Source organism: Amycolatopsis balhimycina FH 1894 (assembly GCF_000384295.1).
Lineage (GTDB): Bacteria > Actinomycetota > Actinomycetes > Mycobacteriales > Pseudonocardiaceae > Amycolatopsis > Amycolatopsis balhimycina.
In genome coordinates this window covers 3,792,223-3,847,876 of sequence record NZ_KB913037.1, presented here as the reverse complement: position 1 = coordinate 3,847,876, position 55,654 = coordinate 3,792,223, and the positions used below count along the sequence as shown (strand labels likewise).

Below are 55,654 nucleotides of genomic sequence, written 5' to 3'. Positions count from 1 at the left end.
CCGGCGAGACGGCGGTCCGCCTGGCGATGGTGGCGGCGTGGCGCGAAGCGGTGGTGTTCACCGAAGCGGAGCGCGCGGCCCTGGCGCTGACGGAGGAGGGCACGCGGCTGGCGGACGCCCACGAAGGTGTCGGCGACGAGACGTGGGCGGCGGTCCGCAAGCACTACGACGACGAGCAGATCGGCGCGCTGATCGCGCTGATCGCGACGATCAACGCGTGGAACCGGCTGAACGTGATCGTCCGCAACCCGGCCGGGGAGTACCAGCCGGGCATGTTCGGCTGACCGTCCGAAGAGGATCGCGGTGGAACCCCCAACCGTGGCACAGGTCCACGAACGCCGCCCGGCGCAAAGTGTTTGTGTGCCTTGACGGGTGATGTTGACCAGCTCATCGGGTGATGTCTATAAAGGACTGCCCGGGCTGGCCCGATGAGTTGGTCATGATGAAGAAAACGCTCTTCGCAGCCGCAGTCATCGGTGGCGCCATGCTCGCTGTTGCCGCGCCGGCTTCCGCCGGTGAGAGTGGCCACCACCCGGGCGGTGGCATCAGCATCGGCGACAACCTGTGCGCCGCCCCGTGGCAGTGGAATGGTCCCCTCGAGGCGCTGCACGCCGGTCACGCCCCCGCGTACGCGGCGTGCAACAACAACTCCACCGGTGGCGGTGGCGGCATCAGCATCCTCAACAACGCCTGCCTGCTGCCGTGGCAGTGGAACGGCCCGATCGAGCTGCTGACGGTCGACCACAACCCGTCGTACGTGGCCTGCAACGGCAACTCGGCGGGCTGATTCAAGAGGAGTCGTGGGTGGGTGGTTGAGCACCAGCCACCCGCGACTCATCGAAGCTGCACCGAAATCAACGCGCGGCCGACACTCGATGGCGAGTGAGCGGCCGCGCTTTTCGTGTTTCCCTCGCCCTTCCGGAGTTCCGCTGTCAGGCCTACATGGCCAGCCAGATCGCGATGATCTGCTCTAGGGTTGTGCTCGACCTCGGCGTCTCTGCCTCTTAGGTGCGCTGAGCTGCGGTTTTGTCTGTCATTAGTTCTCGCGGGTGCCAGCCTCTTCCTGATCTCTGACGGCTTGGAGGACCCCGCTACAACCTGCCCTGCATCTCGATACGAAGCCAGCACGCGGCCGTTGTCACGATCAGGCGCCGGGATGGAGGTCTCCCACGACGGTGCGTAACGGAGATCGAGTAATGAACGACCCGTCTGTCACCACTGCTTATCGCTGTCGAGGAGGCCGGGGATGGCCCAGGGGACCCGTGTGCCGCCGCCGCGCGGCGCTACGCCAGCTGACCCATTGGCGACCGCACCGCCCGGCCGGCGGGCGAAGCGGAGCGGCAGGCCGCCGTGTCGGAAGCGGATGCGGTCGCCAAGACGAGGGGCTACGTAGGCGACAGGCGCGCCGCCAGCGGCGGCGCGCCCTTGATCCCATAGAGCCAAATTCGGCAAATGTTGACGTAGGGTGGCAAATGCAGGTCAAAGACCTTCTGAGGATGTTGGACTTCGGGTCGTCCGTTGCGGAGCACGACGACCTTCTTGAGCGCTACTTTGTCGAGACTGAAACTTTTCGTGCATTAATTCAAGATCGCGTAGACATTATTGCCGGAGACAAAGGTACTGGAAAAAGTGCAATCTATCGAATCCTGAGCAAGCAGTTTGCGGAAAGGGAAGAGCTTTCAAATGTGGAGCTCGTCTCCGCGTTCAATGTCAAGGGCACGCCGGTATTTCAAAGACTGGCGGATGCGGATACGCTTGACGAACAAGATTACGTGAATATCTGGAAGGCTTATTTCTTCTCGCTTGCAGGAAATTGGCTGCTGCAACTTTATGACGGCGACTATACCGATGACATGCAGGCAGTCGACAAGATTCTATCTGAGTCGGGATTTCGAACGGTAGACGATAATCCTGGGGGAGTCTTCGGCAGAATATTCGCGGGCATCAAGAAGGTTCTTCGACCTAAGACTGCGGAAGGTTCAGTCAAGGTCGCTGGGATCGCGGAGCTGACTGGAAAGCTTGAGTTCTTCGCGAAAGTTCATGATGTTGACGACCTGACAAGGTATGATGATGCGCTAAGGCTTCTTGATCGAGTCCTCTTGCAGTCTGACATAAAGATATGGCTCGCGCTGGACCGTCTTGATGAGGCCTTTCAGGGCCGACCCCAACTGGAGACACCCGCACTTAGGGCGCTCTTCCGTTGCTATCTAGACATGCAAGAATTCGATAATATAAAGTTGAAAATCTTCGTGCGGCGAGACTTGTTTGCGCGAATTATCAAGGGTGGATTTGTCAATCTCACTCATATCAACGCGCGTAAGATTGAAATTCGATGGGATGAATCCGATCTTTACAGCCTGCTGCATCGAAGGGTTATTGAGAATGAAAAATTGGTTCGAAAGCTCGATGTTGACGCAAGTTCGGCTGACGAGTGCTTCGCTGCTCTTTTTCCTGAGAAGGTAGATGCGAGCAGCAAGAGACCTGTCACTTGGCGATGGATGATGAGTCGAATCGGCGATGCTAACGTCAAGCCTCCTCGAAATTTGATCGACCTCGTTATTAAGTCAAGGGAAGCTCAAAATCGTCGCGAAGATCGCGATCCCAGAAAGTTTGAGTCGGGGACTCCGTTAATTATGTCGGACTCCATTAAGCGCGGACTGGAAGCTCTCAGTTCTGAGCGCGTGCAGGACACGCTAATCGCTGAGTCTGGGGACTATTCTGGCATAATAGAGCTATTCAGGGACGGTAAGGCTGAGCATAATGACGCAACCCTTAGTGCTCTTTTAGGTGAGGACTACAGGATTAAAGTCGAATACTTGATCGGTATCGGTTTCTTGGAGCGCGTTGGGAGCAACTATAAGATCCCGCAGCTGTACCGATCGGGCCTGCGAGTGAGGCAAGGAAAAGCCTTTTCGGTCAACGATGGCCAGGACGAAGAGGACGATGAGGACTGATTTCTGCCACTGGCTTTCATGTGAAGTAGGTATCTTTCGATGAAGCTAGGGCGTGCTCAATGCGGGTTTGAATAGACGAATGGATAGTCAGTTTTTCGAGTTGTTCGATACTGACCCAGAGCACTTCCTTGCTCTCTTTGCTTGTCTTTAGGGTGCCGTCGACTGCGGTTGCTCGAAAGCAGATAGAAAACTCCTGTCGCACTTCGCCGTCGTCGTAGGCGATTACGTGCTTTGGGTCCGAGTACAGGCCAATCACCTCAGCGACTTCGCACTCGATGCCGGTCTCCTCCCGGACCTCCCGGACTGCGGCCTCGGCCAGCGTCTCGCCGAGCTCCAACTGGCCACCCGGGATGGAGTACAGGTCGTTGTCTGTGCGCTTGATCATCAGGATCCGGCCTTCGTCGTCTTGGATGAATGCCGATACTGCTACCGCGATGCTGTTGGCTTTGGGAGCGTTCGGGTCGTTGTAGTAGTCGACTCGGGTCATGCTGTCTCCTGGAACGTGGCCGGCTTGGCGAGGTCCCAAACTGACTCGAAGCTCTCCGAGTAGGTCTCGAAGAGGTCCCCGGCGGACAGTCTTCGTAGGTGGAGGGATGGGGCGTGGGCTCCCTGGAACCCGTACACGTGGGTGTTGATGATCATCTCGTCGTCGAACCGGAAGATCGAGTTGTAGAGCGTCGTGTTGTGGAACCGCATCTCCACCCCGTCGACTCCGACCAGCGGCCGATAGGACGCCAGCGCATTGCGGATGCGTGCCGCAAGCGTCCCGTCGCCAAGCTGCTCTTCCTCGCCGCGCAGAGCGACGCTCTCCCCCTCGGGGTCTCCGAACACGAGGCGGATTCGAGCGCCGGCCGCTGCCTTGGCTGTCAGGTCCTTGATGAACCGAGGGCGTTCGACCAGGAACAGCGCCGCGTGGACCAGGATCTCGACGGTCTCCGATGCTTCCTTGATCAGCCGGTCCCACAGTTCGACGGGGACGGCGTTGCGGTGCGGGAAGACCTGCACAAGCTCGGCGGCAGCCGTCTCGGCCTTGCGCTCCGGGGCGACCGAGTCCGGCCACAGGTAGGTCTCCGACTCGCGCGCCATGGCGGCGATCTTGTGCCGGTGCTTGGGGTAGGGCGTCCGGTTCTTGGTGATCCAGCGCTCGACGGTCTTCTGATCGACCCCGACAGCCTTCGCGACCTGCTCCAGCGTCAGGCCGTTACGCAGCAGCGCGTCACGCAGGCGTTCGTTCGGCATCGTCACCCGTTGGGACGTGTAGGGACGTCTTCGACGGTACCAGGGACGTCCCGAGATGTCCCGCCACGTGGTGATCACGTCCTGAGTTTTGGCGGAGATTGGGTGTCAGGTTGCCGGGGCAGGCCCGGGACCAAGACCCCGAGGAGGTAGGCGTGACCATTGAAACCGCCGTCCGGCCGGCTGATTCGGACAAGCGGGTGGTACCTCGCCGACGTGCGGCGTAGGCGCGGCGTGGCATGCGCGACACGGTTCAGATCCACGTCACGGCTGATCTGCCGATTCGTGTCCGGGCGCTGACGTACGCAAACCGCGCGGAAGTCCGGTTCGGCAAGGCGTTCCCGGTGGTCCTGCTCGTGGACTCCGACGCCATCGCCGTACTGCGGAGGGAACTGGACGAGGTGAGTGTGGCACTGGACGCCGCAGCGGCACGAGGCGGAGAACCGCCCGAAGTAATCGACTAACAGACGACACAAGGGATTCAGCATGGCTATCGACAAGGGACACTGGTCCGGCATCGACTTCGACGACGCGTTCACGCAAGGCTTGGTGATGGTGGGCGAGGTGCCGCCGGACAACGAGTATCAGTCGGGTGAGGGCCGGGCCGCGAATCGCTGGGTGCGGCAGCGGGTGGACGAGGTGACCGGTAAGCGGCAGTGGAAGGTCATGGTCACCGACCTGGCTGAGACACGGGCGAAGCAGGCTTCGTTCGAGCTGGAGAGCCTGACGGCGGAACCGCGCGTCGCCGGTGAGACGGCGAAGGCCGCGTGACAGGAATGGGCTTCCGCGAGCAGGTCGAAGCGTGGGAGCGGGCGTATCGGGACTACATGGTCGCGTGGGAGCACGGCCGTGCGGTGCTGTCGCCGGTGAGTGCGACGAACACGGCGAATGCCGCCCGGCGGGTGTCGCGGGCGTGGCACGAGCTGGCGCAGGTGCGCGGGTTGCCGTGGTGGTGTGTGGCAGCGCTGGAGTCGGCGGCCGAGGGGTTTGCCGATCTGGCCAGGGATTGGGATGAGCATGACGGCAACGTGGGACGGGCTGGGGCTGCGATGGACAGTCGGCGCGGGTACCGAGGTGACGGTGGAGGAGACCGGGACGGGCGCGTCGTGCCCGCCGGTCCTGGTGCTGGCCGGTGGGCTGTGCGTGGTGACGCTGATGCCGCCGGAGGACCAGACCGCCTGGACGGGATGCGCGGCGTTCCTGCGCCGGCTCCGCGACCACGCGGACGAACTGGCGGCGTTGCTGGAAGCCCGCGCGGGGGGGCGTGACGGTGAGCAAGGGTGAGCCGAAGACACTGCGCGACGCCCACGAGGTCGTGATGGACCGCCGGCCACCGAGGTACGCGAACCCGTCGGTCTGGCTGGCGTTCCGGCTCGGCAACGCACGGCTCTACAAGGCCGTCGCCGACGTTGACCGGGGCCACCATCACGAGGCGTTGTACTGGGCTGGATACGAGGAACGGCAAGCAGTGAGATCCGGGCGGGAGGCCAGCTCGCTGACCAGCCGCGCAGCTAGGCGTACATGGCCAGCCAGATCGCGATGTAGTGCGACACCGCGGCCAGCACCGTGCACGCGTGGAAGAACTCGTGGTACCCGAACGTCTCCGGCCAGTGATTGGGCCACTTGACGGCGTAGAACACCGCGCCCAGCGTGTAGAACAGCCCGCCCACGCACAGCAGCACCAACGCCGCGACCCCGGCGTGCGTCAACAGCTCCGGGAACACGAACACCGCGACCCAGCCGAGCGCGATGTAGATCGGGACGCCGAGCCAGCGGGGCGCGTTCGGCCACAGCATCTTCAACGCCACGCCCGCGATCGCCCCGCCCCACACGATCGACAAGATCACGTAGCCCGTCGGCTTCGACATCGCCAGCAGGGTGAACGGTGTGTACGTTCCCGCGATGAACAGGAAGATCATCGAGTGGTCCGCGCGCTTCATCCACTTGTACGCGCGGGGACTCCAGAAGCGGCGGTGGTACAGCGCGCTCACGCCGAACAGGCCCAGCACCGTCAGGCCGTAGACCGACGTCGCCAGTGCCGCGACCGGGGACACTGTGGACGCCGCCAGGCTGATCAGCGTCGCCGCCGCGGCCAGGGCGCCGAAGAACGTCCAGAAGTGGATGTGCCCGCGCAGCCGGGGGCGGAGGTCCGCTACGGGCTCGGGTGGTTCCGTCGTCAGGCTCACGTATCCAGGTTACGGGAGCGTAGGTTCTCCGGCAGTGCTCAAGTCACACGCCTCACACCGGGTGCGTACGCTACCTCGACGTGAGTGTTCGCTCGTTCTTGTCCGACGTCGTGTACAGCGCCTACGGCAGGCGCCTCATCCAGCAGGCCGCCGGGCGGCATCCCCGGCACATCGCCATCATGCTCGACGGCAACCGCCGTTGGGCCCGTGAAGCGGGCTTCGCGGACGTTGCGGACGGCCACCGGGCCGGAGCGAAGAAGATCGCGGACTTCCTGAGCTGGTGTCAGGAAGCCGACGTCGAGGTCGTCACCATGTGGCTGCTGTCCACCGACAACCTCAACCGCGACCCGGACGAGCTCACGCCGCTGCTGGAGATCATCACCGACGTCACCGACGAGCTCGCCGCGCCCGGGACGCCGTGGCAGCTGCGGATCGTCGGCGCCCTCGACCTGTTGCCGGCCGAAGTCGCGAAGCGACTCAGCGAAGCCGCCGCGCGGACCGAAGGCCGGACCGGGATGGAAGTGAACGTCGCGGTCGGTTACGGCGGGCGCCAGGAGATCGCGGACGCCGTGCGCAAGCTGCTGCTCCAGCACGCCGACGAGGGCACGTCCATCCACGAGATGGCGAAGATCCTCGACGTCGACCACATCTCGGAGCACCTCTACACCTCGGGGCAGCCGGACCCCGACCTGATCATCCGCACCTCCGGTGAGCAGCGGCTTTCCGGCTTCCTGCTCTGGCAGTCCGCGCACTCGGAGTTCTGGTTCACCGAGGCGTACTGGCCCGCGTTCCGCCGCGTCGACTTCCTGCGCGCGATTCGTGACTACGCGTGGCGACACCGCCGGTTCGGCTCATAAATCACCCGGTGACGCACTGTCACCGTCACGAAGCGTCGATGCCGGGTGAGGCGACGGTGAGGTGACGGTTTGGCGAATCACCGTGTTGGCTTCCTGCGCGATCGCGCATTCGTGGGTACCTTCCGAGGTGAGGGCGCGCGTCCCATGCGGGTCCTCGCGGGAGGCCCTGGTCGTGGCGGTGATCGAGGGGGCGGCTCAGCCGCCCACGAGACGCTCGAGGGGGCCGGCACCCGGCCCTCGTGGCCGCGCCTCCTGACCCACCGGTCAGGAGGAGTGGTCCAGCCAGGGAGGTGCCCGGCCCAGCGAGTGCGGGCGTGAGGTGCACACGCCCTCGAGGGAGATGCCGTCGTGACTGCGCAGCGTTTGCCCCGTAAGGCCTCTGGCCGTTCTTCGACCGGTGCCGTTCCTGGCCCGGAGAAAGCCTCGACCTCGCCCGAATCCCAGCAGCACATGTACGTGCTCGACACGTCGGTCCTCCTTTCGGACCCGTGGGCCGTGACTCGGTTCGCCGAGCACGCCGTCGTGCTGCCGCTGGTCGTCATCAGTGAACTGGAGGCGAAGCGCCACCACCCGGAGCTCGGCTGGTTCGCCCGGGAATCCCTGCGCATGCTCGACGACCTGCGCCGGCAGTACGGCAGGCTCGACGCGCCGCTCCCCATCGGGGACCACGGCGGCACGCTGCAGGTGGAGCTGAACCACTCGGACCCGTCGGTACTCCCGTCCGGGTTCCGGACCGACTCCAACGACCACCGCATCCTCGCCTGCGCGCTCAACCTGGCGGCGGAGTTCCCGGCGGTCACCCTGGTGACGAAGGACATCCCGCTGCGGGTCAAGGCCGGGGCCGTCGGTCTCGAGGCGGACGAGTACCGCGCGCAGGAAGTGACGCCGTCGGGCTGGACCGGCATGGCGGACGTCGACGTCGAGCAGGACGTGCTCGACACGCTGTTCGGCGGCGGCACCGTCGACCCGGTCGAGTACGGCTTGGACGAGCTCGCCGAGCTGCCCTGCCACACCGGGCTGCGGCTGCTCGCGGGCAGCTCCAGCGCGCTGGGGCGGGTCACGGCGGACAAGCGCATCCGGCTCGTCCGGGGCGACCGCGAGGCGTTCGGCCTGCACGGCCGCAGCGCCGAGCAGCGCGTCGCGCTCGACCTGCTGCTCGACTCCGACGTCGGGATCGTGTCGCTCGGCGGCCGGGCCGGCACCGGCAAGTCGGCGCTCGCGCTGTGCGCCGGGCTCGAGGCGGTGATGGAACGCCGTCAGCACCGCAAGGTCGTGGTGTTCCGGCCGGTCTACGCCGTCGGTGGCCAGGACCTCGGCTACCTGCCCGGGTCCGAGAGCGAGAAGATGCAGCCATGGGCGCAGGCGGTGTTCGACACGCTCGGCGCGCTGGTCAGCCAGGAGGTCCTCGACGAGGTCTTCGACCGCGGCATGCTCGAGGTGCTCCCGCTGACGCACATCCGCGGCCGCTCGCTGCACGACACGTTCGTCATCGTCGACGAGGCCCAGTCGCTGGAGCGGAACGTCCTGCTCACGGTGCTTTCGCGGCTCGGCACGGCGTCGCGGGTGGTGCTCACGCACGACGTCGCCCAGCGTGACAACCTGCGCGTCGGCCGGCACGACGGCGTCTCGGCGGTGATCGAGAAGCTGAAGGGCCACCCGCTGTTCGCGCACGTGACCCTCACCCGCTCCGAACGCTCGCCGATCGCCGCCCTGGTCACCGAGATGCTGGAGGACCACGGCTAGACCCAAGTTCGTGAAGGCCACCTTCAGGAACTTCAAGTTCCTCAAGGTGGCCTTCACGGCTTTTACCGGTCGGCAATCCTTTCCGTCTTTGCCCGATATCCGGTGAAAAACCCGCTCGGCCGCTATGCGGTCGATCCGGGGCTGGGCATAGTTGGCCGCATGGGGCCGGAAAATCTTTCCCGTCGTGAACTTCTCGTTCGTGGTGGCGCGGCCGCCGCCGCACTGGCCGTGGCCGGGGCGGGAGTCGCCGAAGCCGAACCGGACGTCCGGCCGGATGCCGGACCGGGCGGCGTGGTGCTGCGGGAGGGCACGAACATGTCCGCCGCGCTGTCGCCGGACGGCCGGTGGATCGCGGTCGACCTGGTCACCGGGATCTGGGTGCTGCCCGCCGACGGCGGTCGCGCCCGGCGGCTCACCGACGACCTGCAGGACGCCACGCTCCCCACCTGGTCGCCGGACGGCCGCCGGATCGCGTTCCAGTCCTACCGCGACGGCAACTTCCACCTGTACGTCGTCGATGCCGCCGGCGGTACGCCGCGCAAGCTCACCAGCGGGCGGTTCGACCACCGGGAGCCCGTGTTCTCACCGGACGGCGCCAAGATCGCCTTCAGCAGCGATCGGGACGGTAGCTACGGCATCCACCTGCTGGACGTCGCCTCCGGAGCGATCAGCACGGTGGTGTCCACCGCCGACGAAGAGGCGTCCCCGCGGTGGTCGGCCGACGGCACGAAGATCGTCTTCACCGTGAACGACACCGCCATCGACGTCGTCACCCTGGCCACCGGCGCACGCACGCGCCTGGTCACCGCGACCGGCACCGACAAGTTCTACGGCCCGGCGTTCGGTCCCGGCGGGCAGCCCAGCTACCTGCGGCTGCGGGGCGCCGAAGCGGACCTGATGCTCGGCGACCAGCAGCTGACCAAGGGCGAGGACGTCTTCGGCTTCGCCGCGAACTGGTCCGGGTCCGCCGTGCTCTACACCGCCGACGGGCACCTCCGGCGGCGCGAGCAGTCCGGCGCCGTCAAGGACATCCCGTTCGAAGCGGGCGTGTCCACGGCAACACGTGACTACCGAAGGCGGGTCCGTGACCTGGACTCGGCCGCGCCGAAGCCCGTCCGGGGCATCGCCGGTCCGGTGGTGTCCCGAGACGGCAGGCGGATCGCCTTCCGGGCCCTCAACGCGATCTACGTCGTCGCGGCCGGCGGCGGCCGGCCACAGCGGCTGATCGGCGACGGCTACTTCACCTCCGACCCGGACTTCCACCCGGACGGGACGAAGCTGCTCTACACGAGCGACCGGCTCGGCACCGCCGACCTGTGGCTGCGTGACCTCGGCACCGGTAAGGACACCGTCCTCACCCGGCTGGCGGGCGCCCAGGTCGCGCCGCGGTGGTCGCCGGACGGCGGCCGGGTGGCCTACGCCGACCAGGACGGTGCCACGTGGATCCACGACGTGGCCACGGCCGTGGCCCAGCAGGTGACGCCGCCGCTGTTCATGCCGGGCCGGCCCACCTGGTCGCCCGAAGGGACGGTCGTCGCACTGGCCGCGGTGAAGCCGTACTCGCGGCGGTACCGCGAAGGCACCAGCCAGATCCTCACGGTCGACCTGAAGACACACGAACTCCGCTACGCCGAGCCGATGCCGTTCCGGTCGCTCGCCACCCGCGGCGACGACGGTCCACTGTGGTCACCCGACGGCCGGTACCTCGCGTTCACGCTCGAAAGCGTCGCCTGGATCGCCCCGGTCGACCGCACCGGACGGCTGATCGGTGCGCCGAGGCAGATCACTCACGACGTCACGGATTCCCTTGCCTGGCAGGGGAACGACACACTCGTGTACCTGTCGAAGGGGCAGCTCAAGGCCCAGAAGATCACCGGCGGCGAGCCGCGCACGATCCGGCTCGACTTCGCGTGGGCCCGCCCGCGCCCGCCGCGCCCGACCGTCATCCACGTCGGCGCGGCGTGGGACGGCGTCGCCCGGACACTGCGGCGGGACGTCGACATCGTCGTCGACGGTGGCCGGATCGCCGACGTCCGGCCGCATCGGGACGCACCCCGGACCGTCGACGCGCACGACCTGACCGCCATGCCCGGGCTCATCGACCTCCACAACCACTGGCACCTGCGCGGCAGGCAGTGGGGCGACCGGCAGGGCAGGCTGTGGCTGTCCTACGGCATCACCACGACCCGCTCGCCCGGCGACCCGGTGTACCAGATGCTGGAGACGCGCGAGGCCCTGGAATCCGGGAACCGGGTCGGGCCGAGGTACTTCGGCACCGGGGAAGCCATCGACGGCTCCCGGATCTACTACAACTTCATGCGGCCGACGCTGTCGCCCGAGCAGCTCGACCTGGAGCTGTCCCGGGCGGTCGAGCTGGAATACGACATGATCAAGACGTACGTCCGGTTTCCCGTGGCCTACCAGCAGGCAGCGGTCCGGGCCGCGCACCGGGCGGGTATCCCGCTGTCGTCGCACTACCTGTACCCGGCGGCGAACATCGGCATGGACGCGATGGAGCACACCGGTGCCACCAACCGGCTCGGGTACTCGCACACGGTCAGCCGGATCGGCCGGTCGTACCAGGACGCGATCGCCTTGTTCACCCGCTCGGGGATGTCGATCACGCCGACGTTGTTCACCTCCCGGGCGTTGTACGCCGACGACAAGTCGCTCGTGACCGACGAGCGCACCGAGGTCCTTTTCCCGCCGTGGGAGTACGCGCAGCTCAAGACCACGGCGGACACCGCGGGCAACCCGGAGAACGCGTACCTCCGCCAGGTCCTCGCCGGGAACGTCGACATGGTGCTGCGGATCCACCGGGCGGGCGGGTTCGTGGTCACCGGCACGGACTCCCCGCTGGACAACGTGGCCGTCTCCACCCACCAGAACCTGCGGGCCATGGTCGCGTTCGGGTTCACGCCGTACGAGGCACTCACCACGGCCACCCGCAACCCGGCGCGGTGGCTGGGGCTCCAGGACCGGATCGGTGTGCTCAAGCGAGGTGCCTACGCCGATCTGTCGCTCGTCAGCGGCAACCCGCTGCAGGACATCAAGGCGGCCGCCAACGTCCGCACGGTGCTGGTCGGCGGGGTGCTGCGGACGGTCGGCGAGCTGCTGGCGCCCTACCGGAACCAGCCGGGCGCGCGGGCGGCCACCGAGGTGGCGCCCGCGGCCCGATCGGCCGAGAAACAGCACTGGTGGCACGTTCCGGAGTGGTCCGAACACGTGTGCTGCGCGGGCTGAGCAGGCCAAGTCCGTGAATGGCACATTGAGGGACTTCAAGTCCCTCAATGTGCCATTCACGGCTTTACCAGCCGGAGGGGAGGGGGCGGCCTTCGGCGAAGCCGGCCGCCGACTGGACGCCCAGCAGCGCGCGCTCGTGGAACTCCTCGAGGGTGCGAGCACCCGCATAAGTGCAGGAAGAGCGGACGCCGGAGCCGATCGAGTCCAGCAGGTCCTCGACACCGGGTCGCTGCGGGTCGAGGGACATCCGCGACGCCGAGATGCCCTCCTCGAACAGCGCCTTCCGCGCCCGGTCGAACGAGTTGTCCGTGCGCGTCCGCGCGCCGACCGCGCGCTTCGACGCCATGCCGAACGACTCCTTGTACGGCCGGCCCTGCTCGTCGAACCGCAGGTCACCGGGGGATTCGTAGGTGCCGGCGAACCACGAGCCGACCATCGCCGCGGACGCGCCCGCGGCCAGCGCCAGCGCGACGTCACGCGGGTGGCGGACGCCGCCGTCGGCCCAGACGTGCTTGCCCAGCTCGCGCGCGGCGGCCGCGCAGTCGGCGACCGCGGAGAACTGCGGGCGGCCCACGCCGGTCATCATCCGGGTCGTGCACATCGCGCCCGGCCCGACGCCGACCTTGACGACGTCGGCGCCGGCCTGGATCAGGTCGCGCGTGCCCTCGGCGGTGACCACGTTCCCGGCGACCACCGGGACCTGCGGAGACACCGCCCGGACGGCCTTCAGCGCGGCGATCATCTTCTCCTGGTGCCCGTGCGCGGTGTCGACGACCAGCACGTCGACGCCCGACCCGAGCACGGCCTCGGCCTTCGCCGCGACGTCGCCGTTGACGCCGATCGCGGCCGCGACGCGCAGCTTGCCGTCGCCGTCGACAGCCGGGGTGTAGACCTCCGCGCGCAGCGCCCCGACGGCGGTCAGGACGCCCGCGAGCCGGCCGTCGGCGTCCAGGCCGAGCGCCAGCTGGGCACCGCTGCTGTGCAGCCGCTCGAAGACCTCCCGCGGCGGCGTGCTCAGCGGGACGGCGACGCTGGCGGGCTGCGCGACGTCGGCGAGACGCGCGAAGCGGTCGACGCCCGCACAGGCCGCTTCGTCCACGACGCCGACTGGGCGGCCTTCGTCGTCGACGACCACGACAGCGCCGTGGGCGCGCTTGTGGACCAGGTTGAGCGCGTCGGCCACCGCGGCCGCGCCGGTGAGCACCAGCGGCGTGTCCCACACCGTGTGGCGGCTCTTCACCCAGCCGACGATCTCGGCGACGGCTGAGCTGTCCACATCTTGCGGAAGCACGACCAGGCCGCCGCGGCGGGCGACCGTCTCGGCCATCCGGCGTCCGGCGACCGCGGTCATGTTGGCGACCACGATCGGGATCGTCGCGCCGGTACCGTCCGCGGTGGAGAGGTCGACATCGAAGCGGGACTCCACGTCCGAACGGTTCGGCAGCAGGAACACGTCGTCGTAGGTCAGGTCGTGGGCGGGCCGATGGCCGTCGAGGAAACGCACGAGTCACCAGACTACCTGCCGGGCCCGTGGCAGGATCGGGGGCATGAGCCGCCGCGACCGGGACGACGAGGGACGGGCACGCAACGCGCGGCCGCGCGACGGGCTCGGACGGCCGTTGCCGTACGGCTCCGACGGCGTCGAGCGCCAGCCGGAAGGCATCGTGCGCGCCCCGGCGCAAACGCTTGCGGAGGCGCAACGGCTGCTCGACGACGGTAAGCCGTTCCACGCGCACGAGGTCTTCGAGGACGCCTGGAAGACCACTGACGGGCCGGACCGCGAGCTCTGGCGCGGCCTCGCGCAGCTCGCCGTCGGGCTGACGCACGCCGCCCGCGGCAACAACGTCGGCGCGGTGTCGCTGCTGGAGCGGGGCGCGGCGAACATCGAGCCCTTCCGGAGCGACCCGCCGCACGGCATCGACGTCGCCGGCCTGCAGGAGTGGGCGCGAAGCCTGGCCGACGAGGCGAAGCAGCGCGTCCGTGTGTCGCCGAGCTCGCCGCGGCTGACGTGCTGACGGCGATCAGCGCCGCGATCGTCGCGGCCGTCGCCTCGCTGGCCGGTGTGACCCTGGGCGCGCTGGTCGAGCCGCTGAAGCTCAACGCCGCCCGGCGCGCGAAAGTCCGGCAGGACCGGGCCGACCGCTGTGCGGGCTTGATCGAGGCGGCGACGCGGGCGCGCAAGCACATCATCGACATCAACGTGATCCACCGCCGCCGGAAGCTGGACAAGGAGGTCGAAACCGACGCGCAGCGTGAGATCGAGTTCGAAGACGCCTACTACACGGCTCGCACCGACATGCGCGCGTTCTACGGGCTGCTCGTGATGAGCGGGCCGGACGAGCTGGTCGAGCAGGCGAACGTGCTCCGCAAGAAGGAGATGGAACTCCACCACACCCGGTGGGAGTTCGACGACGACGGGAAGTTCGACCGGAGGTTCCTGCCCACGCCGGTCCGGAAGGCCAGTGCCGCTTTCGACCGGGCGATCGAGGAGTTCGCCCTCGTCGCCCGGAAGCACACTTCCTAGGGCTGCTCCCAGCCGGTCGAGGCCGTCTTCTCGGCGCCGATGGTCGTGCCTTCGCCGTGTCCGGTGTGGACCTTCGTGCTGTCCGGGAGCGTGAACAGCTTCGCGCGGATGGACTCCACGATGGTGGGATAGTCCGAATAGGACCGTCCGGTGGCGCCAGGGCCGCCGTGGAAGAGCGTGTCGCCGGTGAACAGCACGCCGAGTTCTCCGGCGTAGAGGCAGACCGCGCCGGGCGCGTGCCCCGGCGTGTGGACGACCCGCAGCGCCGTGCCCGCGATCGTGATGGTCTGGCCGTCCTTCAGCTCTCCGTCCGGCGCGCGGTCCGGGTGGGTCTGGTCCCAGAGGACGCGGTCGTCCGGGTGCAGCAGGATGGGCGCGCCGGTCGCGGCGGCGAGCTGCGGCGCGGCGTTGACGTGGTCGTTGTGCGCGTGGGTGCAGACGATCGCGGCCAGCTTCCGCTCGCCGACGACGTTCTCGATCGCCTTCGCGTCGTGCGCCGCGTCGATCACGATCACCGTCGTGTCGTCGCCCACGATCCACACGTTGTTGTCGACGTCCCAGCTGCCGCCGTCGAGCCGGAAAACGCCGGAGGTCACCAGGTTCTGCACGATCGCCGTCATAGGCCCGACCCTAGCCGGGCGAACCGGCGGTCGTACAGGAAGGCGCCCGCGCCGAGCGCGGCGAAGAAGAGCCCGATGAAGACGCAGTTCAGCGTCACCTGGCCGTAGCCGAGGGCGTCCGCGTCGACGAACGGGTACGGGTAGAAGCCGGTGAGTGCGCCGCGGGGGAGCGTGAACGCCAGCCACACCAGCGGGTAGGCCAGCGACCACCAGACGGTGCGCCACGTGAAGGCCCCGCGCGGGCCGACGAGGAGCCAGCCGAGCACGAACAGGATCGGCGTCACCTTGTGCAGCATCGTGTCGGCGAAGAACGCGAGGCCGTGCAAGTCGTACAGGCCGGCGAGGGCGACCTGGTAGACGATGCCGGTCACGATGATGCCGGCCAGCGCGTCGAGCCAGAGCACCCGGAACAGCCCGCCTCGCGCCGCGCCGAACGCCACCAGCGCCGATGTCACGATGACCAGCAGGTTCGAGTCGATCGTGAAGAAGCAGAACAGGTTCGCCACCCGTCCCGCGACCGTCGTGAAGCGGCCGGAGGTGTCGCCCGCGGTGGCGATCACCTGGAGGACCAGGCCGGTCAGGGCGACCAGTGCGGTGACCGCGAACCAGGCGCGGGTGAGCTTCGAACTGTGCATCCGCCGACGATACCGGTCGGTAGTTCCCCGCGATAACTCCATTGTGGACCGCTCGGCCGAGCCGTGGTCCGGCGGACTGGGGCTGCCCAGCGCGTGGACAGCCCCGAACGGTGCTACGCCGCGGTGAGCGTGTCCCGGAGCGCGGTGAACGCCTCGTACTCCGCCTTCTGCTCGACCGGCAGCTGGTAAGCGGCGGCCAGGAGCTTTGTCACGGAGGGGAGGATGCTGAGCCGGAACGTCCGGCCTTCGGTCGTCTTGATCACGAACCGGCCCTGCAGATCGCGTTTCTTCACCGACGCCCGGTTGGCGTCGGTGATCGTCAGCGGCGAGCCCGCCGTGACGGTGCCGTTCTTCTCCTCGAGCGGGACGAGGACGAGGTCGGTCTGGCCGGGCTTGAAGCCCAGCGCGAAGTTGGCGACGCTGGTCGTGCGGAAGACCAGGTAGTTCTTCTGTCTGATTTCCGCGGCGTACACCTTGGTGTAGCTCGCCCCGTTGGCGACGGCCGAATCGAAAGCGGCGTGGATCGCCGCTTTCATCTGTTCTTTGCTGACCACTGTGGCTCCTCCGTGACCGCTCGGGAAGTGAGCGGGATCGCTTGCGGAGCGCACTCTAAGGATCGCCGATGCCCGGATGTGTCGGGAAAAATGTCGCCATTCGGCGCGACTTCGCCGCGGAGGTGACGTTCGAACTGGCGAACGTCACCTCCGCGGCCGGAGGAGTCAGCGCTGGATGAGTCAGCGCCTGATGAGTTAGCGGAGCGCTTTCACCAAGGCCGGGACGAAAACCGAGGCGTCGACCGTGCCCCAGCCGGTGGCGATGTCGAACCCCTTCGCCGCGGTGAAGCCGACGACGCCGTCCTGGCTGTTGTCGCCCTCGGTGACGTCGACGATCCCCGCCTTCGTGCCCGCCGGGCCCAGCTTTTCGTACAGCGCCGGGTTGATCTGGCCGAGCTTGCCGTGCTTGGCCTGCACCGCGAGCGCGAGCACGCCGGCGAACAGCGGCGCGGACTGCGACGTGCCGTGAACGCCTTCCATGCTGATGTCCGGGAACGAGCGCATCTTGCTGCCGGTGATCTTCTTGACGCCGTCCTGCCAGTTCGGCCGTGCGTACGTCTTCGACAGCCCGGCGCCCTCGGCGAAGCCGTTGTCGGCGACGTTCACGACGTCGTCCGGCTTGGTGCGGTTGCCGTTCGCGTCGAGGTGCAGCTGGGTGCCGCCGAGCGTCGTCACGCGCGGGTCGGACGCCGGCCAGCTCGCGACGCGGTACGGATAGTTGCCCGGGCCGTAGAGGTAGCCGCCGGTCGGGCCGTCGTCACCGGAGGACGCGACCATCGTGATCCCGGCCTTGCTCGCGCGGTCCAGCGCCGGGTCGAGCGTCTTGATCGAGTCGAACGACGGGAAGTTCTCCTCGGTCGTGCCGAAGCTCATCGAGATGACGTCGACCAGCTTGTGCTCGGTCATGTAGTCGACGGCGTGCATCATCTCGGGCAGCCCGGTGAAGCCCTGCGTCTCCGCGACCGGCGTCGCCGCGACGATGATCTTCGCGTTCGGCGCCATGGCGTGCATCATCGTGACGTCGAGGTCGGTCTCGCCGCCCCAGCCCTGGCAGGTCGCGGTGTCGACACCGGGATCGGTGCACGCGGGCACCGGCCCGGACGGCTGGATCACCTCGATGTTGGCCGGCGGCAGGCCGTGGTTCTTCGAGTAGGTGGCGAGGACCTGCTTGACCTTGTCGTCGCCGAAGGACACCAGCGTCGCGACGGTGCTGCCTGCGCCGGTGATGCCGGCGTTCCACAGCTTCGTCGCGTTGTAGGCAGTGCTCTCCTTCGGCAGCGTCGCCATCGCCGCTTCCAGTTTGGCGACGCGCTTCTCGACGGTGTCGGCGCCGACGAACGACCGCGCGGCCGCCGAGAACTGGTGCTTCGACGGCTGGTGCGCCGCGTTCGGCGTGCTCGGCACGGGCGTGGCGGACGCCGGGACGGCGAACGCCGTCACGAGCAGTGTGGTGCTCGCGAACAGGCCCGCGGTGGCGCGCAATCTCATGCTGGTTCTCCCCTGCTGCCGGAAACTCCGTCAGCCACTCTGGCGAGGAAGGGGAGCGGGCAACATCGACTTTCGTCTTTCCTTTTACGAGGAAAGCACCACCGACGTACGAGATGTCGTGATCGAGACTTTCGTAGCTCCTTCCGGGGCCGCGACGGGCATCTGGCGTGATTGAGGGGCCATCACGCGTGATGGGAGAGACATCACCCGTGATGGGAGGGTCGACTCGCGTGATCGGAGGGCGGTCAGCCTCCTTCCGGGCGGTCGCCGTGCAGGAGGCCGCGGACCGTGTCGATCGTGTCCGCGTCCGCCGGGTCCTTGTCCGGGCGGTAGCGGACCACGCGGGCGAACCGCAGCGCCAGGCCACCCGGGTAGCGGGTGCTGACCTGGGCGCTGTCCAGCTCGATCTCCACCACCACCTCGGGGCGGACGTACACCGTCCAGTCGTCGCGGTGGGTCTCGATCTCCTGGAACGTCCTCGTCTGCCACGCCAGCAGCTCGTCCGTCATGCCCTTGAACGTCTTGCCCACCATGATCGGCGGGCCGCCGTCGGGGTCGCGGGCGCCCAGGTGCAGGTTCGACAGCGTGCCGGTGCGCCGGCCGTGGCCCCATTCCGCCGCAAGCACCACCAGGTCGATCGTGTGCACCGGCTTGACCTTCAGCCACGCCCGCCCGCGCCGCCCGGCCGCGTACGGCGACGCCAGGTCCTTGACCATCACCCCTTCGTGCCCGGCCTCCATCGCCGCTTCCAGCACCGCGCCCGCCCGCGCCGTGCCGACTTCGCCGGGGATCACGTGCGCCCCGGCGACCGTGCGCAGCGCCGCGTTGCGCTCGGACAGCGGCGCGTCCAGCAGGTCGACGCCGTCGAGGTGCAGGCAGTCGAAGAAGTACGGCCGCAGCAGCAGCGCCTTGACCTGCTCGTCCCGCGTGCTGCCGAACCGGCTCATCGTGTCCTGGAACGGCCGCGGCCGGCCGGCGTCGGTCAGCGCGAGGGTTTCGCCGTCCAGCACCACCGACTCGCACGGCAGCGCCCGCACGAGTTCGACCAGTTCGGCGACGCTGCCGGTGATCTCGCGCAGCGTGCGCGTCCACACGTGCACCTCGTCGCCCCGGCGGTGCACCTGGATCCGCGCACCGTCCATTTTGTACTCGACGATCGCCGCCGCGTGCTCGGCGACGGCCTCGTCGAGCGATTCCGCCGGTGACGCCAGCATCGGCTTGATCGGCGTGCCGAGCGTGAGCCGGAACTCCGCCAGCGCCGCCTGCCCGCCGGTCATCGCCGCGACCCCGGTGACGCCCAGCTTCCCGGACAGCATGAAGGCCCGCCGAACGGCTACGGCCGGAACGTCGGCTGCCGCCGCGATGGCGTCGACCATCACGCCTTCCAGCGCACCCTGCCGCAGCTCGCCGGTGACCAGCCGGAACAGGAACTGCTGCTCGTCGGTCGTCAGCCGCTCGAACAACGCCCGCAGCACCTCTTGCCGGCGCGTGTTCGACCCGGTGCCCGCCGCGACGCCCGCGGCCGCCGTCAAGGCCGCGTCCACCTCCAGCGCGGTGACCACCGGCGAAGCGGCCGGCGAGGCACCCAGCCCGGCCAGGGTGCGCCAGCCCGCACCCAGCCTGTCCTGCGCCGTCTGCCCCGTCAGGTACGCGATCACCGTGGGCAGCTCGGCGATCTCCGCCGCGCGCAGCACTGCGGCCAGGAGGGCGATCTTCGCCTTCCTGGACCTGGTCGCCGCCAGTTCGGCGGACGCGCGGACCAACTCGCTCAGCAGCACCCGGACATCATGACCCGGACCACCGACAGTTTCGAATCGACGCTGTCTCGTCGGCTAGATGTCCGGCCTGGTGCAGAGGGGGTCGAGCAGGCCGTCCTTGGCCACGCAGGGCGTGTACCCCGCGTCCTGCAGCTCGGCCCGCGCGGTGGCGCTCGCCAGGTAGTCCAGGAACGCCTTCAACACGCTCTCGTTCGCCGGCACGCCCTTCGTGTAGAGGTACTCGACGGTCCAGAACCGGTAGCCGGCGTCGATGGTCGTGACGTCGGGGTAGTGGCCGTCGAGCTGCACCACGCCCACCTGCTGGTCCCGCGCCGCGGCCGCCTTCGCCGCCGGGACGTCGGCGTACCCGATCGCGCCCGGGACGGCGGCGATCTCGGTCAGCACCTCGGCGGTCGTGCCGCGCTCGCAGCGGGTGGTCGCCGCCGCCGGGTCGCGCTCCGGCTTGCGGCACGAGTCCGACGTCAGCCGGTCCTCCGCGCCGCCGAGCACTTTCTGCTCGAACGTCTTGCGCGTGCCCGACTCCTGCCCGCGCCCGACGATCCCGATCGGTACCGACGGCCCGGGCCGCAGCTGGTCCCAGTTCCGCACCCGGCCGCTGAAGATGTCCTTGACCTGCTGGGTCGTCAGCCGGTCGACGCCGGCGGCGCGGTTGACGACCAGGCTGTACACGATCACGGCGACGGCCTTCGCCGCGAGCTCCGGTCCCGCTTCCCCCGACCGGCCGTCCGACAGCACCGCCAGTCCGTCCTTGCCCGCCGCGTCGAGCGGGGCGAGCGCGCGGACGCCGGTGACGCTGCCGGTCGCGCGGGTCGTGATCGCGGCGCCGTCGCACTGGCCGTGGTACTCGGCGGCGATGCCGCCGATGATCGGGACGAACGCGCTCGAGCCCTCGACCGACAGCTTCCCGGTGGCGCACAGCGCCGTCTCGCCGGAGGGCCGCGACCACGACACGAGCAGTGTCGCCAGCAACGCGCCGGTCAGCAGCACCCCGACCGCCGTCGTGATCACCGGCCAGCCGAACCGGCGCTGCTTCCGGTCGTCCTTGATCCGGCCGGCGGCGAGCCGGGCGTGGTGCTCGATCTCCTTGCTGATCTCGCCGTCGTCGTCGCCGGACTCGCGCAGCACGATGACCAGCTTGAACTTTTCCTTGCGCTTCAGGGAAAGCCGGGCCAGCCGGACGCCGTGCCACTCGGGGGCTTCGGGCGCGGGCACCCCGGCCAGCCGCTTGGGCAGCAGGGCGCGCACACGCGACAGCTTCGCGCTCTCGACCGGCTGCGGCGTATCCCGCGTGAAGAACTCCAGGCCCTCGCGGACGTGCCGGCGCAGGCCGTCGTCGGTGGCGTCGGACACCCGCGCGTCCCAGACGATCCGGCTGCCGAAGGTGAACGACAGCGGGATCTCGAAGTCGTCCGGCGCGATGTCGAAGCCGCCGGTGTTGCGGATCCGGATCACCACCACGCTCATCCGGCTCAGCAGCCGCGCGGTGCGCTCCAGCTGGGGGTCCGCCTGCGCGGACCCGTTCTCGCCGTCGTGCAGGTCGATCGGGGACAGGCCGATCTTGGAGTTGTAGAGCACCCGGAACGCCAGCCGGCGCCGCCGGATGAAGTAGCGGTCCACGAACGGCGCGGCCATCGCGACCAGCGCGGCGAGACCGAGGACGAGACTGCCCGAGTCCGAGCTGAGGATCTCGGCGAGAGATTGCATCGTCGCGCCGACGCCCACCGTGCCGCTCCTCTACCCCGACTCCCCCGGAAAAAGCAGCGTAGGCAGGGCAAACCCGGCGCGGGACGGCTATGGGCGAGTGTTCACCGGTCGTTCACCGGTGGGCGCCTCGGCGATCCAGCCGGCCGGCAGGCCGAGCGCGCGTTCGCTGTCCGACCCCGGTTCGGCGTGGTAGATCACCATGCCCTGGTCGGGGTCGTCGGGCAGGCGCAGCGTCTGGTCCTTCAGGAAGGCGCCCAGCTCGGCTGCGTCACTCATGCCTCCAGCATCCCCGGCGCGCGTATCCTCGCCTGGTACTGCCGGACCCAGGTTGAGCGCGACCTGGTCCGGCCCTGCTCGCTCACCGGAAGGTAGGTGGCATGGAACGACGAATTCTGGGTGGCACGGGGATCTCGGTCAGCGAGTACGCGTTCGGCGCGATGATGCTCGGCCAGTGGGGCAACCCGGACCACGAAGAGGGCGTCCGGATGCTGCACACCGCACTCGACGCGGGTGTCAACTTCTGGGACACCGCGGACATGTACAGCCAGGGCGAGAGCGAGCAGATCGTCGCCAAGGCGCTCAAGGGCCGCCGCGACGAGGTCGTGCTGGCCACCAAGGCCTTCTTCCCGATGGGCGACGACCCGAACATGGGTGGCCTCTCGCGGCGCTGGCTGACCCGCGCGCTGGACGACAGCCTGCGCCGGCTGGACACCGGCCACGTCGACCTCTACCAGGTCCACCGGCCCGATCCCACGACCGACATCGAAGAAACGCTTGCGGCGCTCACGGACTTCGTGCGGGCCGGGAAGGTACGCGCGATCGGGTCGTCGGACTTCCCGGCCGAGCAGATCGTGGAAGCACAGTGGGTGGCGGAAAAGCGCGGCCTGGCCCGGTTCCGCGCCGAGCAGCCGCCGTACTCGATCTTCAACCGGGCGATCGAGACCGCGGTGCTGCCGGCCGCGCAGAAGTACGGCATGGGCGTGCTCACGTGGAGCCCGCTGGGCAGCGGGTGGCTGTCCGGCAAGTACACCCAACCGTCCGATGTGGACCTTTCCGACGGCCGCCGGGCGGTGCAGGCGCACAAGTTCGACCCGGCCCTGCCGGAGAACGCCGTCAAGTTCGAGGCGATCGCGCAGCTCAAGAAGATCGCCGACGGCCTGGGCCGTCCGATGACCCACCTGGCGATGGCGTTCGTCCGGGCGCACCCGGGCGTGACGTCGGCGATCATCGGCCCGCGCACACCGCAGCAGCTCGACGACCTGCTGGCCGGCGTGGACCTGGTCCTCGACGACGACGTGCTGGACCGGATCGACGAGATCGTCCCGCCGGGCACGGACGTCAACCCGGCGGAGAAGGACTACACCCCGCCGGCGCTGGCGGACAAGCGCCTGCGCCGGCGGTAGTGCGTCACTTGCCGCCGCGGGCCATGCGGAGGACGTCGAGCGCCTCGTCGAGCTGCTCTTCGGTGAGCTTGCCGTCCTTCACGTGGCCGCGTTCGATGACGACCTCGCGGATGGTCTTCAGCTCCTTCAGCGCCTGCTTCGCGACCGCGGCCGCCTCTTCGTAGCCGATGTACTTGTTCAACGGCGTCACGATCGACGGCGAACCCTCGGCGTACTGGCGGGCGCGGTCGACGTTGGCCGTGACGCCGTCGAACACCTTGTCCGCCAGCAGCCGCGAAACGGCCGCGAGCAGCCGCGCCGACTCGAGGACGTTCCGCGCGATCACCGGCAGGTTGACGTTCAGCTGGAAGTTGCCCGCGGCACCGGCGAACGCGACCGCCGCGTCGTTCCCGATCACCTGCGCGACGACCTGCAGCGTCGCCTCCGGGATCACCGGGTTCACCTTGCCCGGCATGATCGACGAGCCCGGCTGCAGGTCCGGCAGCGCCAGCTCGGCCAGCCCGGTGCGCGGGCCGGAGCCCAGCCAGCGCAGGTCGTTGGCGATCTTGTTGAGCGACACGGCGATCGTGCGCAGGTGCCCGGAGGTCTCGACGACGCTGTCCTGGGTGGCCTGCGCCTCGAAGTGGTCGCGGGCTTCGGTCAGCGGCAGCCCGGTCACGGTGGCGAGCTCGGTCGCGACGGCGTCGCCGAAGCCGTCCGGCGCGTTGAGGCCGGACCCGACGGCCGTGCCGCCGATCGGTAGCTCGCCCAGCCGCGGCAGGCCCGACTTCAGCCGTTCGACGCCGTAGCGGACCTGCGACGCCCACGCGCCCGCCTCCTGGCCGAGCGTGATCGGGACCGCGTCCATCAGGTGCGTGCGGCCGGACTTCACGACGCCGGCCCACTCCGCGGCGCGCACCTCGATGGCGCCCGCGAGGTATTCGAGCGCCGGGATGACGTCCTTGAGCACGGCTTCGGTGGCGGCGACGTGGATGGTCGTCGGAAAGGTGTCGTTCGACGACTGCGACGCGTTGACGTGGTCGTTCGGGTGCACATCGCGGCCGAGGGCGCGCGAAGCCAGCGTCGCGATGACCTCGTTGGCGTTCATGTTCGACGACGTCCCGGACCCGGTCTGGAACACGTCGATCGGGAAGTGCGCGTCGTGGACGCCCTCGGCCACCTCGTCGGCGGCGTCCGCGATGGCGTTCGCGACGTCGGCGTCGAGCACGCCCAGCTTGAGGTTCACCCGCGCGGCGGCCGCCTTGAGCAGGCCGAGCGCGCGGATCTGGGCGCGCTCCAGGCCCCGGCCGGAGATGGGGAAGTTCTCCACGGCCCGCTGGGTCTGCGCGCGGTAGAGCGCGTCGGCAGGCACGCGGACCTCGCCCATCGTGTCGTGTTCGATCCGGTATTCCTGATCAGCCATGACACCGATTCTGGACCTGTTCGCCGGCCCCCGCGTGGTGGCGTCGCCCACCCTCGCCCGCCCGCGACGCTAGGATCGGCTGTGTTCTCGATCACCGCCATCCACCACTGGCTGGAGCGAGCATGACTGACGTCACCGGCGACTCGTACGACCTCGTGATCATCGGCGCGGGGCCGACGGGCCTGTTCGCCGCCTACTACGCCGGGTTCCGCGGCCTTTCGATGGCGGTGGTCGACTCGCTGCCCGAGCCCGGCGGCCAGGTGACGGCGATGTACCCGGAGAAGATGATCTACGACGTCGGCGGGTTCGCCGAGGTCCGCGGCCGCGACCTGGTCGACGGACTGGTGAAGCAGGCCGCGCCGTTCAAGCCGAAGTACCTGCTGGGGCGCAAGGCCGAGAAACTGGAGCCGGCCGGGGACGGCGTCGAGCTGACCCTCGACGGCGGCGAAACCGTGCGTGCCCGCGCCGTGCTGATCACCGCGGGCATCGGCGAGTTCACGCCGCGCCCGCTGCCGGCCGGCGACGGCTGGCTGGGCCGCGGCATGGTCCACTTCGTCCCGTCGCTGCAGGCGCACGCGGGGCAGCACGTCGTGGTCGTCGGCGGCGGCGACTCGGCGTTCGACTGGATCCTCGCGCTGCACCCGGTCGCGGCGAGCGTGACGCTCGTGCACCGGCGCGCGAAGTTCCGCGCCGCCGAGTCGATCGTCCGGCAGGCACGCGAGCTCGGCACCCGGATCATCACCGACGCCGAGGTCACGCGGTTCGTGGAAGCACCGGACGGGACGCTCGAAGCCGTCGATGTCTCGATCAAGGGCGCGGGCGATGAGCGGCTCCCGGCCAACAGCGTCGTCGCGGCCCTCGGGTTCACGGCCGACCTGGGTCCGATCGAGAGCTGGGGCCTGGAGATCCACCACCGCGCCATCGCCGTCGACTCGACGATGGCGACCGCGCGGGAACGCGTCTACGCCGCGGGCGACGTCGCCGCGTACCCGGGGAAGGTGAAGCTGATCGCGACCGGCTTCGGCGAGGCCGCCACAGCCGTCAACAACATCGCTGTCGCGCTCGACCCGGACGCCCACCTGTTCCCGGGCCACTCGAGCAACGCCGAGTAGATCAGGCCTTCGTCTTCTCCGCGATCCACGGCGCGTACGCGACGACGGACGTGTAGATCGACGGCGCCGACGCGCATTCCGGGTCGTTGTTGCCCGGCCGGCTGGTGACACCGACGAGCCGCCACTGGTCGCCGTCACGGACGATCTCGGGGCCACCGGAGTCGCCGAAGCACGCTCCGGCCTTGCCGCCCGGGTTGTCCGTGCACAGCTCGGCCGTGCCGTCGAACACCGACGTGCACTTCGAGCCCTCGACGATGTGCGTGTCGAGTTGCTGCAGCGTTGTCGGCAGCTGTCCACAGTTGACCTTCGGGCACGTCTGGCCCCAGCCGAGGATGCGGGTCGCGGTGCCCGGCGACGCGGCCGTCGCGAGCCCGATCGGCGCCGCCGCGGCCGGTGCCGTCAGCCGCAGCAGCGCGATGTCGCCCGCCGGGCTCTGCGTGTTGAACGCCGGATTCACCACGATCCCGGCGACCTGGGCGACCTCGCCGCCCTGACCGACGTCGTTCGTGCCCGCTCGCACCGAGATCGCGGCCGGGGTCTTGTCGAACGCGCAGTGCGCGGCCGTGACCACCCACGTGGGCGCGATCAGCGCGCCGGCGCAGAACAGCTTCCCCGACGAGGAATGCAGCGACACCGTGAACGGGTACGGCTGGTCCGCGTCCGAACCCCCGACGACGCCGGGGGCGGCCGCGGCTGTGCCGGGGACCAGGGCGAGCGCGCACGCTGCCAGCAGGGCCGGGGCTCGCCTGGTCACGGATCTCCTTACGGCAGCGGGGGAACGACGTCGTCGGCGGGCACGTCCAGGTGGCCGTCGAAGTTGACCGAGGAGTACGCCCGCAGCTTGTTCAGCCGGTGGTAGCCGTCGATCATTCTGACGGTCCCGGACTTCGACCGCATCACGATGGACTGCGTCGTCGCCCCGCCCTCGCGGTAGTGGACGCCGCGCAGCAGGTCGCCGTCGGTGACGCCGGTGGCGCAGAAGAAGACGTTGTCGCCGCGCACGAGGTCGTCGTTCAGCAGCACACGGTCGAGGTCGTGGCCGGCGGCGAGGGCCTTCTCGCGCTCGGCGTCGTCCTTCGGCCACAGCCGGCCCTGCAGCTCGCCGCCGAGGCACTTCATCGCGCAGGCCGCGATGATGCCCTCGGGGGTACCGCCGATGCCGATCAGCATGTCGACGCCTGTGGTCGGGCGGGCCGCGGCGATCGCACCCGCGACGTCGCCGTCGGAGATGAACCGGATCCGCGCGCCGGCGTCGCGGATCTCCTTGATGATCTGCTCGTGGCGCGGCCGGTCGAGGACGCACACCGTGACGTCGCCGACGCTGCTGTTCTTCGCCTTGGCCACGCGCCGGATGTTCTCCGCGATCGGCGCGCCGAGCTCGACCTTGCCCGCCGCCTCCGGCCCGACGGCCAGCTTTTCCATGTAGAACACCGCGGACGGGTCGAACATCGCCCCGCGCTCGGCGACCGCGAGCACCGCGAGCGCGTTCGGCATGCCCTTCGCCATCAGCGTGGTGCCGTCGACCGGGTCGACCGCGACGTCGCAGTCCGGCCCGTCGCCGTTGCCGACCTCTTCGCCGTTGAACAGCATCGGGGCTTCGTCCTTCTCGCCCTCGCCGATCACCACGACCCCGCGCATCGACACCGTCGAGACGAGCTGGCGCATCGCGTCGACGGCCGCGCCGTCCCCGCCGATCTTGTCGCCGCGGCCGACCCACCGGCCGGCGGCCATCGCGGCGGCCTCGGTGACCCGGACCAGCTCCATCGCGAGGTTGCGGTCGGGCGCTTCACGACGACTGTCTGCGGCGGGCATCTGTGCCTCCCGGATCGTGGAACTGGCGGGCCAACAGTCTGTCAGATACCCGCCGTGTTTCCAGATACCGAGGGCATGGCCTAGCTCACTGCTCGGAGTCGTCCTCTACGGACGCGAGAGCGGCTTCGATGCGCTCGCGCGCGCCTTCGAGATGCCGCTCACAGATCTTCGCGAGCTTCTCGCCCTTCTCCCACAACGCGAGCGACTGCTCGAGGGACAGGCCACCGGCCTCGAGCTCGCGGACGACCTCGACGAGGCGGTCGCGAGCCTGCTCGTAGCCGAGCTCCTCGCTGGTTGCTTCACTCACGCTCGGTGTTCTCCGACCTTCCTGGCTTGCACGCTGTTCGCGCACACTACCGCGCTGGCCATCGCGTGGTCGTACCCGACGAACGCCAGGGCGAACTCCTGCCCGTCACCGTCCGCGATCGCCTCTTCGAGGTTCTCCTGCGCGCCGGCCACCCGCTTGCGGTGCCCGGCTCCCTCGGCGAACCACCAGCGCGAACCGACCTGCATCGACGTCGCCTCGGACAGCCGCCGCAGCTGCGGCCCCAGGTCGCGGCGGGCGGCGCTGCCGCAGCCGGCGAGCAACGCCGTCCAGCACTCGGCGGCCGCCCGGTCGGTGCGCACCGCCTGGTCCAGCAGCGGCCGCGCGCCGAGTTTCCTGGCCGCGTCCACGGTGAGCGGGAGGAACGTCGCCTTCACCCCTGCTCTCCTTCCGCCACCGCGCCGATCGCGCCGTCACCCACGCGCACGCGCAGCTGGGCACCGGCCTCGACTTCGGAGACGGAGCGGAGTACCTGGAGGTTGCCTTCGGCGTCGACGAACTGCACGACCGCGTACCCGCGGGCCAGCGTCGCGGCCGGGCCCAGCGCGGTGAGCCGGGCCCGCGCGCTCGCGACCTCGGCCTGGTCCTTCGCGAGCAGGGTGAGCATGGCGCGGCGCGCGCGCTCGCGGTGGAGGTCGACGTCGTCCTGGCGGCGCTGGACCGGTCCGAGCGGATCGGCCAGCGACGGGCGGCTGCGGATCTGGTTGAGCAGCCGCGCCTGCGTGTCGACCCAGCCGTGCAGGGCGCGGCGCCCGCGGTCGCGCATCTGCCGGACCCGCTCGGTCTCCTCGCGGACGTCCGGCACGATGCGCTTGCTCGCGTCGGTCGGCGTCGAGCAGCGCAGGTCGGCGACGTGGTCGAGCAGCGGGGTGTCGGGCTCGTGCCCGATCGCGCTGACCACCGGCGTGCCGGCGGCCGACACCGCGCGGCAGAGCGCCTCGTCGGAGAACGGCAGCAGGTCCTCGACGCTGCCGCCGCCGCGGGCGATGACGATGACGTCGATTTCGGGGTCGGCGTCCAGGATCCTCAGCGCGCGCATGATCTGCGGGACGGCCTGCGAGCCCTGCACGGCGGTGTTGAGGACCTTGAACTTGACGTGCGGCCAGCGCGCCTGCGCGTTGACCAGTACGTCCCGCTCGGCGGCCGACGCGCGGCCGGTGATCAGCCCGACACCCTTCGGCAGGAACGGGATCGGCCGCTTGCGCTGCGGCGAGAACAGGCCTTCGGCGGCCAGCAGCTTGCGGAGGCGTTCGATCCGGGCCAGCAGCTCACCGATGCCGACGGCGCGGATCTGGTCGGCACGCAGGCTGATCGTGCCGCGGCCGAAGAAGTACGACGGTTTCGCGTGCACCACCACGCTCGCGCCTTCGCGCAGCGGCGGCTCCATCTCGCGGATCAGCCAGTTCGGGCAGGTGACCGACATGGAGACGTCCGCCGACGGGTCACGCAGCGTCAGGAACGCCGTCTGCGTGTTCGGCCGCGAGTTGACCTGCGTGACCTGGCCCTCGACCCACACGGTGCCGAGCCGGTGGATCCAGTCGCCGATCTTGCGCGCGACCGTCCGGACGGGCCACGGCTTTTCCGCGGTGCTCGCGGGCGCCTGTGCGGATTCGGTGGTCACGGGCCTTCCGTGCCGTCGCCGCTGTCTTCGGGTGACTCAGCGTTCGCCCGCTCGGCCTTGCGCGCGTTGGCGATCCGGCGGGCCAGCATCCCGGTGAAGGACGAGCGGTCGGCGTGGGCGCGCTCGTAGTCGAGGATCGTCTCGAGCTGGTCGATCGAGAGCTGGCGCAGCCGGGCCCGCAGCTGCGGGAGGGTGAGCTGGTCGTAGCCGGTCAGCCCGGCGGGACCTTCGTACCCCGCGGCGCTGGTCTTGGGGGTCTCGCTCTTGACCTTCTTGTCGACCTTGGGCGTGCCGGGCTTGGGCTTGCGGGGTGCTTCGGCTTTCCTCGCGTCGTGGTCGGCCTGGTCGGCCTGGTCGCTGTCTTCGGCGGAGTCGAACTCGCCGTCGGCGTGGTCCTCGGCGAGCGCGCGTTCCTCTTCGGCCCACGGGTCGCCCAGCTCCGCTTCGAGCTCGGCCGCTGACGGAACGTGACCGTTGATTTCCGAGCGCGGTTCCGGCACCTCGGCGACCGGCGCGAGGTTCGGGCGCGCGGGCGGAACGTCGGGCTCGGCGTCTTCGTCGAACGTCGCCCAGCTCGGGGTGTCCTCGACCGGGCGCAGGCTCGACAGCGCGTTGTCGCCCTTGATCGCCAGCTCGGTGACGTGCTGCTGCACGCGCATGGACGCCTGCAGGACCTGGCTGGCGACGGTCACGGGGAGCCCGGCGAGCTGCCGGGGGAGTTCGCGAACCCGCTCGGCGGTGATGACGGCTAGGCCCGCGGCGACCCGGAGGGGGAGCGGGAAAGGCTTCATGCGTCCAGCCTGCCGCATATCCGCCATCCTGCCCAACCGAAAGGGTGGGTCCGGGCGCGTTGCGTGACCCCGGGCACAGCCCGGTAGGGGGAGGAAGCTCACCCGAAAGGGACTGCGAGGTCGTCACCGGGCTGCCCGTACCCTGGGGGCATGAGTTCAGCGAGTCCCGGAATCGAGCCCGCGGGTACCCCGACGATCACCGGAACCGCTTCCGGCAAGCGGGTGCTGCTCGCCAAACCCCGTGGTTACTGCGCCGGCGTCGACCGCGCGGTGATCGCCGTCGAGAAGGCTCTCGAGGTCTACGGCGCCCCGGTGTACGTCCGCAAGGAGATCGTCCACAACCGGCACGTGGTCGAGACGCTGCGTGAGCGCGGCGCGATCTTCGTCGACGAGACGTCGGAGGTGCCCGAGGGCGCGCTCGTGGTGTTCTCCGCCCACGGCGTCTCGCCGATGGTGCACGCGGAGGCCGCCGACCGGAACCTGCGCACGATCGACGCGACCTGCCCCCTGGTGACGAAGGTGCACAAGGAGGTCAACCGCTTCGCGAAGGACGACTACGACATCCTGCTGATCGGCCACGAGGGCCACGAAGAGGTCGAGGGCACCGCCGGCGAGGCGCCGGACAAGGTCCAGCTGGTCGACACAGCCGAGGACGTCGACAAGGTCGAGGTGCGCGACCCGTCGAAGGTGATCTGGCTGTCCCAGACGACGCTGTCGGTCGACGAGACGATGGAGCGCGTCGACCAGCTCCGCGAGCGCTTCCCCGGCTTGGCGGACCCGCCGAGCGACGACATCTGCTACGCGACGACGAACCGCCAGGTCGCGGTCAAGGCGATGGCGGCCGAGTGCGACCTGGTCCTGGTGGTCGGGTCGACGAACTCGTCCAACTCGAAGCGCCTGGTCGAGGTGGCTTTGAAGGCGGGGGCCCGGGCGTCGTACCTGGTCGACTTCGCCCACGAGGTCGACGAAGCGTGGCTCTCCGGCGTGACGACGGTCGGCGTGACGTCGGGCGCGTCGGTCCCGGACGAGCTGGTCATGGAGCTGCTCGCCTGGCTGGCCGAGCGCGGCTACGGCGACGTCGACGAGGTCACGACGGCGAACGAGAAGATCACCTTCGCGCCACCCAAGGAACTGCGCAAGGTCTGAGTCCCCGGCCTCCGGTTCGGCGGCAGGTCGCTTCGGCGCCCCGCCGCCGAACTGCTTTCCACCCCGCGCGATGCCCCTCTGATCACGCGAGCTCCGGCTCCAGTCACGCGAGTTCCGGCTCTGATCACGCGAGTTCCGCTCCCGATCACGGGCGCCGGTGCCTTCGTAGCGAAACGGCGGTCGCCTCCGGCAGGAGGCGACCGCCGTTTCAACAGGTCGTCAGCGCTCTTCTTCGTCCCAGGGACGGTTCCGGCGCGGCGGGGCACCCCGTCCGCCGGACGGACGGCGGGGCGGAGTGTCGCGGCCGTCTTCAGCGGGCGGACGCGGACGTCGCCGCGGAGCGTCGTCACGCGGTTCGCGGCGGCGCGGGTCGCCTTCGTCCGGGCGCGGGGTGCGCCGGGTCGACGGCGGGGGTTTCCGGGTGCCGCGGGTCCCCGGGTCGCGGTCGGCGGGCGGCCGCGGCGTGCGGCGTTCCCCTTCCGCGGGCGGACGCGGACGGCGCGGCGGTTCGCCCTCCCGGCCGCGCCGGGCACCGGGCGGCAGCGGGGTCTGGCCGGACCGGCCCGACCCGGCCGGCCGCGGACGTCCCCCGGCCGACGTGGCCGCGGCGCGCGACGACGGCTTCTCGTCGTCCTCGTCCGCTCGCCGCCGGTCGGCCTTGATCTTCTTCGGGGCGTCGGGGTCGCGCTCGCGGAAGATCCGGACGAGCCCGATCAGCAGGGTGACGCCGGTGGTGATGGCCATCATGGGGAAGCCGTTGATCAGCGGGGTGCCGATGTTCAACGCCTTCGACAGCATGTCGTCGGCCTGGCCCCCGGAGGAGGACCCGGTCAGCAGGATCACCCCGGGCACGGTCACGGCCAGCACCAGCGGCGGCATCACCATGGGCCCGAACAGGCCACGGCGCCGCACCGCGCAGACCGCGATCACGGCCCCGGCGATGTAGCAGACGATGAAGACCACCGGGATGTTCGTCTGGCTCGGTTTGCCCAGGAGGGCGCCCACGATCGCCAGGCCGAGGCCGATCAGGATCGCCGCCCACCACGGCAGTCCGCGCCTCGAACCGACGACAGGACGCTCATCCCACGGCACGGGGACGTCGTCGGCATCTGGATCGCTCTGGCGATCGCGAATCGCGGTCACGAGACAACACCGTATCTCGTGGATGTGAAGATCTTGCCAGCACCGCCGCCGACATGGGGCTACAGCGTCCCGAGGCGTGGCCCGAAGGTCCCCGGAGCAGCGGTCGGACGGCCCCTCCGCGGCGAACCTTTCCCGGCCTCAGGCCACCCGGACCGGTGCCGATGTGACCGACGACCGGCGAGGGTCGCCGCCGCCCGTGGGGTGCTCAGCTTGCCGCCAGTTCGTCCCCCTTCCGCACCGTCGGCACCGCGGCCGGGCTCCCCGCGGCGTCCGTCAGCGGGGCCACTGTCGACCGGAACGTCTCCAGGGCCTCCAGCTCCCGCCGCCGGGCCGAGAGGAAGCGCTGGAGGTGCGTGCTGGACAGGTTGAACGCCTCCACCGCGCCGCCCGCCGCCCGGTGCGCCGCGGCCGCTCCCGCCCGTACCTGTTCGACGTCGGCCTCCAGGGTCCGGTCGCTCGCCGCGAACAGGGCCGCCGAGGCGAGGACCCCGAAGCCCGTGGGGCCGCACAGGAACACCCGGCGGTCGATGAGCCAGCGCAGCAGCTCCGGATCGGTGTCCAGCGCCGCGACCACGGCGGCGTCGGACGGGACGAACATGATCGTGCCGTAGATCGCGTCCGCCCAGCGCTGGTAGCCCTTGCCGGCCAGGTCGGCGGCCCGGGAGCGGATCTGCCGGACGTGCGCGCGCAACGCGTCCAGCCGTTCGTCCGGGTCGTCGGTCTCCACCGCCTCGGACCAGGTCGCCATGCTCGCCTTCGCGTCGACCGGCACCGTGCGGTCGCCGCCCACCCGCAGCACCATGTCCGGTTTCGCCGCGCCGCCGCCCGCCAGGTCCGTCTGCAGCGTGAAGTGCAGGTCCTCGCGCAGCCCGAGCGCCCGCGCCGTCTCGACCAGCACCTGCTCGCCCAGCTCGCCGCGCCCGCTGATCGAGGCGAACGCGACTTCGTACCGCCGCAGCGCCAGCTGCTGCTGGTCCGCCTTCGCCCGCTCGGCCGCCACCAGCCGGGCCGCCGCGTCCGCCCGGCGCATCCCGTCCTGGTACAGCCGCCACAGCAGCGCGACGGCGACCAGCAGCAGGACCGCGAGCACGATCGCAGCGGTGGTCAGCACTGTCGCCACTTCATCTCCTCCCTCCGGGTCTCCGAGCCTCCGAGCTCGCAGACATCATGGCGGACCCCACCGACAAAAATCGCACCCGATCCGTCGCTCTGGGTAGCTGACCTGCGAAGAACCCGATATCGCCCAGGGCGTGTCCAATTCGGCACGCTCGTGTTAGTACACACGTTCGAGTGAGGTGGCGGCGTGCCTGCGCGATTTCGTCGGAGCCGGGTCGTACCTTGGCCACCGTGAGATTCCTGCACACCTCCGACTGGCACATCGGCCGCACGTTCCACGGCGCCGACCTGCTCGCGGAACAGGAAGCGGTGCTCGGGCACCTCGCCGGCCTCGTCGCCGGCGAGGCGATCGACGTCGTCCTGGTGGCAGGCGACATCTACGACCGGGCGGTGCCCTCGGCCGAAGCCGTGCGCGTGGCCACCGCGGCCGTCGCCCGGATCCGCGCGGCCGGTGCCCAACTCGTTGTCACGCCGGGCAACCACGACTCCGCGCCCCGGCTCGGCGCCTTCGCGGAGTTCGCCGCGGCGGGTGGCCTGCACCTGCGCACCACCGTCGGCGGGCTGGCCGAACCGGTGCTGTTCGAGGACGCCCACGGCCCGGTCGCCGTCTACGGAATCCCTTACCTGGAACCGGAACCGGCGCGCCACGCGCTGGGCGTGCCGGACGCGCGCGGCCACACCGGCGTGCTCACCGAGGCCATGCGCCGCATCCGCGCGGACCTCGAAACCCGGCCCGGTGCCCGGTCGGTCGTGCTCGCGCACGCGTTCGTCACCGGCGGCGAGCCGGCGGAATCGGAGCGCACGATCGCGGTCGGCGGCGTCGAGCAGGTGCCCGGCTCGATCTTCGACGGCGTCGGCTACGTGGCGCTCGGTCACCTCCACGGCCCGCAGACGCTCGCCGAGCACCTGCGGTATTCCGGCAGCCCCCTTGCCTACTCGTTTTCCGAAGCACGGCAACGGAAATCGGTCTGGCTGGTCGACCTCGGCGCCGACGGCCTCGCCGAGGTCCGGCGCCACGAGCTGCCCGTGCCCCGGGCGCTGGCCACCCTCCGCGGCGAGATCGAAGACCTCCTGAACGACCCGGCGCACGACGAACACCTCGGCCACTTCCTGTCGGTCACCGTCACCGACCGGGTCCGCCCGGTGGACGCGATGCGGCGGCTGCGCGAGCGCTTCCCGTACGCGGTGCACCTGGAATGGGAGCACGAGGGCGGGCACGCCGGTGCCCCGCTGCGCTACTCCGACGCCGTCCGCGGCCGGACCGACATCGAGGTCTCGCGCAGCTTCCTCGACGACTGCCGGGGCGCCCCGCCGACCGAAAGCGAAGAGCAGCTCCTGTTCCGGGCCCTGGAAGCGGCCGACCGGGGGGCCCTCGCGAAATGAGGCTGCACAGGCTGGAGGTCGAAGCCTTCGGGCCGTACTGCGCACGCGAAGTGGTCGACTTCGACGTGCTCGGCGCCGACGGCCTCTTCCTCCTGCACGGCGAAACCGGCGCGGGCAAGACGACGCTGCTCGACGCGATCGCCTTCGCGCTGTTCGGCGTGGTCCCGGGCGCCCGCAACGAGGCCAAGCGGCTGCGCTGCGACCTGGCCGGGCCCGACCAGGTCACCGAGGTCGCGCTGGAGCTCACCGTGCAGGGGCGCCGGCTGAAGATCGTCCGCAACCCGGAGTACCAGCGGCCGAAGCGGCGCGGCGAGGGCACGACCACCCAGCAGGCGAGGGTGTCGCTGAGCTGGGTCGGCACCGCGCCCGCCGGGCTGTCGCCGGAAGGCCTGATCCGGATCGAAGAGGTCGCGCGCACCGTCGAGCGGCTGCTCGGGATGACGGCGGCGCAGTTCTTCCAGGTGGTGCTGCTCCCGCAGGGCGAGTTCGCCCGCTTCCTGCGGTCGGACACCGCCGAGCGCGAGAAGCTCCTGGAACGGCTGTTCGGCACCGAGCGCTTCGCCGACGTCGAACGCTGGTTCACCGACCTGCGGGCCGAGCGCGGCCGGGAGCTGGCCGAACGCCAGGCGGACGTGCGGGAGCTGCTGGCGAGGTACGCGCAGGAGGCCCAGCAGGACCCACCCGAGGGCGACGTCGCCGGCTGGGTCGGCGCCGTGCTCACCGAGTCGGAACACCGAGTCGGGCTGGTGACGGCCGAGGAGGAGCGGGCGCGGGCGGCCGCCCAGCGGGCGGACGTCTACCTGCAGGAAGAACGCGCCGGTGCCGAGAAGATCCGCCGGGTCCGCACCGCGCACCTGCGCCTGGTCGAGATCACCGAGCAGGCGCCACAGCGGGCCGAATGGGCGCAGGAGGTCGCGGCCGCGCGGCGGGCGGCCGGCGTCGCCGTGGAGGCCGACCTGCTGGACCGGCGGGCCGCCGAGCTGACCGAAGCCGAGCAGGCGGAGAAGGCCCGCGGCGCCCGGCTGCGGGAGTTCGGCACGCGGGCGACTGGCGATCTGAAGGCGCGCGCGGCCGCCGCCTGGGAAGAGGCGGGAGCGGTCGCGGAACTCGTTGCCGAGGCCGAGCAGCAGCAGGTCGACATCATGCGGCGGGACGACCGGAAGCTCACCGCCGTCACGGCTCAGCAGCAGGCCGGGGAACTGACCACCGAGCTGGCCGCGATCCCCGGCCGGCTGGCCAAGCTGCGGGCGGACGCGCTCGAAGCGGCCGAAGCCGAAGCCAAGCTCGACGGTGCCAAGGCGAAGGTGGACGAGCTGCGAGCCGTCGCCCGAGACGCGGCCGAACTGCCCGAGGCCCAGGCAAAGGTCCAACGGGGCGAGGCGAAGCTGCGCGAAGTCGTCGACGCACACCAGGAGGCCCGGCAGCGGCGGCTCGACCTGCGGGAGCGGCGGCTGGACGGGATGGCGGCCGAGCTGGCCGCCGCGCTGCCGGACGGCGCGCCGTGCCCGGTGTGCGGGTCGGCCGAGCACCCGTCGCCGGCGACCCGGGATGTCGAGCTGGTCGACCCGGCCGAGGAGCGCGCCGCCGAAGAAGCCGAACAGGCAGCGGACGCCCTGCGGCAGCGGGTCGTCGTCGCGCTGGAAGAGGCGAAGGCCCGGCTGGCGGGGCTGATCGAACGGCTGGCCGGGCGCACGGCCGAGTCGATCACCGCCGAGCTGGCGGAAGCCCGGTCCACCGTCGCCGCCCTCACCGAAAAGGCGGCAGCCAAGGCGAAGCTGAGCCAGCAGGTCGTCCTGCTGGAGCGTGACGCCGAGCTGCGGACCGAGCGCCTGCGCCGGGCCGAACAGGCGGCGACCGAAGCCGTCACCGACGTCCGCGCCCTGGAGGAACGGCTGGCCGAGCGCGATCGCCGCCTGGTCGCCGGGCGGGGCGAGTTCGCGGACGTCGGTGCCCGCCGGGCGCACCTCCTCGGCCTTGCCGAGGCCCTCGAGGAGGTCGCCGAGGCCCGCACGGCGGTCGCCGGTGCCCGGGAACGGGTGGCGGAGCAACGCGTGCTGGTCGAGGCGGCGGTCAAGGCGAAGGGGTTCACGTCGCTGAAGAAGGCGCGGGCCGCGATGCTGCCGGATGAGCAGATCGAGAAGCTGGAGCAGGGCATCGCCGAAGCCGAGGCGGCCGCGGCGGGGGCACGGGCGCTGCTGGCCGAGCCGGACCTGTTCGGGATCTCGCCGGACGACGTCGCGGACGTCGGCCGCGCGGCCGACGCGGCCCAGCTGGCGCGGGCGCGCGCCGACTCGGCGTACGCGGCGCTGCGAGCCGCCACCGCGCAGCACGGGGAGCTGAACCGGCTGGCCGGCCTGCTGCGCAAGGCACTCGCCGGGCTCGCCCCGGCCGAAGCGGAGTACGCCGAGCTGCGGGCGCTCGCGGAGGTCGTCAACGGGCGCGGGCAGAACAGCCGCAAGATGTCGCTGCGGTCGTACGTGCTGGCCGCGCGGCTCGAAGAAGTCGCGGTCGCCGCCACGCACCGGCTCCGCACGATGAGCCAGGGCCGGTATTCGTTCGTGCACTCGGACGCGGCCGGGGCGCGCGGCACCCGCGGCGGGCTCGGCATCGACGTGCTGGACGACTACTCGGGCACCATCCGCCCGGCGAAGACGCTGTCGGGCGGCGAGTCGTTCCTCGCGTCGCTGGCACTGGCGCTGGGCCTGGCCGACGTCGTCGCGGGCGAGACCGGCGGCGCGCTGCTGGACACGCTCTTCGTCGACGAGGGCTTCGGCACGCTCGACGCCGAAACCCTCGACGTCGTCATGAACATCCTCGACGAGCTCCGCGCCGGCGGCCGGGTGGTCGGGCTGGTCTCCCACGTCGAGGAGCTGCGGCAGCGCATCCCGACGCGGTTGCGGGTCCGGAAGTCCCGCACGGGCTCGACCTTGGAGGTGCGCGCCGGTTGATCGCTCGGACAAGATGAAGCCATGACGGACCAGCCGCCGAACGGCCTGCCCCGCTACCGCGTGCTGACCGGCCCGGACGACGCGAAGTTCTGTTTCCGGGTCAGCGAAGCACTCGAACTCGGCTACCGCCTGTACGGCTCGCCGGCCGCGACGTTCGACGGTGACCGGGTGATCGTCGCCCAGGCCGTGCTGTGGCAGGGCGAACAGGACTGAATCACGGCGAGCCGGTGTGCCGGAGGTACATCCCGGCGTAAGAGCACCAGGGCGTCCACGCGCGGGCGCGCTCGCCGAGTGAGTCCGGCGCGATACCCAACGCCTCGGCGCCGCGCCGGACGGCGGTGTCCTCCGAGAGCAGGACGTCCGGGGCGCCGAGGACTCGCATCACGACGTAGTCCGCCATCGACGGTTCGACGTACGCCAGCAACTCGGCGCGCAGCTCGGCCGCGTCCCGGCCGACGTGCACGTCCAGCCGTCCCTCGGCCAGCGCGGTGGCGACGGGGTGGCCGGTGGCCGCGACCTCGGCCGCGGTCGGGAACAGCCGCGTCACACCCCATTCGCCCGGCACATCCTCGCCGAGCGGTACCTCGCTCAGGAGCGCGCGGAGCAGCAGTTCCTCGCCGTCCACCGCGCCCGGCACCCGGATTCCCGGCACTTCCGCGACCAGCGGGGCCAGCGCCGGGTCGGCGCCGAGGACACGCGTGACCGCGGCGGGGTCGGCGTCGAGGTCGAGCAGCCGGCGCACCCGGCTGACCGCGCTGCCGAGGTCGCGCAGGTCGGTGAGCCGCAGTTCGCAGCGCACGTGGTCCGGCCGCGGAGTCAGCCGCACGGCACCGGTGCCGTGGGCGAGCCGCAGGGTGCGGGCGTAAGACTCCGAAGTGACTTCCTCTACGTCCGGGACTGCGTAGGCCGCGAAGAAGCGAAGCAGGCCCTCGGCGTCGAACGGTGGCCTGAACGGCAACCGCAGGCTGAGCCGCGTCCCGCTGACATCACTCTGGCGTCCCCTTCGTGAAGCTGCGGAGACGCGAAGCTGCGAAGGCGTCGTCGCGAACACTTCGCGGATCGTCTCGTTGAACTGCCGCACGCTTGAGAAGCCCGCCGCGAACGCGACATCCGTCAGCGGCAGCTCGGACATCTCGATGAGCAACCGCGCCGAATGCGCACGATGTGCCCGGGCCAAGGCGAGCGGGCCGGCGCCGAGTTCGGCGGTGAGCACCCGGCCGAGCTGGCGTTCCGAGTAGCCGAGCCGCCGCGCGAGGCCCGGGACGCCTTCGCGTTCCACCGTCCCGTCGGCGATCAGGCGCATCGCCCGCGACGCGAGATCGGCGCGCACGTTCCAGTCCGGCGAGCCGGGGACGGCGTCGGGCAGGCAGCGGCGGCAGGCGCGGAAGCCGTTGGCCTGCGCGGCCGCCGACGTCGGGAAGAAGCTGACGTTCTGCGCCTTCGGCGTCGACGCCGGGCAGGACGGGCGGCAGTAGATCCCGGTGGTGCGGACCGCCATGATGAACTGGCCGTCGAAGCGCGAGTCGCGGGCGGTGACCACGCGATAGCAGCGTTCGATGTCGCGCCAGAGCGGGGGCGCTTCGGTGATCGTGACCATGGATCCGAGCATGCCAGCAGGTCAGCGCCGTCGCTGGCGGAAATCCGCCACGGCGCTGGGTGCGCGGGGCCCGACCGGGGCAGACACGTAGACTGCGGGGTCGTGAGCCTCACCCTCGGTATCGTCGGCCTGCCCAACGTCGGCAAGTCCACCCTGTTCAACGCGCTGACCCGCAATGACGTGCTCGCCGCGAACTACCCGTTCGCGACGATCGAGCCGAACGTCGGTGTCGTGCCGCTGCCGGACCCCCGGCTGGACAAGCTGGCCGAGCTGTACAAGTCGGAGAAGACGGTCCCGGCCGTGGTGTCCTTTGTGGACATCGCGGGCATCGTGAAGGGCGCGTCCGAGGGTGCCGGGCTGGGCAACAAGTTTCTCGCGAACATCCGCGAAGCCAACGCGATCTGCCAGGTCATCCGCGTGTTCGACGACCCGGACGTGATCCACGTCGACGGCCGAATCGATCCGCTGAGCGATATCGAGACGATCAACACCGAGCTGATCCTGGCCGACCTGCAGACCCTCGAGAAGGCCGTCTGGCGGCTGGAGAAGGAAGCGCGGACCAAGAAGGAAGCGAAGCCCGCGCTCGAGGCCGCGCAGAAGGCGAAGGAGATCCTCGACAGCGGACGCACGCTCTTCTCCGCGCAGAAGGACGTCGACCTCGAACTGCTTCGCGAGCACAGCCTCCTGACGACGAAGCCGTTCCTGTACGTCTTCAACGCCGACGAGTCGGTCCTCACCGACGAAGCCCGCCGCGAGGAGCTGACCAAGCTGGTCGCACCGGCGGACGCGGTGTTCCTCGACGCGAAGGTCGAGGCGGAGCTGCTGGAGCTGGACGACGAGGAGTCGGTGCGCGAGCTGCTCGAGTCCGTCGGCCAGCCGGAGCCGGGCTTGTATTCCCTGGCCCGCGCGGGCTTCCACACCCTGGGCCTGCAGACGTACCTGACGGCGGGCCCGAAGGAGTCCCGCGCCTGGACGATCCCGCAGGGCGCAACGGCCCCGCAGGCGGCGGGCGTGATCCACACGGACTTCGAGCGCGGCTTCATCAAGGCGGAGATCGTCTCGTACGACGACCTGATGGCGGCGGGCTCGATGGCGGCGGCCCGGGCGGCTGGCAAGGTCCGCATGGAGGGCAAGGACTACCTCATGTCCGACGGCGACGTGGTCGAGTTCCGCTTCAACGTGTGAGCCTCGGCCGATCCGGCAGATACCGCTCAGTCCGCCATGGTCCAGTGACGAACTGTTACGGTAAGTTACCTCTGTGAAGTTCGATGTTGTCGATGTTTCTGATTGGCTGGTAATCGGCCAAGAGTCCGAAGGGGCCGATCCCAAGCTGTGGCTCGCGCGCCGGGCGGATGACAAAGAACTTTGGCTTTACAAGTCTTCGAAGTTCGGCCTTGAGACCAGCTATCGTCGGTATGACGATGTAGCTGAACGACTCGCCAGTGCGCTGGCCGAAGATCTTGGCCTTCCGGCCGCAAGGGTGGAGTTCGCTGGGCGTGCCTCTGACGAGGGCATCATCTCCCGCAACGTCAGGCCGGACGGTTGGGACCTTCACAGCGGAGATGTGCGGCTCTCCGAGTACCCCGGCTACTTGAGCTGTTCAGGCGACGACCGTCCCAAGGAACGCGTTGGGCACAACCTGGCCAACATCCGCTCGATCCTGAACGGCTGCGGTCCGCCGCCCGGGCTACCGGCCGAGTGTTCGGCGTTCTCGGTCTTTGCGGGCTACTTGGTGTTCGACGCTTGGATCGCCAACACGGATCGGCACGCGATCAACTGGGCTGTCCTGGACCACGATGGGGAGCAGCGCTTGGCCCCTTCCTTCGATCACGGCAGCGCGCTGGGCTCGGGGGTCCGTGAGGCCGATTTGGCTGGTCAGGATCCGGTCACGTTTGCCGGCCGTGGGAAGGCCTCACGGTTTGAAGGAGGCAGGCGACAGACACTCGTGGACCTTGCTCTTCTGGCCGTCGAACAGGCTGGAGCGCAGGCGCGGGACTGGGTGGATCGAGTGGCGCGGTACGACTTGGCGCGCCTCGACGACCTGCTGGACGCGGCGAGAAACACGATGAGACTGTCAGAGGTACGCCGTACATTCATCAGAGGGATCCTCGAGGAGAACCAGAGGAGGCTGACGAGATGACCCTGGCTGCACCTACGACGGCCCATGTCGGAGTCGCCGACGACTCCCCACGGCTCCTCGTCACTCGTCGCGACCCCGCTACGCAAAGCTACTATCCTCTGGGTTTCCTGACACATGACGGGCACACGTACAGCTTCGCTTACCTACGTGGAGCGGTGGCGGTCGAAGGCTTCCGAACGTTACCCGGCCTAAGCGACACGATGCATCGGTATACCTCCGAGCGTCTCTTCCCGATCTTTGCCGAGCGGGTGATCTCCTCCCGTCGACCTGACCGGCAGATCTCGATGGAGGCACTGGGGCTCACCGTTGGCGCTGCCCCATTCGAGGTGCTGCAACGAAGCGGGGGCCGACGTGTCGGTGACGAAATCGAGGTGCTGCCAGCACCGATCGCTGATTCCGACGGCGCGCTGACGGTGGATTTCCTGGTCCATGGTGTGCGCTATCAGACGCTGGAGGCCCAAGCTCGTATCTCGCAACTTGAGCTCGGCGAGCTGTTGCGAGTCGTTCCCGAGACAGACAACGAATGGGACTCGCGAGCCTTGCTGGTTACGGACTGTGATGAAGTGTGTCTCGGCTATGTGCCTGGTCCACTCCTCGATCTACTGCATTCAGCTGAGAGCTGTTCTGTGAGTGTGCTGCGGGCGAATGGACCCGAGGTCGGCTATCACTTCCGGCTGCTGGTCAGAGCGAGACTCCGCGTGCCGGCCGGCTATCAACCCTTCTCCGGCCCCGGATGGGAGACCGTTGCCTGAGTCTCGGCTGCTCTGGTGGTTGTGGCCCCTAATGGTTGCTCCGCATCGACATCTGGTCGAGTTCCGCTTCAACGTCTGACCAAAGGGCCTCCGCCGTGAGCTACGGTTGCCTGGCGCCGGCCGAACTCACCAGGTGCGCGGCCATGGCGGTCTTCAGTGCGGCTGCCGCCTGCCCGAAGATCATTTCGGACGAATTGACCAGGTCGAAGCCTGTACGGTCGATCGTGAGTGTTCCCGCTGGGAGACCAGGTCCCTCGCCAAGCGCACTGGCCACTGGTCGGGCGAACTCGCTGGGCAGTCCGACGGTGAACGGTTCCTTCCACAACTCGCTCGGGCACGTCGGCGTTGCGGTCCCAGCCCGTTCTCACTTTAGGTGCGTGTAGCCTACTTACTGTTGTTTTCATTGGGCGCAGGATATACTGCGCCCAATGAAAGCTTCGTCGCAGCTGCTGCCGCTGTTGCGGTCGCGCATGCAGGGTGAGCTGCTCGCGCTGGTCCTGCTGCACCCGGAGCGCGAGTACAGCATCACCGAGCTCGCCGAGGCGTGTGGTGTCACGCCGACGGCCGTGCTGCGCGAGGTCGAACGGCTCGTCGGGGGCGGCATCCTGGCGGACCGGCGGGTCGGCCGGAGCCGGCTCGTCAAAGCCCGTACGGACACTCCGCTCTACCGGCCGTTGAGCGAGCTCATCGCGGTCACCTTCGGGCCGCTGCCGCTGATCGCCGAGGCCTTGTCCGGTCTGGTGGGCGTGCGCGAGGCCTACATCTACGGGTCCTGGGCCGCGCGCTACCGCGGCGAACCGGGGCCGCCGCCCGGTGACGTCGACGTTCTCGTCGTCGGTTCGCCCGATCCGGACGCGCTCTTCGACCTGGTCGAGGGCGTGTCTCGGCGGCTGGGCCGCGAGGTCAGCGTCCATCGGATCTCGCCGGCGTCGTGGGCGGCGAGCAGCACGGATCCGTTCCTCACCAGCGTGCGTGAGCGTCCGCTGGTCCCGCTGCCTCTCGAGCAGGAGACTTCCCGATGACCCGGTGGAACCAAGGACGCGCCACGATCGACGCGCTCATCGCGCGCGGTTCCCTCGAACACGTCCCGGCTTCGCGGGAGGCTGCGGAAGCGGAGCTCGCCAGGGCCCGCACCCACGTCGCTTCGGCGCGGCAGCTGCTGGATTCGGATCCGGAAGGCGCTTACACGCTGGCGTACGACGGCGCCCGGCGTGCGTTGGCGGCCGTCCTGCAGAACCAAGGCCTGCGTGCGACGAGCCGTGGTGGCCACATCGCCGTTTACGAAGCGGTTCTCGCGCAGCTCGATCCGCCGCTGGGGCCGCTTGTGCGTCCCTTCAACCGGATGCGGGTCCGGCGCAACGAAGTCGCCTACCGTTCTTCCGAGGCGCCTTCGGTGACCGCCGAGGACGTGACGGCCGATGTGGCGAAGGTCGACGATCTCATCGGGGTCGCCGAGAAGGCGATCCCGAACATGCCCCGGTACTGATCGCCTGCCCTGCCGGACCTGAAGGTCCAGCAGGACTTCGCGAACTAGCCGAGCAGGCCCAGCAGGGCGATGGCGATCAGCACCACCGCGGGGGCGAGGGCGTTGATCCAGGCGCGCTGGGCGGGGGTGAGGGCGGCGGTGCTGTTCATGGCGTTCCTTGGGCCGAGCCGATGCTTCCGCAGGAACAGCGCGCCGATCATGCCCGGCGTTAGCCTCTGTGATCGAACTCTCAGCCGTCCGAGTGACGGCGGGTCCGGGCGGTGAACCAGAGCACACCCCCGGCCGCCGCCACCATCGTCGCGAACGCCGCTGTACCGACCACGATTGCCTGAGTCATCTCGTCTCCCTCCCGAAGGTTCCGGTAACCGAGAGACGTCGAACAGGCGCGAAGGTGCACTCAGCGTAGCCGAGATCACAGTCCCGAGAGGACCGAGTCGATCTCCCGCGCCAGGTCGAAGTCCTTCGCCGTCAGGCCGCCCGCCGAGTGGGTGCTGAGCCGGAAGGTCAGCGTGCGCCAGCGGATGTCGATGTCCGGGTGGTGGTCGGCGGCTTCGGCGAGCGCCGCGACCCGGTCCACCACCTCGATCGCCTGCACGAAGCTCGCCAGCGCCACCTCGCGGGAGATCACCGCGCCGGTGCGGGTCCAGTCGCTTCCCAACGAACGATCGGCCTCGTCGTCGCTCAAGATTTCCGTCATGTCTCCATGGTCGTCCGTCCTGGACTACGCTGCACGGTTGCCACGGGAGTCCGGTCAGCCGGGCTGAGAGGCGGGTCACCCGCGACCGTTCGCACCTGACCGGATCATGCCGGCGATGGGAGGGCTAGCCCTCCTCGTCCGGCGAAGTGCAGGAGGGTAGATGAAACGCAGGGCTGTTCGCGCCGCGACGGCCATCGCCGCCGTCAGTGCCGTCGCTTCGGCGTGCTCGCTGTCGGACGGGTCCGGTGACACGCAGCAGACGCCCACCGTCACCCTCGTGACGCACGATTCCTTCCTCGCACCGCAGGAGGTGCTCGACGCCTTCCAGAAGCAGTCGGGCATCAAGATCTCCGTGCTCAAGCAGGGCGACGCCGGATCGCTGACCAACAAGCTCGTGCTGACGAAGGCGAACCCGATCGGCGACGTCGCGTACGGCGTCGACTCCACCTTCGCCTCCCGCGCGCTCACCGAGGGCGTCTTCGAGCCCTACACCAGCCCGGAGGCCGACCGCGGGCCGCAGCGCTACGCCGTCGACCCCCAGCACCGCCTCTCCGCGGTCGACGTCGGCGACGTCTGCGTCAACGTCGACACGAACTACTTCACCACCAAGGGGATCCCGGCGCCGTCGAGCTACGACGACCTGGCCGACCCGAAGTACAAGGATCTGCTGGTCGCCGAGGACCCGGCGACGGCGTCGCCCGGGCTGGCCTTCCTCCTCGGCACCGTCGCGAAGTTCGGCGACAGCGGCTGGAAGGAGTACTGGGCCAAGCTCAAGGCCAATGGCGTCAAGGTGGTCAGCGGCTGGGAAGAGGCCTACACCAAGCAGTTCTCCGGCTCGTCCGGCAAGGGCCCGCGGCCGATCGTCGTTTCGTACGCGTCGTCGCCGGCCGCCGAAGTCGGCGACGACGGGAAGCCGCGCACCAAGGCGCTGCTCGACACCTGCTACCGGCAGGTCGAGTACGCCGGCGTGCTGACGAACGGCAAGCAGGCCGAGAACGCGCGCAAGGTCGTCGACTTCCTGCTCTCGCAGCAGTTCCAGGCGACCGTCGCGGCCAACATGTACGTCTACCCGGCGCGCCAGGGCGTCGACCTGCCCGCGGGCTGGGCGCAGGTCGCGCCGCTGCCGCAGCGGCCGCAGACGCTGCCGCCGGACCAGGTGCAGGCCGGGCGCGAGAAGTGGATCGGCGAATGGCGCACGCTCGTGCAGTGACATCCGGGCCTCCGCCCCGGGCCGGGGGCTCCGCCACCCGGAGCCCCCGAAAAGCACCAGTCCCAGCCCCGCCCCGGACCGCCCGCGGGCTCGGCCTGGCGTTGCTCGGGCTGGCCCCGATCGGCTTCCTGGTGGTGTTCTTCGCCTGGCCGGTGGCGGCGATCGTGGGCCGCGGGTTCGCCGCCGGCGGTCTTGACGTCGTCCTCGGCGACTCACGGACCTGGCAGCTGGCCGGGTTCACCGTCGCGACGGCGGCCGCGTCGACGGTCGTGGCGGTGCTGGCCGGTCTGCCGGTCGCGTTCCTGCTCGCGCGGGTACGGCTGCCCGGCGTCGGCTTGGCGCGGACGCTGGTGCTGGTGCCGTTCGTGCTGCCGACCGTCGTCGTCGGGCTCGCGTTCCGCGCGCTGTGGCCGGACGGCGGCGTGCTGCCGATTGTGCTGGCCAACGCCTTCTTCAACGTCGCCGTCGTCGCGCGGACCGTCGCCGGGCTGTGGGCGAGGCTGGATTCGCGGACGACCGACGCCGCCCGCGCGCTGGGTGCGTCGCCGTGGCGGGCCTTCCGGTCGGTGACGCTGCCCGCGCTGGCACCCGCCATCGCGTCGGCCGCGGCCGTGGTGTTCCTGTTCTGTGCCACCAGTTTCGGCGTCGTGCTGATCCTCGGCGGCGCCCGGTACCGGACCCTGGAAACCGAGATCTACCTGCGGACAGTCGACCTCCTTGACCTCTCGGGGGCCGCCGCACTATCGCTGATCCAGTTCGCGGCCGTGGTCGCCGCGCTGGTGCTCGGCGGGCTGGCGCGACGGCGCAAGGACAGTGCCCGGACCGGTTCCGGCGGGGCTCGACGTCCGAGCGGCGGCGAGTGGTGGGTCGTCGGGGCCGCGGGCGTCGTGCTGGGGCTGCTGCTGACGCCGATCGTCGCGCTGCTCGCCGAGTCCGTGTCCACTGAGGACGGCTGGAGCCTCGCCGGGTACCGGGCCCTCACGAGCACCGGTGAGAAGGGCGCGCTGCAGGTGTCCGGTTGGGACGCCGCGCTGAACTCGCTGAAGGTGGCCATCGACGCGACGCTGCTGGCGATGGTCGTCGGCGTGCTCGCGTCCGTGGTGCTGGTGGCACTGCGCCGATCGTCCACCAAAGCCGCGCGTGGTCTCGGCGAGACGATGGACGCCGTGCTGATGCTGCCGCTCGGCGTGTCCGCTGTGACCGTCGGGTTCGGCTACCTCGTGACGCTCGACGCGCTGCCCGGCGACCTCCGGACGTCGCCGTACCTGGTGCCGCTGGCCCAGGCGCTGGTGATCATCCCGCTGATCGTGCGGATGGTGCTGCCGGTGCTGCGCTCGGTCGACGTCCGGCTGCGGCAGGCCGCGTCGACGCTCGGCGCGAGCCCGCTGCGGGTGTGGCGGGAGATCGACCTGCCGCTGACACTGCGGCCGCTGGTCGCGGCGGCGGGGTTCGGGTTCGTCGTGGCGCTCGGCGAGTTCGGCGCGACGAGCTTCCTCGCCCGGCCGACGGCGCCGACGCTGCCGGTCGCGGTCGCGACGCTGATGGCGCGCCCGGGCGAGCTGAACAACCAGATGGCGTACGCGGCGTGCGCGTTGCTGATGCTCGTGACGGTGCTGGCGGTCGCGCTGATCGACCGGCTCGGGCGCGGCGGGGTGGGAGAGTTCTGATGGCGTTGTCGGTGCGGGACCTGACCGTCCACTATGGATCGTTCGCGGCGGTCCGCGACGTCCGGCTGGACATCGCCGACGGCGAGGTGCTGGCATTGCTCGGCCCGTCGGGCTCGGGGAAGTCGACGCTGCTGCGCGCGATCACGGGACTGGAGCCGTCGGCGCGCGGCTCGGTCAGCTGGGACGGCGAGGACCTCGGCGCGGTGCCGGTGCACCGGCGCGGGTTCGGGCTGGTGTTCCAGGACGGCCAGCTGTTCGGCCACCGGGACGTCGCCGCGAACATCGCGTTCGGCCTGCGGATGCACGGCGTGCCGCGGTCTTCGTGGGCGCCGCGCGTGGCCGAGCTGCTGGAGCTGGTGGGCCTTTCCGGCTTCGAACGACGGCGGGTGACGGAGCTGTCCGGCGGTCAGGCCCAGCGGGTGGCGCTGGCCCGGGCGTTGGCGCCGAAGCCGCGGTTGCTGCTTCTGGACGAGCCACTGTCCGGTTTGGACGCCGGGTTGCGCGAGCAGCTGGCCATCGACCTGGCGGACCTGTTGCGGCGCAGCAAGATCACGGCGTTGCTGGTGACGCACGACCAGGAGGAGGCGTTCACGCTGGCCGACCGGGTCGCGGTCCTGGACGCCGGCGAAGTCCGCCAGGAAGGCGCGGTCCGCCGCGTCTGGCGCAACCCGGCCGACGACGGCGTGGCCCGGTTCCTGGGCGTGACGACGTTCGCCGAGGGCGCCGCGGCGGGCGGAGTGGTGCGGACGGCTTGGGGTGACGTGACGCTGCCGGACATCGACGACGGCTCGGTGCGGCTCGGGCTGCGGCCGCACGCGCTGCGGGTCGCGCCCGAAGGGGTACCGGGCGAGGTCGTCGCGGCGGTGCACCGGCGGGAACACGTGCGACTGGTCGTACGCCTGACCAAGTCCACAGTGGACGCGGTGGCCCCGGCGGCTTCGGACCTGCGCGCCGGGGACGCGGTGCACCTCACGCTGGACCCCGACGGGATAGCGGTGGTCGGGCGCCCAAGTTCGTGAAGGCCACCTTGAGGAACATGAAGTTCCTCAAGGTGGCCTTCACGAACTTCGTGTCAGCCGTCGCGGGTCGACAACCTCGCGTAGGCCAGGGACAGGCCGATCACGATGTAGCAAGCAGCCCGCAAAGCCCCCTCGCCGAGCATCTGCGTGCCCATCGGGTCCTGCAGGACCTCCGCCGGTGCCACCGCCCAGTTCTGCGTCAGCAGGAACGGGTGCAGCCACTTCAGCGAACTCAGGAACCCCAGGATGGTGAACACGATGTCGCCGGCCAGGACCGAGGCCACCACCAGCATCGGGTGCTCGGTCCAGCTGGAGATCGCCAGCGCCACCGCGCCGACCGCCCACAGCTGGAGCACCACCCAGCCCGCCATCAGCAGGATCCGCGCCATCGCACCGCCGAACGACAGCGTTGTGCCCGACAGCGTGAACAGCGAATCCGTGCCGTTGATGATCAGGCCCGTCGCCACGCCCGTGACGCACATCGCCAGCACCGAGACCACCGACACCGTCGCGACGCCGAACGCCTTCACCCCCAGCAGGCGGCCCCGGCCCACCGGCGCGATCAGCCAGCCGCGCAGTGTGCCGTGGGACGTCTCGCCCGCGATCGCGTCGGCGCCCGCCATGGCCGAGGCCAGCGGCAGGAGCAGCGCCAGTGACAGCACGATCGCCGCGATCGGCAGCACGAACGCGTTGTTCACCGCCGACGCCAGCAGCGCTCCGCCGCCGTCGTCCGGGCCGCCGCCGGTGTCCGACGGGTCGTTCACCAGCGTCAAGCCGATACCGATCACCACCGGGATCAGCGCCAGCAGGCCCAGCACGGCGAGTGTGCGCGGCCGCCGGAAGATCCAGCGCAGCTCCGCGGCCAGCAGCCGGGGCAAGGGCACCGTGTCGTGGCCCGTGCGGGCCGCCGGTGCTTCGAGGACCGCCGTCATTCCGACCCCTCCGTCAGCCGCGCGAACAGGTCTTCCAGCCCGGTGCGGGCCCGCGTCGCCTCGTGGACCGCGACCCCCGCGCCCACCAGGACCTGCAGCACCCGCGGCGCTTCCGTCACCGTCAGATCCGCGCGGACGCCGTCCGGCGTGAGCCGCGCGCCGATCCGGTTCTCCCGCAGCACTTCCACCGCCTGCTCCGCGTCCGGCGTGCGGACCAGCAGGGCCGCGTTCCCGGACTCCAGCAGCTCCGCCAGCTCGCCCTGCGCGACGACGTTGCCGGCCTGCAGCACGGCCACGTGCGTGCACGTCGCCTCCACCTCGGCCAGCAGGTGCGACGACACCAGCACGGTGACGCCCTCGGCGTGCAGCTCGGCCATGATCCTGCGGATCTCCCTGGTACCCGCGGGGTCGAGGCCGTTGGTCGGCTCGTCGAGCACGACCATCTTCCGTGGCACGAGCAACGCCGAGGCGAGCCCGAGCCGCTGCTTCATGCCCAGCGAATACCCCTTGTACCGCCGCCGCGCCGCGCCGGTCAGCCCGACGCGTTCCAAAGCGGCGTCGACGGCGCTGGGGATCCCGGCCGACGACAACCGCGGTTCCGCCGCGGCGAAGCGCAGCAGGTTGTCGCGCCCGGAGAGGAACGGGTGGAAGCCCGGCCCTTCGACCAGCGCGCCGACGTCGGGCAACGCGTGCGCGGCGGCGTCCGGCATCGGACGGCCGAGCAGCTCGACCTCGCCCTCGGTCGGCCGGACGAGGCCGAGCAGCATCCGGATCGTGGTCGTCTTGCCCGAGCCGTTCGGCCCGAGCATCCCGACGACCGCGCCCTGCGGGATGTCGAGGTCGACGTGGTCCACTGCGACCGTGCTGCCGTAGACCTTGCGCAGCCCCCGCGTGCGTGCGGCCAGGGGAACCGCCGGGGCGGACGTCTCCGAAGAAACGTCCGCCCCGGACTCCACAGAGGTCGTGCTGGTCACTTCTGGCCCAGCGCTTCGTACAGGACCTGCTCCGGCACCGCACCGGCCGCGAACCGGCCGTCGTCGGTCAGCACCGCGCTGCCGACCTTCGTGGTGACGAGGTAGCCGCTGCCCCAGGCGCCGCTGACCTTCTTGGCGAACCGCTCGAGCAGCGCCTTCGGGTCGGCGTTGCCACCGCGGCCTTCACGGCCGGACTGCTGCTTCGGCGCCGCGTTCAGCGCGTCCGCGGGGACCTTGCCGGTGATGACGGTGTCCCAGCCGTCGCCGACGACCTTGACGTCCTGCTTGGCCTGCTCGGCGAGGTCCTTGTCCTTCTGGTCGATCGTCGGCGTCTTCTCCTGCACCTTGGCGCCCTTCGGCGGGGTGAAGGCGAACAGGTCGGCCGGCTGCTGCGTGAACTCGACCTGGGTGAACGCGACCTCGAGCGCCGGCGTCGCCGTCCCGTTGCTCAGCACCGCCACGCGCAGCGGCATCCGCGTCTGCGAGTCGACGGCGACGCGGATCTCGCGCAGCAGCGTCCGCTCGGCCGGCTTCGGCGTCAGGACCAGCTCGTACGCCGGCCGGCCCGCGACGGTCGCGGTGCCGTCGACCGACACCGTGCTGCTCTCGCGGACCTTCGCGAGCAGCTCCGTCGAAGCCGTGAGCGGGTCGGGCGTCTTCTCGCTGCCCGCGCCCTTCTGCTTGGCCACGTCGGCCGGGACGGTCACCTTCGTCGCGGTGTTCGTCTTGGAGCTGTAGTCCCAGACGGTCGTGCCGTCGTGGACCACGGTCTCCTGGCTCGCCCCCTGCGTGACGGCCAGGCGGCTCTTGCCCGCGCCGTCACTGAAGATGTGCGCCGAATCGATGTTCAGCGCCGACGCCCCCGGCAGCGCGTTCCCGACCGCGGGCAGGCCCAGGTCGTTGCTGACCTTCAGCGTGCCGTCGAACGCGCCCGGCTTCGCCTGCACGACCGACTGCACGAGGTCCTCGGCGCTGATCTGCGGCAGGGCCGGCTTGTCGTCGGCGCTGGCCGGCATCGCGACGAACGCGAGCCCGCCCGCACCGAGCGCGGTACCGACGATCGCGGCGGTGATGCCCTTCGTCTTCGGTTTCATGCGTCTCTCCCTGTGGTGTTCCCGGGCCCGAGTGTGCCCGGCTCCCTGGCTCCGACGCTTCCCTCTCGAGGCTGAGATACCCCTGAAGGTTCTCCCTCCCACCCTGAGATCGCGCTGAGAACTGAGGCACGACCTGCGCAAACCGGCCATGATGAGTCTCGTGAAACCTCGGGTGCTGGTGGTCGACGACGAACCGGGCGTGCGGAAGGCCCTGCAACGCGGGCTGCGCGCGGAGGGGATGGACGTGGTCACCGCCGCGGACGGCCCCAGCGGGCTGCAGCTGGCGAGCACCGGCTCGTTCGACGTCGTGCTGCTCGACATCATGCTGCCGGGCCTGTCCGGCTACCGCGTGCTGGAGCGGCTGCGCAAGGACGGCGTCACCACGCCGGTGCTGCTGGTCTCGGCCAAGGACGGCGAGATCGACCAGGCCGACGGCCTCGACCTCGGCGCCGACGGCTACCTCGTGAAGCCGTTCTCCTTCGTGGTGCTGGTCGCGCAGGTCCGCGCGGTGCTGCGCCGGGTGGGGCCGGAGACCGGCCGCGGCACGCTGCGGCTCGGCGCGCTGGAGGTCGACCGCGGGCTGCGGCAGGTGCACTGGAGCGGCGAGGAGGTCGGCCTCAGCCCACGCGAGTTCGCGCTGCTCGACGTGCTCGTCGGGCGGGCGGGCACGGTCGTCACGAAGGACGAGCTGCTGCGCGCGGTCTGGGGCGAAGAGCAGGCCGTGACCCGCAACCTCGTCGAGGTCTACGTCGGTTACGTGCGGCGCAAGCTCGACGCGGTCGGCGCCGGCGCGCTGCTGCGGACTGTGCGCGGGCACGGCTACCTGGCGTCCGACGCGGAGCTCGACGAGGTCATCACCCCGTGATCCCGTGGTGGCGGGGCCGGTCCCTGCAGGCCCGGATCACCGTGCTGGCCGCGACGATCACCCTGGGCTGCCTGCTCGGGCTGGCGGCGCTCGCCGCGTCGAGCCTCTCGCCGCTGCTCATCGACTCGGTCGACCGCGAGCTGGTGAGCGCGCTCGGCCCGGCCGGTGCCGACGTGAGCGCCGGCCGGCCGCTGTCCGGCGCGGCCCCGGTCACGCTGCGGGTGCTGGACATCGCGGGCGCTCCGCTGGACGGCGGCGCCCCGGCCGGGCTCGGTCCGGTGGACGTCTCGGCGCTCAAGGCGGGACAGCCGGTGCAGCGCGACGGCGCGCGGTACCTGGGCACGGTCGTCAGCACGCCGGACGGTTCGCAGCGGCTGGTCGTCGCCGGCGCCGGCCTGGTCGGGTTCTCCGCGGCGGTGCACTACGGCGGGGTGTGGCTGGTGGTCGTCGCGTCGATCGGCGCGCTGGTGGCGGGCTTCGCGACGTGGCTGGTGGTCCGGCTGGCGCTGCGGCCGGTCGCGCGCATGCGCGGCTCGGTGCGGTCGCTGCCGCCGGGGGCGCGGCTGGCGCTGCCGGACTCGCACGACGAGCTGCGCGCGCTCGCGGAGGAGTTCAACGCCCTGCTCGAGCGCCAGGAGCAGGCGAGCGAACGGCTGCGGCGCTTCACCGGCGACGCCGCGCACGAGCTGCGCTCGCCGGTCGCGTCGATCCGGGTGCAGGCCGAGGTGGCCGTCGCCAACCCCGATCCGGAGCTGGCGCAGGAGACGCTGTCGGACATCCTCACCGAAGCCGAGCGGTTGTCGGCGCTGCTGGACGGGCTGCTGTCGCTGGCCCGTTCGGACGCGGGGGAGGTGCCGCAGGCGGAGCCGGTCGAGCTGGTGAGCGAGGTCCGCGCGGCGGTGGCCCGGCTGCCGGCCGGGGTACCGGAGGCGCGGGTGAGCAGCGCGGTCGCGCAGGCCTGGGCGTCCGCCGGGCACGCCGAGGTGGAGTTAGTGCTCGACAACCTGCTGCGCAACGCGTGCCGCTACGCGCGGGGCCAGATCGTCGTCTCGGTGCTCGCGTCCCGCTCGTCGGTGCGGGTGGTGGTCGACGACGACGGCCCGGGCATCGCCCCGGAGCACCGGGAGAAGGTGTTCGACCGGTTCTACCGGATCGCCGACGACCGCGCCCGGTCCTCGGGTGGCACCGGACTGGGCCTGGCGATGGTGGCGGAGACCGTGCGACGCCGGGGCGGCCGCGTCCAGGTGGCCGAGTCCCCGGACGGCGGCGCGCGGTTCGTCGTCGTCTGGCGCGCGGTCCCCGGCGGGGCTTCCGGGTAAGTTCCGGGACTGTGAACGCTGTGATCGTGGGAGCCGCCTTGGTACGCGACGGCAAGCTGCTGGCTCAACAGCGGGCGTGGCCGCCGAAACACGCGGGGCAGTGGGAGCTGCCCGGCGGCCGGGTCGAGGAGGGGGAGTCCGAGGCCTTCGCGCTGGCCCGGGAGTGCAGCGAGGAGCTGGACGTCGTCGTCGAGGTCGGCGACCGCGTCGGCGAAGACGTCCCGCTGCCCGGCGGGAAGGTCCTGCGGATCTACGCGGCTTCGCTCGTTTCGCCCGGGGAAGAGCCGCGGGCCGTCGAGCACCGGGCGTTGCGCTGGCTCGGGCCCGACGACCTCGACGACATCGACTGGCTGCCCGCCGACCGCATCCTGCTCCCGGCCTTCCGGGACCTGCTCGGCTAAAGCCGTGAATGGCACATTCAGGGACTTCAAGTCTCTCGATGTGCCATTCACGGCTCTTCAACAGGCGCCGATCATGCGCAGCGCCGCGTCGAGCCGGTGCGAGCCGCGCTCGCGAGCGCGTTCCGCACCCGCCTTGCGGACCTGGTCCAGCTCCGCGACGTCGTCGAGCAGCGTCAACGCCCGTTCACGCAGGGGGCGGAGCTCCTCGATCACGGCGTCGGCGACGGCGTCCTTGACCGCTCCGTACGACGAGAACTCCTCTGCCAGGTCCGCCGGGGAGCCGCCCCGGCAGGCGGCCAGGATCTCCAGCAGGTTCGCCATGCCCGGGCGGGTGTCCGGGGCGTGCACCGGTACCGAGCCGCCGTCGGTGACCGCGCGGCGGATCTTGCGGCGAACCTGGTCGGGCTCGTCGAGGACGAACACCACGCCCGCCGCGTCCCGCGTCGACTTCGACATCTTGCGCGTCGGGTCGGTCAGGTCCCGCACCCGCGCGCCCGCGGGCGGGAGCACCGCCTCCGGGACGGTGAACACCTCGCCGTACGTGCTGTTGAAGCGTTTCGCGAGGGTCCGCGTCAGCTCGACGTGCTGGCGCTGGTCCTCGCCGACCGGCACTTCGTCCGCGCCCTGCAGGAGGATGTCCGCGGCCATCAGCGCCGGGTAGGTCAGCAGCGACAGCCGCACGCCGGCCTGGCCCTTCGACTTCTCCTTGAACTGGATCATCCGCGCGGCCTCGCCGTAGTTGCAGGTGCACTCCAGGACCCAGGTCAGCGCGCCCAGCTCGCGGGTCAGGTCGGACTGGACGAACACCCGCCCGGGATCGATGCCGGCGGCGATCAGCACGGCCAGCTGCTCACGCGCCAAGGATCGGAGTCTCGCCGGGTTGTGCGAGGTCGTCATGCCGTGCAGGTCGGCGACGAAGTACAGGTCGTCCACGCCGCCCTCGAGGGCCCAGCGGCGGACGGCCCCGAGGTGGTTGCCGAGGTGGACGTGACCGGAGGGCGTGATGCCGGACAGCTTGCTCATCGTGGGGGTTCCTTCCGAGGTCGGGCCACCCCGGAGAAGGCACGAAAAAGGCCGCCCGTCCCGGGGCGGCCGCTGGTGATCAGCGCAGGACTAGACGGCCGCCGTGGGCGGCCACCAGCTGGACGTCTGCGCGTGCATGGCGCCGACTATAGCCCGATCCGTCACCACTTCGCATCGTCCGGACGCGCGAGCGCGCGAGCGGAGTTACGGTCTATCCATGTATGTCGTCCTGCTGAACTACACAGCCCCGATCGAGGAAATCGACTACGCGCTCCCGGACCACGCCGAGTGGCTGAACAAGCAGTACGAGCACGGCCACTTCCTGGCTTCCGGACGGCGGAACCCGCGCACCGGCGGCGTGATCATCACGCGGCCGATGTCCAGGGGGAAGCTCGACGCCATCCTGGCGTCCGACCCGTTCTGCGTGAAGCACCTCGCAAAGTACGAGGTCATCGAGTTCTCGCCGACGAAGACCGCACCCGAGCTGCGGCAGATCAACGAGGCCGTGCCCCACTGAGGCCTACGCGGCCAGGTCCAGCTTCGCCTTCTTCAGAGCCAATACCGGGCACTTCTTGCAGCGCGGCTTCGACCGGCAGCACTTCTTCTTGACCTTGCCGGCCTTCATCAGCTTGCGCACGACCTTCCGCGGGTCGTCCGGCTTCTTGCCCACGCGCACGCTCCCTCCGATCGGCGACGCTCACCGGGTATCCACGTTAGGTGAGCCTAACCGATCTGGGGGCGTGGGACTGCTCAC

Annotated in this window: 54 protein-coding genes and 3 pseudogenes (1 of these 57 cut by a window edge); 30 read left to right on the top strand and 27 right to left on the bottom strand. The window is 70.2% G+C overall.

The window, feature by feature from the left end; all coding sequences use genetic code 11:
- From A3CE_RS0116690 to A3CE_RS56520, 3 genes are all read left to right on the top strand, one after another.
- On the top strand, nt 1–284 hold the 3' portion of the coding sequence (locus A3CE_RS0116690; protein WP_020641243.1) for a carboxymuconolactone decarboxylase family protein. It extends 190 nt beyond the left edge of the window; 284 of the gene's 474 nt are visible here — the last part of the coding sequence; the start codon falls outside the window, past its left edge; its stop codon occupies nt 282–284.
- A gap of 155 nt (nt 285–439) precedes the next feature.
- Nucleotides 440–787, top strand: coding sequence for a hypothetical protein (locus A3CE_RS0116685; protein ID WP_020641242.1), 348 nt, complete (start codon nt 440–442; stop codon nt 785–787).
- Nucleotides 788–1,472: 685 nt separating this feature from the next.
- Complete coding sequence (locus tag A3CE_RS56520; protein ID WP_043790897.1) at nt 1,473–2,954, top strand: P-loop ATPase, Sll1717 family; 1,482 nt, start codon at nt 1,473–1,475, stop codon at nt 2,952–2,954.
- 16 nt (nt 2,955–2,970) lie between these two features.
- Here the strand turns inward: A3CE_RS56520 and A3CE_RS0116670 are convergent, their stop codons facing one another.
- Nucleotides 2,971–3,441, bottom strand: coding sequence for an NUDIX hydrolase (locus tag A3CE_RS0116670; RefSeq protein ID WP_020641239.1), 471 nt, complete (start codon nt 3,439–3,441; stop codon nt 2,971–2,973).
- The gene (locus tag A3CE_RS0116665; protein WP_026468559.1) at nt 3,438–4,193 is read right to left on the bottom strand and encodes a DUF5919 domain-containing protein; all 756 of its coding nucleotides are present in this window, start codon (nt 4,191–4,193) and stop codon (nt 3,438–3,440) included. The genes A3CE_RS0116670 and A3CE_RS0116665 overlap by 4 nt, the downstream gene beginning before the upstream one ends.
- 236 nt (nt 4,194–4,429) lie before the next feature.
- Between A3CE_RS0116665 and A3CE_RS0116660 the strand changes: the two genes are divergently transcribed.
- The 4 genes and pseudogenes from A3CE_RS0116660 to A3CE_RS58645 all read left to right on the top strand — a co-directional run.
- On the top strand, nt 4,430–4,654 hold the full coding sequence (locus A3CE_RS0116660; protein WP_020641237.1) for a hypothetical protein: 225 nt from the start codon (nt 4,430–4,432) through the stop codon (nt 4,652–4,654).
- A 22-nt stretch (nt 4,655–4,676) separates the two neighbouring features.
- Nucleotides 4,677–4,943, top strand: a pseudogene (locus A3CE_RS51180) (hypothetical protein); the annotation flags it as partial.
- Between the two features lie 264 nt (nt 4,944–5,207).
- Nucleotides 5,208–5,474 (top strand): hypothetical protein, encoded by a 267-nt coding sequence (locus A3CE_RS0116650; protein WP_026468558.1) that lies wholly within the window; start codon nt 5,208–5,210, stop codon nt 5,472–5,474.
- Nucleotides 5,455–5,658 (top strand): annotated as a pseudogene (locus A3CE_RS58645) (AMED_5909 family protein); the annotation flags it as partial. The gene A3CE_RS0116650 and the pseudogene A3CE_RS58645, both read left to right, overlap by 20 nt.
- Nucleotides 5,659–5,701: 43 nt before the next feature.
- Here the strand turns inward: A3CE_RS58645 and trhA are convergent.
- Complete coding sequence (gene trhA, locus A3CE_RS0116645; protein ID WP_020641234.1) at nt 5,702–6,376, bottom strand: PAQR family membrane homeostasis protein TrhA; 675 nt, start codon at nt 6,374–6,376, stop codon at nt 5,702–5,704.
- An 80-nt stretch (nt 6,377–6,456) separates the two neighbouring features.
- On the opposite strand from trhA, the gene A3CE_RS0116640 reads away from it, so the two are divergent.
- From A3CE_RS0116640 to A3CE_RS0116630, 3 genes are all read left to right on the top strand, one after another.
- Nucleotides 6,457–7,233, top strand: coding sequence for an isoprenyl transferase (locus tag A3CE_RS0116640; RefSeq protein WP_043790894.1), 777 nt, complete (start codon nt 6,457–6,459; stop codon nt 7,231–7,233).
- Between the two features lie 450 nt (nt 7,234–7,683).
- Nucleotides 7,684–8,976 (top strand): RNA 5'-3' helicase PhoH2, encoded by a 1,293-nt coding sequence (gene phoH2, locus A3CE_RS0116635; RefSeq protein ID WP_020641232.1) that lies wholly within the window; start codon nt 7,684–7,686, stop codon nt 8,974–8,976.
- A 159-nt stretch (nt 8,977–9,135) separates the two neighbouring features.
- Nucleotides 9,136–12,219: an amidohydrolase family protein gene (locus A3CE_RS0116630; protein ID WP_026468555.1), complete on the top strand. Its 3,084-nt coding sequence runs from the start codon at nt 9,136–9,138 to the stop codon at nt 12,217–12,219.
- A gap of 64 nt (nt 12,220–12,283) precedes the next feature.
- On the opposite strand, the gene guaB1 is transcribed toward A3CE_RS0116630, so the two are convergent.
- Nucleotides 12,284–13,723, bottom strand: coding sequence for a GMP reductase (gene guaB1, locus A3CE_RS0116625; RefSeq protein ID WP_020641230.1), 1,440 nt, complete (start codon nt 13,721–13,723; stop codon nt 12,284–12,286).
- A 43-nt stretch (nt 13,724–13,766) separates the two neighbouring features.
- Here guaB1 and A3CE_RS0116620 point away from each other — a divergent pair, with 43 nt between their 5' ends.
- Nucleotides 13,767–14,234: a DUF309 domain-containing protein gene (locus A3CE_RS0116620; RefSeq protein ID WP_020641229.1), complete on the top strand. Its 468-nt coding sequence runs from the start codon at nt 13,767–13,769 to the stop codon at nt 14,232–14,234.
- On the top strand, nt 14,228–14,743 hold the full coding sequence (locus tag A3CE_RS0116615) for a hypothetical protein (RefSeq protein WP_020641228.1): 516 nt from the start codon (nt 14,228–14,230) through the stop codon (nt 14,741–14,743). The genes A3CE_RS0116620 and A3CE_RS0116615 overlap by 7 nt, the downstream gene beginning before the upstream one ends.
- On the opposite strand, the gene A3CE_RS0116610 is transcribed toward A3CE_RS0116615, so the two are convergent.
- The 7 genes and pseudogenes from A3CE_RS0116610 to A3CE_RS0116580 form a co-directional block, all read right to left on the bottom strand.
- On the bottom strand, nt 14,740–15,363 hold the full coding sequence (locus A3CE_RS0116610) for an MBL fold metallo-hydrolase (protein WP_020641227.1): 624 nt from the start codon (nt 15,361–15,363) through the stop codon (nt 14,740–14,742). The genes A3CE_RS0116615 and A3CE_RS0116610 overlap by 4 nt on opposite strands.
- On the bottom strand, nt 15,360–15,998 hold the full coding sequence (locus A3CE_RS0116605) for a Pr6Pr family membrane protein (RefSeq protein ID WP_020641226.1): 639 nt from the start codon (nt 15,996–15,998) through the stop codon (nt 15,360–15,362). Before A3CE_RS0116605 ends, A3CE_RS0116610 begins: the two co-directional genes overlap by 4 nt.
- Before the next feature lie 113 nt (nt 15,999–16,111).
- The gene (locus A3CE_RS0116600) at nt 16,112–16,552 is read right to left on the bottom strand and encodes a hypothetical protein (RefSeq protein WP_020641225.1); all 441 of its coding nucleotides are present in this window, start codon (nt 16,550–16,552) and stop codon (nt 16,112–16,114) included.
- A gap of 195 nt (nt 16,553–16,747) precedes the next feature.
- Nucleotides 16,748–18,040: a S53 family peptidase gene (locus A3CE_RS0116595; protein WP_043790888.1), complete on the bottom strand. Its 1,293-nt coding sequence runs from the start codon at nt 18,038–18,040 to the stop codon at nt 16,748–16,750.
- A 245-nt stretch (nt 18,041–18,285) separates the two neighbouring features.
- Nucleotides 18,286–19,818, bottom strand: a complete 1,533-nt coding sequence (locus A3CE_RS0116590; RefSeq protein WP_020641223.1) for an ATP-dependent DNA ligase — start codon at nt 19,816–19,818, stop codon at nt 18,286–18,288.
- A gap of 54 nt (nt 19,819–19,872) precedes the next feature.
- Entirely contained in the window at nt 19,873–21,540 is a 1,668-nt protein-coding gene (locus tag A3CE_RS0116585; protein ID WP_020641222.1) for a PstS family phosphate ABC transporter substrate-binding protein, read from the bottom strand.
- A 69-nt stretch (nt 21,541–21,609) separates the two neighbouring features.
- Nucleotides 21,610–21,768 (bottom strand): annotated as a pseudogene (locus tag A3CE_RS0116580) (transcriptional regulator); the annotation flags it as partial.
- 131 nt (nt 21,769–21,899) lie between these two features.
- Between A3CE_RS0116580 and A3CE_RS0116575 the strand changes: the two are divergent.
- Complete coding sequence (locus A3CE_RS0116575) at nt 21,900–22,925, top strand: aldo/keto reductase (protein WP_020641220.1); 1,026 nt, start codon at nt 21,900–21,902, stop codon at nt 22,923–22,925.
- A gap of 4 nt (nt 22,926–22,929) precedes the next feature.
- On the opposite strand, the gene A3CE_RS0116570 is transcribed toward A3CE_RS0116575, so the two are convergent.
- The gene (locus tag A3CE_RS0116570) at nt 22,930–24,327 is read right to left on the bottom strand and encodes a class II fumarate hydratase (RefSeq protein WP_020641219.1); all 1,398 of its coding nucleotides are present in this window, start codon (nt 24,325–24,327) and stop codon (nt 22,930–22,932) included.
- A 122-nt stretch (nt 24,328–24,449) separates the two neighbouring features.
- On the opposite strand from A3CE_RS0116570, the gene A3CE_RS0116565 reads away from it, so the two are divergent.
- The gene (locus A3CE_RS0116565) at nt 24,450–25,439 is read left to right on the top strand and encodes an NAD(P)/FAD-dependent oxidoreductase (RefSeq protein WP_020641218.1); all 990 of its coding nucleotides are present in this window, start codon (nt 24,450–24,452) and stop codon (nt 25,437–25,439) included.
- A gap of 1 nt (nt 25,440) precedes the next feature.
- On the opposite strand, the gene A3CE_RS0116560 is transcribed toward A3CE_RS0116565, so the two are convergent.
- From A3CE_RS0116560 to A3CE_RS0116535, 6 genes are all read right to left on the bottom strand, one after another.
- Nucleotides 25,441–26,193 carry a S1 family peptidase gene (locus A3CE_RS0116560; RefSeq protein ID WP_020641217.1) on the bottom strand — a complete coding sequence of 251 codons (753 nt, stop codon included), beginning with the start codon at nt 26,191–26,193 and terminating at the stop codon, nt 25,441–25,443.
- Between the two features lie 8 nt (nt 26,194–26,201).
- Entirely contained in the window at nt 26,202–27,251 is a 1,050-nt protein-coding gene (gene glpX / locus A3CE_RS0116555; protein WP_169523993.1) for a class II fructose-bisphosphatase, read from the bottom strand.
- 85 nt (nt 27,252–27,336) lie between these two features.
- On the bottom strand, nt 27,337–27,558 hold the full coding sequence (locus A3CE_RS0116550) for an exodeoxyribonuclease VII small subunit (RefSeq protein WP_020641215.1): 222 nt from the start codon (nt 27,556–27,558) through the stop codon (nt 27,337–27,339).
- The gene (locus A3CE_RS0116545) at nt 27,555–27,953 is read right to left on the bottom strand and encodes a hypothetical protein (RefSeq protein WP_020641214.1); all 399 of its coding nucleotides are present in this window, start codon (nt 27,951–27,953) and stop codon (nt 27,555–27,557) included. Before A3CE_RS0116545 ends, A3CE_RS0116550 begins: the two co-directional genes overlap by 4 nt.
- Nucleotides 27,950–29,197, bottom strand: a complete 1,248-nt coding sequence (gene xseA / locus A3CE_RS0116540) for an exodeoxyribonuclease VII large subunit (protein WP_020641213.1) — start codon at nt 29,195–29,197, stop codon at nt 27,950–27,952. The genes A3CE_RS0116545 and xseA overlap by 4 nt, the downstream gene beginning before the upstream one ends.
- Complete coding sequence (locus A3CE_RS0116535; RefSeq protein WP_020641212.1) at nt 29,194–29,988, bottom strand: lipid droplet-associated protein; 795 nt, start codon at nt 29,986–29,988, stop codon at nt 29,194–29,196. Before A3CE_RS0116535 ends, xseA begins: the two co-directional genes overlap by 4 nt.
- Nucleotides 29,989–30,138: 150 nt before the next feature.
- Between A3CE_RS0116535 and A3CE_RS0116530 the strand changes: the two genes are divergently transcribed.
- On the top strand, nt 30,139–31,134 hold the full coding sequence (locus A3CE_RS0116530; RefSeq protein WP_020641211.1) for a 4-hydroxy-3-methylbut-2-enyl diphosphate reductase: 996 nt from the start codon (nt 30,139–30,141) through the stop codon (nt 31,132–31,134).
- 219 nt (nt 31,135–31,353) lie between these two features.
- Here the strand turns inward: A3CE_RS0116530 and A3CE_RS0116525 are convergent, their stop codons facing one another.
- The gene (locus A3CE_RS0116525) at nt 31,354–32,277 is read right to left on the bottom strand and encodes a DUF6542 domain-containing protein (RefSeq protein ID WP_026468554.1); all 924 of its coding nucleotides are present in this window, start codon (nt 32,275–32,277) and stop codon (nt 31,354–31,356) included.
- 205 nt (nt 32,278–32,482) lie between these two features.
- A complete protein-coding gene (locus A3CE_RS0116520; RefSeq protein WP_020641209.1) occupies nt 32,483–33,397 on the bottom strand; it encodes a DNA recombination protein RmuC in 915 nt (304 codons plus the stop codon).
- A gap of 227 nt (nt 33,398–33,624) precedes the next feature.
- On the opposite strand from A3CE_RS0116520, the gene A3CE_RS0116515 reads away from it, so the two are divergent.
- The 3 genes from A3CE_RS0116515 to A3CE_RS0116505 are packed head-to-tail and all read left to right on the top strand — an operon-like array spanning nt 33,625 to nt 37,937.
- Entirely contained in the window at nt 33,625–34,776 is a 1,152-nt protein-coding gene (locus A3CE_RS0116515; protein WP_026468553.1) for an exonuclease SbcCD subunit D, read from the top strand.
- Nucleotides 34,773–37,724, top strand: coding sequence for an AAA family ATPase (locus A3CE_RS0116510; protein WP_020641207.1), 2,952 nt, complete (start codon nt 34,773–34,775; stop codon nt 37,722–37,724). Before A3CE_RS0116515 ends, A3CE_RS0116510 begins: the two co-directional genes overlap by 4 nt.
- 21 nt (nt 37,725–37,745) lie before the next feature.
- Nucleotides 37,746–37,937, top strand: a complete 192-nt coding sequence (locus tag A3CE_RS0116505) for a DUF1737 domain-containing protein (protein ID WP_020641206.1) — start codon at nt 37,746–37,748, stop codon at nt 37,935–37,937.
- A gap of 1 nt (nt 37,938) precedes the next feature.
- Here A3CE_RS0116505 and A3CE_RS0116500 read toward each other — a convergent pair whose 3' ends face one another.
- Entirely contained in the window at nt 37,939–39,321 is a 1,383-nt protein-coding gene (locus tag A3CE_RS0116500; protein ID WP_026468552.1) for a DNA-3-methyladenine glycosylase 2 family protein, read from the bottom strand.
- 102 nt (nt 39,322–39,423) lie between these two features.
- Between A3CE_RS0116500 and ychF the strand changes: the two genes are divergently transcribed.
- From ychF to A3CE_RS0116480, 5 genes are all read left to right on the top strand, one after another.
- Nucleotides 39,424–40,506: a redox-regulated ATPase YchF gene (ychF, locus tag A3CE_RS0116495; protein ID WP_020641204.1), complete on the top strand. Its 1,083-nt coding sequence runs from the start codon at nt 39,424–39,426 to the stop codon at nt 40,504–40,506.
- 73 nt (nt 40,507–40,579) lie between these two features.
- The gene (locus tag A3CE_RS0116490) at nt 40,580–41,461 is read left to right on the top strand and encodes a HipA domain-containing protein (RefSeq protein ID WP_020641203.1); all 882 of its coding nucleotides are present in this window, start codon (nt 40,580–40,582) and stop codon (nt 41,459–41,461) included.
- Entirely contained in the window at nt 41,458–42,213 is a 756-nt protein-coding gene (locus A3CE_RS56515; protein WP_169523991.1) for an HIRAN domain-containing protein, read from the top strand. The genes A3CE_RS0116490 and A3CE_RS56515 overlap by 4 nt, the downstream gene beginning before the upstream one ends.
- Before the next feature lie 428 nt (nt 42,214–42,641).
- Nucleotides 42,642–43,235 (top strand): ArsR family transcriptional regulator, encoded by a 594-nt coding sequence (locus tag A3CE_RS0116485; RefSeq protein ID WP_020641202.1) that lies wholly within the window; start codon nt 42,642–42,644, stop codon nt 43,233–43,235.
- Nucleotides 43,232–43,699 (top strand): hypothetical protein, encoded by a 468-nt coding sequence (locus A3CE_RS0116480; protein ID WP_020641201.1) that lies wholly within the window; start codon nt 43,232–43,234, stop codon nt 43,697–43,699. The genes A3CE_RS0116485 and A3CE_RS0116480 overlap by 4 nt, the downstream gene beginning before the upstream one ends.
- A 412-nt stretch (nt 43,700–44,111) precedes the next feature.
- Here A3CE_RS0116480 and A3CE_RS0116465 read toward each other — a convergent pair whose 3' ends face one another.
- Entirely contained in the window at nt 44,112–44,396 is a 285-nt protein-coding gene (locus A3CE_RS0116465) for a 4a-hydroxytetrahydrobiopterin dehydratase (protein WP_020641198.1), read from the bottom strand.
- 160 nt (nt 44,397–44,556) lie between these two features.
- Between A3CE_RS0116465 and A3CE_RS0116460 the strand changes: the two genes are divergently transcribed.
- The 3 genes from A3CE_RS0116460 (at nt 44,557) to A3CE_RS0116450 (ending at nt 48,292) form a co-directional block, all read left to right on the top strand.
- Nucleotides 44,557–45,606, top strand: coding sequence for a thiamine ABC transporter substrate-binding protein (locus A3CE_RS0116460; RefSeq protein ID WP_020641197.1), 1,050 nt, complete (start codon nt 44,557–44,559; stop codon nt 45,604–45,606).
- 110 nt (nt 45,607–45,716) lie between these two features.
- The gene (locus A3CE_RS0116455; protein ID WP_026468551.1) at nt 45,717–47,273 is read left to right on the top strand and encodes an ABC transporter permease; all 1,557 of its coding nucleotides are present in this window, start codon (nt 45,717–45,719) and stop codon (nt 47,271–47,273) included.
- A complete protein-coding gene (locus A3CE_RS0116450) occupies nt 47,273–48,292 on the top strand; it encodes an ABC transporter ATP-binding protein (RefSeq protein WP_020641195.1) in 1,020 nt (339 codons plus the stop codon). The genes A3CE_RS0116455 and A3CE_RS0116450 overlap by 1 nt, the downstream gene beginning before the upstream one ends.
- A gap of 53 nt (nt 48,293–48,345) precedes the next feature.
- Here the strand turns inward: A3CE_RS0116450 and A3CE_RS0116445 are convergent, their stop codons facing one another.
- The 3 genes from A3CE_RS0116445 to A3CE_RS0116435 are packed head-to-tail and all read right to left on the bottom strand — an operon-like array spanning nt 48,346 to nt 51,292.
- The gene (locus tag A3CE_RS0116445; protein WP_020641194.1) at nt 48,346–49,224 is read right to left on the bottom strand and encodes an ABC transporter permease; all 879 of its coding nucleotides are present in this window, start codon (nt 49,222–49,224) and stop codon (nt 48,346–48,348) included.
- Nucleotides 49,221–50,198, bottom strand: coding sequence for an ABC transporter ATP-binding protein (locus A3CE_RS0116440; protein ID WP_020641193.1), 978 nt, complete (start codon nt 50,196–50,198; stop codon nt 49,221–49,223). Before A3CE_RS0116440 ends, A3CE_RS0116445 begins: the two co-directional genes overlap by 4 nt.
- The gene (locus tag A3CE_RS0116435) at nt 50,195–51,292 is read right to left on the bottom strand and encodes a LolA family protein (RefSeq protein ID WP_020641192.1); all 1,098 of its coding nucleotides are present in this window, start codon (nt 51,290–51,292) and stop codon (nt 50,195–50,197) included. Before A3CE_RS0116435 ends, A3CE_RS0116440 begins: the two co-directional genes overlap by 4 nt.
- Nucleotides 51,293–51,440: 148 nt before the next feature.
- Between A3CE_RS0116435 and A3CE_RS0116430 the strand changes: the two genes are divergently transcribed.
- From A3CE_RS0116430 to A3CE_RS0116420, 3 genes are read left to right on the top strand one after another with little or no spacing between them, the layout of a single operon-like run.
- Nucleotides 51,441–52,157, top strand: coding sequence for a response regulator transcription factor (locus A3CE_RS0116430; protein WP_043790884.1), 717 nt, complete (start codon nt 51,441–51,443; stop codon nt 52,155–52,157).
- Complete coding sequence (locus tag A3CE_RS0116425) at nt 52,154–53,476, top strand: sensor histidine kinase (RefSeq protein ID WP_020641190.1); 1,323 nt, start codon at nt 52,154–52,156, stop codon at nt 53,474–53,476. The genes A3CE_RS0116430 and A3CE_RS0116425 overlap by 4 nt, the downstream gene beginning before the upstream one ends.
- Before the next feature lie 11 nt (nt 53,477–53,487).
- Nucleotides 53,488–53,877, top strand: a complete 390-nt coding sequence (locus tag A3CE_RS0116420) for a (deoxy)nucleoside triphosphate pyrophosphohydrolase (protein ID WP_026468550.1) — start codon at nt 53,488–53,490, stop codon at nt 53,875–53,877.
- Nucleotides 53,878–53,934: 57 nt separating this feature from the next.
- Here A3CE_RS0116420 and trpS read toward each other — a convergent pair whose 3' ends face one another.
- Nucleotides 53,935–54,900, bottom strand: a complete 966-nt coding sequence (gene trpS, locus A3CE_RS0116415) for a tryptophan--tRNA ligase (RefSeq protein ID WP_020641188.1) — start codon at nt 54,898–54,900, stop codon at nt 53,935–53,937.
- Between the two features lie 217 nt (nt 54,901–55,117).
- On the opposite strand from trpS, the gene A3CE_RS0116410 reads away from it, so the two are divergent.
- Nucleotides 55,118–55,417 carry a YciI family protein gene (locus tag A3CE_RS0116410; protein ID WP_020641187.1) on the top strand — a complete coding sequence of 100 codons (300 nt, stop codon included), beginning with the start codon at nt 55,118–55,120 and terminating at the stop codon, nt 55,415–55,417.
- Between the two features lie 3 nt (nt 55,418–55,420).
- Here A3CE_RS0116410 and A3CE_RS57410 read toward each other — a convergent pair whose 3' ends face one another.
- Nucleotides 55,421–55,570, bottom strand: coding sequence for a hypothetical protein (locus tag A3CE_RS57410; protein WP_020641186.1), 150 nt, complete (start codon nt 55,568–55,570; stop codon nt 55,421–55,423).
- Between the last annotated feature and the right edge of the window lie 84 nt (nt 55,571–55,654).

Coding starts and splice junctions, on each gene's coding strand:
- A3CE_RS56515 (WP_169523991.1), top strand. CDS start 41,458: ATGACCCTGGCTGCACCTACGACGGCCCATGTCGGAGTCGCCGACGAC.
- A3CE_RS0116530 (WP_020641211.1), top strand. CDS start 30,139: ATGAGTTCAGCGAGTCCCGGAATCGAGCCCGCGGGTACCCCGACGATC.
- A3CE_RS0116670 (WP_020641239.1), bottom strand. CDS start 3,441: ATGACCCGAGTCGACTACTACAACGACCCGAACGCTCCCAAAGCCAAC.
- A3CE_RS0116605 (WP_020641226.1), bottom strand. CDS start 15,998: ATGCACAGTTCGAAGCTCACCCGCGCCTGGTTCGCGGTCACCGCACTG.
- A3CE_RS0116480 (WP_020641201.1), top strand. CDS start 43,232: ATGACCCGGTGGAACCAAGGACGCGCCACGATCGACGCGCTCATCGCG.
- A3CE_RS0116610 (WP_020641227.1), bottom strand. CDS start 15,363: ATGACGGCGATCGTGCAGAACCTGGTGACCTCCGGCGTTTTCCGGCTC.
- A3CE_RS0116565 (WP_020641218.1), top strand. CDS start 24,450: ATGACTGACGTCACCGGCGACTCGTACGACCTCGTGATCATCGGCGCG.
- A3CE_RS0116630 (WP_026468555.1), top strand. CDS start 9,136: ATGGGGCCGGAAAATCTTTCCCGTCGTGAACTTCTCGTTCGTGGTGGC.
- A3CE_RS0116505 (WP_020641206.1), top strand. CDS start 37,746: ATGACGGACCAGCCGCCGAACGGCCTGCCCCGCTACCGCGTGCTGACC.
- A3CE_RS0116650 (WP_026468558.1), top strand. CDS start 5,208: ATGACGGCAACGTGGGACGGGCTGGGGCTGCGATGGACAGTCGGCGCG.
- A3CE_RS0116570 (WP_020641219.1), bottom strand. CDS start 24,327: ATGGCTGATCAGGAATACCGGATCGAACACGACACGATGGGCGAGGTC.
- A3CE_RS0116575 (WP_020641220.1), top strand. CDS start 21,900: ATGGAACGACGAATTCTGGGTGGCACGGGGATCTCGGTCAGCGAGTAC.
- A3CE_RS0116535 (WP_020641212.1), bottom strand. CDS start 29,988: ATGAAGCCTTTCCCGCTCCCCCTCCGGGTCGCCGCGGGCCTAGCCGTC.
- A3CE_RS0116665 (WP_026468559.1), bottom strand. CDS start 4,193: ATGCCGAACGAACGCCTGCGTGACGCGCTGCTGCGTAACGGCCTGACG.
- A3CE_RS0116410 (WP_020641187.1), top strand. CDS start 55,118: ATGTATGTCGTCCTGCTGAACTACACAGCCCCGATCGAGGAAATCGAC.
- trpS (WP_020641188.1), bottom strand. CDS start 54,900: ATGAGCAAGCTGTCCGGCATCACGCCCTCCGGTCACGTCCACCTCGGC.
- A3CE_RS0116500 (WP_026468552.1), bottom strand. CDS start 39,321: ATGGTCACGATCACCGAAGCGCCCCCGCTCTGGCGCGACATCGAACGC.
- A3CE_RS56520 (WP_043790897.1), top strand. CDS start 1,473: ATGCAGGTCAAAGACCTTCTGAGGATGTTGGACTTCGGGTCGTCCGTT.
- A3CE_RS0116620 (WP_020641229.1), top strand. CDS start 13,767: ATGAGCCGCCGCGACCGGGACGACGAGGGACGGGCACGCAACGCGCGG.
- A3CE_RS0116660 (WP_020641237.1), top strand. CDS start 4,430: ATGCGCGACACGGTTCAGATCCACGTCACGGCTGATCTGCCGATTCGT.
- glpX (WP_169523993.1), bottom strand. CDS start 27,251: ATGCCCGCCGCAGACAGTCGTCGTGAAGCGCCCGACCGCAACCTCGCG.
- A3CE_RS0116450 (WP_020641195.1), top strand. CDS start 47,273: ATGGCGTTGTCGGTGCGGGACCTGACCGTCCACTATGGATCGTTCGCG.
- A3CE_RS0116685 (WP_020641242.1), top strand. CDS start 440: ATGATGAAGAAAACGCTCTTCGCAGCCGCAGTCATCGGTGGCGCCATG.
- A3CE_RS0116435 (WP_020641192.1), bottom strand. CDS start 51,292: ATGAAACCGAAGACGAAGGGCATCACCGCCGCGATCGTCGGTACCGCG.
- phoH2 (WP_020641232.1), top strand. CDS start 7,684: ATGTACGTGCTCGACACGTCGGTCCTCCTTTCGGACCCGTGGGCCGTG.
- A3CE_RS0116510 (WP_020641207.1), top strand. CDS start 34,773: ATGAGGCTGCACAGGCTGGAGGTCGAAGCCTTCGGGCCGTACTGCGCA.
- A3CE_RS0116445 (WP_020641194.1), bottom strand. CDS start 49,224: ATGACGGCGGTCCTCGAAGCACCGGCGGCCCGCACGGGCCACGACACG.
- A3CE_RS0116465 (WP_020641198.1), bottom strand. CDS start 44,396: ATGACGGAAATCTTGAGCGACGACGAGGCCGATCGTTCGTTGGGAAGC.
- A3CE_RS0116430 (WP_043790884.1), top strand. CDS start 51,441: ATGATGAGTCTCGTGAAACCTCGGGTGCTGGTGGTCGACGACGAACCG.
- A3CE_RS0116485 (WP_020641202.1), top strand. CDS start 42,642: ATGAAAGCTTCGTCGCAGCTGCTGCCGCTGTTGCGGTCGCGCATGCAG.
- A3CE_RS0116460 (WP_020641197.1), top strand. CDS start 44,557: ATGAAACGCAGGGCTGTTCGCGCCGCGACGGCCATCGCCGCCGTCAGT.
- A3CE_RS0116595 (WP_043790888.1), bottom strand. CDS start 18,040: ATGAGATTGCGCGCCACCGCGGGCCTGTTCGCGAGCACCACACTGCTC.